Consider the following 56,088-nt stretch of genomic DNA (forward strand, 5'->3'; position numbering starts at 1 on the left):
CACGACGCTGGCCCAGCTGAGCGAGACCACCGGGATCTCGCTCAGCACGCTCTCCCGGCTGGAGTCCGGCGGCCGTAAGCCGACCCTGGAGCTGCTGCTCCCGCTGGCGAAGGCGTACGGGGTGCAGCTCGACGAACTGGTCGGCGCGCCGGACACCGGTGATCCGCGGGTCACGTTCCGGCCGTTCAGCCGGCACGGCATGACGTTCGTACCGCTGACCCGGCACATCGGCGGGGTGAACGCGTACAAGCAGGTCATGCCGGGGTTGAAGGGGCCGCCGGGGCCGGTCGAGCAGCGGGTGCACGAGGGGTACGAGTGGCTGTACGTGCTCTCGGGGCGGCTGCGGCTGGTGCTCGGTGAGCACGATCTCGTGCTGTCGTCCGGGGAGGTGGCCGAGTTCGACACGCGTACACCGCACTGGTGGGGCAACGTCGGGCCGGAACCGGTGGAGTTCCTCAGCCTGTTCGGACCGCAGGGGGAGCGGATGCACGTACGGGCGAAGCCGGCGCCGAAGCCGTGAGGGGCGCCGCTGACGGACGGTCCGGCGCCGGTACGTAGGGCCCGCCCAGCCCCCACGCCTGGTGCATCGCGTCGGCGAACGCGGCCGCGAGGCGGTGTTCGCCGGACGGGCCGGGGTGCGTGCCGTCGTAGGTGTCCGTGTGGATGTCGTAGTCCGGCGGGCTGGAGGCCAGCAGGAGCGGGGACATCGGCCCGTCGAGGTCGGCCACGGCCTTGGCGAGGAGTTCGTTGAAGCGGGCGCACTCGGCGGCGAACGGGGCGTCCGACTCGGCCCGGATGTTCGGTATGACGGGCAGGAACACGCACTTGACGTACGGGTTCGCGGTGCGGGCCGCGGCGAGGAACGCGCGGGCGTTCAGGGCGGTCTGCTCGCTGTCCGTGTAGAAGCCGAGGTCTATCAGGCCCAGCGAGACGAGCAGGATGTCGGCGCGGTGCGCGGCGACCGTCTCCGCGATCACCGGGGTCATGTGCAGCCAGCCCTCGCCCCAGGCGGCCAGGTGCGCGCGGGCGGAAGGAGGGAAGTCCCCGGCCGCGTACCGGCGGGAGGCCGGGGTGCCGGTGGCCGGGTCGTACAGCTCGGTGCGTGGCCCGACGATCGTGTACGGGCCGTCGAAAGCCGCTTCGAGGTGCTGCCACATGCGGTAGCGCCAGGTGAAGTCGCCGGCGCGTCCGATGGTCATGGAATCGCCGACGAACATGAAACGCATGGCGCCATCATGGCGGATCATGGCTCCGGCCTGCGACGTGACGATGGACACTTGTCCCATGCGTTCGTATCGACTGACTGCCTTCGGCGCCGCCGCGCTCCTCTTCCTCGCCGCGGCGGCGCCCGCCGTGGCCGATGACGGCGGGGCCGACCAGAGCTTCACGATCAAGGACCCGCGGATCACCGAGTCCAGCGGACTGGCCGCCAGCCGTGCCCATCCGGGGATCTACTGGACGCACAACGACAGCGACGACGGCCCGTACGTCTACGCCGTCGACTCCCGGACCGGGAAGACCGTGGCGACGATCACCATGAAGGGCGTGGGGGCGCCGCGCGACGTGGAGGCGATCTCGCTGGGACCCGACGGGAACCTGTACGTCGGTGACATCGGGGACAACCTCGGCGGCAGCTGGGACCACGTCTGGATCTACCGCTTCCCCGAGCCGAAGGAGCTGCGGGACGCGACGGTCCGGGCGACACAGTTCGACGTGAAGTACGCGGACGGCCCGCGCAACGCGGAGGCGCTGATGGTCCACCCGAAGACGGGGCGCGTCTACATCGCCTCGAAGAAGGAGGGCGGCGGCGGGCTCTATGAGGGCCCCGCCGAGCTCACGACCGGTGCGGTCAACGTGTTCCGGCGGGTCGGCGAGGTGCCGTGGGTGACGGACGGGGCGTTCTCGCCGGACGGCAGGGAGCTGGTCCTGCGCTCGTACTTCAGCGCCCGCGGCTACGCGTTCGAGGACGGCAGGCTGGGCAAGGACTACCCGGTCGAGTCCCCGCTGCTGGGGCAGGCCGAATCCGTCACGTACACGGCTGACGGTTCGGCGCTGATGTACGGCACGGAGGGCAAGCAGAGCGACGTCGTGCGCGTGGACCTGAAGAACGGCGGCGATTCGGGCGGATCCGGCGGGAGGTCACCGTCGTCCGCCGGTGCGGGCGGGGGCGGGGACGGCGTGCCGGTGAAGGGCACCACCGTGACCGGTGTGGGTGTGCTGGCCGTGATCGGGCTCGTGCTGTTCCTGGGCAGGCGCCGCAGGAAGGCCTGACGGCGGTGCGGCGGACCGGGCGTCATTCGTCGAGCGGACGGATCTCGTAGTGCAGGGTCCTGTCGCGCTTGATCCGGTGCGCGAGCGGGACGAGTACGCCCTGCACGATGGGGTGCTTGCGCGACATCATCCGGGCGGCATGCGTGTTCTCCTTCGAGCCCGCCTGGAGGAGGCGTGCGTGGGCGGGGATCTGCGGCCCCGTCGGCCTGCCGCGCACCGTGCACGGGCCGATCATCACCACGGGGTGGTTGCGCATCCGTTCCACCTTCCAGGCGGACGAGAACGTACGGATGTACGCGTGATCGCCCTCGACGGCGATGTTGACGGGGGTGTCGGCATGCGTGCCGTCCTGCCGCCGCGTGCTGAGGAGGACGGCGTACTGCTTCACGTACGGCTTGAGCTCAGGAGTCGTGTCCATACCTTCCATGATCCACAGGCCAGGCGCCCTGTCATCCGGGTGAGGACCGCCGAACGAGCGTTTCGGGGCCGTCGTCGCGCCCGGCACGGGATCATCGGCTCATGACGACGGACAACGGGCCCGCGCCCTTCTCCACCGCCCGCCTGGACGCCCTGCCGCTGCGGGTGGCGTACGCGGAGGAGATGGCGGCCGTGCTCGCCGATCCGGCCCTGCACGTCTTCACCGGCGGCGCCCCGGAGCACCCGGACGCCCTGCGTGCCCGGTACGAGCGGCAGACCGCCGGATCCCCGGACCCGGACGAGCGGTGGTGGAACTGGGTACTCAGGGTGCGCGACGAGGACCGCCTGGCCGGCTATGTGCAGGCGACGGTGGACGTGGCCGGTGCGCGGGCCGAGATCGCCTGGGTGATCGGGACCGGGTGGCAGGGCCGCGGTTATGCGAAGGAGGCGGCGGCCGGGCTGGTGGCGCACCTGCTGGACGGGGGCGGGGAAGCCGTCGTCCGTACGGTCGTCGCCCATATCCACCCGGACCACGCCGCGTCCGCAGCGGTGGCCGCGTCGCTCGGGCTGGTGCGGACGGGGGAGTGGGAGGACGGGGAGGAGCGGTGGCGGCCGGCCGGGCGGTGAGCGCCGCGGCCCAGCGCTTCACCAGGGGCTATGCCGGCTGGTCGCCCGTGGCCCCGTCGATCAGTTCGCGGACGATGTCCATGTGTCCGGCATGCCGTACGACGTCCTCCAGCATGTGGATGAGCACCCACCGCATCGACACCGTCCGCCCGTTCCAGGACGTGCCCGTCGTGTCCAGATCCGTCTTCTCGATGGCCCGGTCGGCGGCGGTGCGGGCGCGGTCGTAGAACGCCAGGATGTCGGCGGTCGACTCGTCCGGTGCGACCGTCATGTCCTCGGTGGCCGAGTCGAACCAGAGCTTCTCGACCTCGAAGCCGAACGGCGAGCAGAACCAGCCGTACTCGACGGTCGCCAGATGCTTCACCAAGCCCAGGAGGTTCGTCCCCGTCGGGGTCATCGGGCGGCGCAACTGCTCGTCGTCCAGCCCTTCGAGCTTCCACAGCACCACGTCCCGGTGCCGGTCGAGGGCTGTGTGCAGGGATTCCTTCTCGCCGCCGGTGTACGGCACGTTCTTCGGCATGGGCCGGAAGGTAGCAGCCGGCACTGACAGCGCGGGTCCGGCGGGCGCTGGCCGCGGGACTGTTGGCTGTGGCCGGCATCGAGGTCATCGTCGTAGGAGGCCGCGCCCGTACGCGTCCCGCAGGTGAACCACCGCCCTTGCCGGTGAAGCGGAAACGGCCCCGCACACGCGGTCACGTGTGCGGGGCCGTTTCGGACGTGTCGCCGGTGAGGGCTACAGCTTCTCGATGACGTAGTCGATGCACGCCGTCAGGGCCTGGACGTCCGACGGGTCGATCGCCGGGAACATCGCCACGCGCAGCTGGTTGCGGCCCAGCTTGCGGTACGGCTCCGTGTCGACGATGCCGTTGGCGCGCAGCACCTTGGCGACCGCGGCGGCGTCGATCTCGTCCGCGAAGTCGATCGTGCCGATGACGCGGGAGCGCTTGGCCGCGTCCGTGACGAACGGGGTGGCGTACTTGGACTCCTCGGCCCAGCCGTACAGGTGGCCGGAGGACGCGGCCGTGCGGCCGGTGGTGAAGTCCAGGCCGCCCTGGGTGTTCATCCAGGTCAGCTGCTCGTTCAGGAGGAAGAGCGTGGCGAGTGCCGGGGTGTTGTACGTCTGGTTCTTCAGGGAGTTGTCGATCGCCGTCGGGAGCGAGAAGAACTCCGGGATGTGGCGGCCGGAGGCGTGGACGCGGGCCGCGCGCTCCAGGGCGGCGGGGGAGAAGACGCCGATCCAGAGGCCGCCGTCGGAGGCGAAGGACTTCTGCGGGGCGAAGTAGTAGACGTCCGTCTCGGCGATGTCGACCGGCAGGCCGCCCGCGCCGGAGGTGGCGTCCACCAGGACGAGGGAGCCCTCGTCGGCGCCCGCGACGCGCTTGACGGGAGCCGCGACACCGGTCGAGGTCTCGTTGTGGGTGAAGGCGTAGACGTCGACGCCCGCCTCCGCCTTCGGGTCCGGGTGGGTGCCCGGCTCGGAGGCGATGACGGTCGGGTCGGCCAGCCACGGGGCGAGCTTGGCGGCCTTCGCGAACTTCGACGAGAACTCACCGAAGTTGAGGTGCTGGGACTTCGACTCGATCAGACCGTGCGTCGCGATGTCCCAGAAGGCGGTGGAGCCGCCGTTGCCCAGGATCACCTCGTAGCCCTCGGGGAGGGAGAAGAGGTCGCGCACGCCGTCACGTACCGCGCCGACCAGGTTCTTCACCGGAGCCTGGCGGTGGGACGTACCGAGCAGAGACGTTCCGGTGGCGGCCAGCGCGTCGAGCGCCTCCGTCCGCACCTTGGAAGGACCGGCGCCGAAGCGTCCGTCGGCGGGCTTGATGTCAGCGGGAATCTGGATGTCGGCCACGAGTCGGAGCGTAGCCCTTCGGTGCGGGGGCTACGCATCCTGTCCGTCCGATGAGACGCCCTGTCCGGGGGCCCGGCCCCTTTCCGGTCTGCCCCGGGGCCCGGGGTGGCCGGGGGCGGTCAGCCCAGGTCGACCGGGAGGTCGAACAGGTCGTTCTGGGTCGCTATCGGCTTGTTGCGCAGTTCGGAGGCGGGGACCGCCAGGTCGAGCCGGGGGAAGCGCTCGTAGAGGGCGGGGAGTGCGACCCCGGCCTCCAGGCGGGACAGCGCCGCACCGGGGCAGACGTGCGGGCCGTGGCCGAAGGAGATGTGGCGGTTGGGGGAGCGGGTGACGTCGAACTCGCCGGCCGTGGGCCCGTGCTGCCGCTCGTCCCGGCCCAGCGCGCCGAAGGAGACGATCAGTGCCTCGCCCTTGGGGAGGACCTTGTCACCGACCTCGACGTCCTCGGTCGCGAAGCGGATCAGGACGTGCGAGGTCGGGGTCTTCCAGCGCAGGGTCTCCTCGATCACGTTCTCCCACGGCACCTCGCCGCTCAGCACCTGCTCGCGCTGCTCGGGGTGGGTCTGGAGGGCGACGACGGCGTTCACGATCAGGCTGATCGTGGTCTCGTGGCCCGCCGCGATGATCAGTCGCAGGGTGTTGACGATCTCCTCGTTGCTGAGGTGGTCGCCGTCCTCGGAGGCCGCGATCAGGGCGCTGGTCAGGTCGTCGCCCGGTTCGGCCCGCTTCGCGGCCACGATCTCGGTGAACAGCGTCCCGAGGTCCTCCAGCACCCGCGGGACCTCGTCCGGCGGAGTCTGGGTGGAGAAGAACTTGTCGAACAGCTCCTTGAGACGGGGGTGGTCGGCGCCGTCCACGCCCATCAGCTCGCTGATGACGTTCATCGGCAGCGGATAGGCGAACTCCGCCTTCAGATCGACCTTCTCGCCGGGGGGCAGGGCCGCGAGGCGGTCCAGGCTCGCGGCCGTGAGCGCCTCGATGCCCCCGCGCAGCCGCTCGACCCGCTTCACGGTCAGGGCCTGGGCCACCAGTGTGCGCAGCCTGCGGTGGTCGGGCCCGTCGACGGTCAGCATGGAGCGGCCCGGGTTGACGAGGCCGATCAGCGGCCAGTCCAGGGGTATCTCGCCGCGCTGCCAGGCGCCCCAGACGTTGATGTCCTTCACGATCCGGGCGTCGGTCAGCAGCTGCCGCGCCTCGGCGTGGTGCGTGACCGCGTAGCAGTGCACACCGCCGGGCAGCTCCACCTCGGCGAGCGGGCCCGCGGCGCGCAGCGTGGCGCTCTCGCCGTCGAGGTCGGCGACGAAGGGGTCGAGGACGATCCGTGTCATTGCTGGCCTCCGGTGGCAGGTCCTGCGGCGGGAGTCGGCGTGAAGGTGACGGGCAGGTCGGTCAGGCCCCGCAGCCACGGGGACGGGCGCCGGGTGAGCTGCTCGGCGGGGACGGCCAGGTCGATGTCCGGGAGCCGGTCGAGCAGTACCTCGATGCCGGTGCGTGCGATGACCTCGGCGGTCTCCTGGGCGGGGAAGGGGCAGCGGTGCTCGCCGTGGCCGAAGGAGAGGAACGCGTTGTTGCCGCCGGTCAGCGCGGAGCCGTCGGTGCGGATCTGCGGGTCGCCGTTGGCGGCGGCGATGCCCAGGAGCAGCATGTCGCCCGCCTGGATGTGGCGGCCCCCGAGGTTGGTGTCGCGTACGGTCCAGCGGCCCGCGACGTTCTGTGTCGGGGTGTCCTCCCACAGGACCTCGTTCATGGCCTCGGAGACGCTGTGGCGACCGCCCGAGAGCGAGGCGGCGAACCGGTCGTCGGTGAGCATCAGCCGCAGCGAGTTGCCCATCCAGTCCGCGGTCGGCTGGTGGCCGGCGGCCATCATGACCATCAGGTCCTGGGTTATCTCCGCGTCGGTGAAGCCGGCGGGGTCGGCCAGCATCCGGGTGGCGACGTCGTCGGCGGGCTCTGCGTGCTTCTCGGCCAGCAGCTGCACCATCGACGCGGCGTGGTGCTTCTGGCCGGCCAGCGCCCGCTCCCCGCCGTTGATCATGTCGTTGATCCCCTCGACGAGGGTCTCGCCGACCGTGTCCGCGAAGCCGTAGATCCGCGCCAGTACCCGGGCCGGCAGCAGCTTCGTGTACTCGGCGATGATGTCCGTCTCGCCGCGGGAGCAGAACCGGTCGATCAGCTCGTCGGCGAACTCCTCCGCGTACCGCTTGAGCGCGAAGGGGTCGACCGCCTCCAGGGCGTCGCTGATCATCCTGGCGCGCTGCACGTGCCGGGGGCCGACCGTGTAGAGGATCGAGGGCTGTTTGCGCCCGATCATCGGCCGCAGCGGCCAGTCGTCGGGGATGCGCTCCCACTGGCTCCACAGTTCGGAGTCGCGGCTGAAGAGCGCCGGATCGCTGGTGACCTGGTGCAGTTCGCGGTAGCCGAGCACCAGCCAGGCCGGGATGTCGCCGTGCAGCATGACGGGTGCCACGGCGCCGTGGTCCCGGCGCATCTCCCGGTACAGCTGGGTGGGTTCGGTCTGGAACCGTGGTCCGGACAGGGGTACGCGGCCGTGCGCCGGGCAGCCCGGAGGCGGTTCGGTGGGCTGGGTCACGGGGTGTGCTCCGGGGTCTTCTCCGGCGTGGTCTCCGGACGGGTGGCGGAGCCGACCGTGCCCCTGGAGAGGGCGTGCAGGTGCTCCACCAGTGTGATCAGTACGTACTTGCTGGAGGACCGGTCCCTGGCGTCGCACTCCACGAGCGGTACGTCCTCCGAGAGGTCGAGCGCCTCCCGGATCTGCTGCTCGGTGTGGAGCGGGCCGCCGAAGTCGTTGCACGCCACGATGAACGGCGTGCCGTGGTGCTCCAGCCGGTCGATCGCGTACCAGGAGTCGGCGAGGCGCCGGGTGTCGATGAGCACGACGGCACCCAGCGTCCCGGAGAACAGCCGGTCCCACAGGAACCAGAACCGCTCCTGCCCGGGGGCGCCGAAGAGGTACAGCACCGAGCGTTCGTCGAGCGTGATCCGGCCGAAGTCGAAGGCGACGGTGGTGGACGTCTTGGAGTGCACGCCGTCGAGGTGGTCGACCGCCTCGCCCGCGCGGGTCATCGTCTCCTCCGTGTTGAGCGGACGGATCTCGCTCACGGATCGGACCATGGTGGTCTTGCCGACCCCGAAGCCGCCGACGACGACTATTTTCAGTCCGTTGTCGGCCGTGGCCTGTAGGGCGGCACGGTCAGAGGTTGCGGAGTCCAACGAGCACCTGTTCCAGGATGTCGGGGTCGGGGAGCCGGTCCGCGACGCGTGCGGTACGAGGGTGGCGGGCGCTGATCCGGCCGGTGTCGAGCAGGTCGCACAGCAGGATGCGCACGATGCTGACGGGCAGGTTCAGGCTCGCGGCGATCTCGACGACCGCGGTGGGCCGTTCGCACATCCGCAGGATCGCGACGTGCTCCGACTGCATACCGGGGGCCGGTTCGCATTCCGAGACGACGAGCGTCACCAGGTCGAAGGCGGTCGAGTCGGAGCGGCTGCGCCCCCCGGTGAGGGTGTACAGCCGGTCGGGGTCGTCGTCCCGGCCGGGACGGTGGCGGGTGGTCATACGGCCGATTTCTCGGTTGCCCCGGTGGGCCCGGAGGGTTCGCGCGGCGGGGCGACGAGGTGTTCGCCGAGCTGCTCGACGAGCTCGCTCATGTTGTGCCCGACGAGGCCGACGTCGGCGTCCTCGGAGGCGACGACGGCGAGGTGGGCGCCCGCACCCGCCTCCACGATGAACAGCACGCCGCCGTAGAACTCGGCCATCGCGGACCGTACGCCGCCGGTGCCGTCGCCGAACTCGACGGAAGCGCCGTGCGACAGGCTCTGGATGCCGGCCGAGATCGCGGCCAGCTGGTCAGCCTGGTCGACGGAGAGCTCGGGGGTACGGCACAGCTTGAGGCCGTCCCGGGAGAGCACGAGGGCGTGGCGGGCGCCGGGGGTGCGCTCAAGGAGCCCCTCCAGCAGCCAGTTGAGCTTCTCGTCCGTGGTCGCGGTCATCGGGTGTTGCCTTCCGGGTGCGGGGTATTGGGCCGTACGGCCTGGCGGAAGCTGCTGAAGCGGGCTGCCTGGGCCTTGGGGTCGGACGTACGGGTCCGGGGGTTCGTTCCGTCGGCCGCCTCGGCGTCGGCGTCGGCATCGGCGGTGGCGGCCCTGGCGCGGGACTCGGCGGCGGCCAGGGTCCGGCCGCGGGAGCGCTTGGGCAGTCCGCTCTCGCCGAACCGGGGCAGGCCGCCGGTGGTCTCCGACGCGGATTCGGAGCCGGGCGCGGACTCGGCTCCGGGCTCGGAGACGGCGCCGGGCTCGGGGCGCCGGGTCTCCTGGGTGCGGGAGCCGTCGGTGCCGTCGGACCGGCCGGTGCCGTCGGACCGGTCGGCCCCGGAGGCGTGGACCGGCTCGGGCTCGCTGGGGGCGGACACCGGCGGGGTGGCGGGTTGGGGCGTGGGCAGCGGGGTCCTGGTGATGATCTCCTGCGGGAGCATCATCAGCGCGCCCGTGCCGCCGCGTGCGGACGGCCGGAAGGAGATGGTCAGCCCGTGCTTGCGGGCCAGCCGGCCGACGACGGCGAGACCGAGCCTGGTGCCGGAGAGGCCGGCCAGGTCCTGGTCGACCGCGGAGACGGCGCGCTCGGCGCGGCGCAACTGCACATCGCTCATGACGAGACCGCTGTCCTCGACGGTGAGCACGATGCCGGCCGGCACCTCCTCCACGTACACGTGGACCTCGGCGGTGGGCGGTGAGAAGTTCGCGGCGTTGTCGAGGAGTTCGGCCAGTGCGTGCATGACGCCCTCGGCCGCGTGCCCGGCGACGGCGACATCGCTGGTGGAGTGGAGGCGTATCCGCTGGTATCCGCTGATCCGGCCCATCGCGCCACGCAGGATGGACTCCATGACGATGGGCTTCGCCCAGCGCCGTCCGGAGCGGGCGCCGGTCAGCACGGCGATGGAGTCGGCCAGCCGGCCCGCCTGGGCGGTGCGGTGGTCCAGGTGCAGCAGATCGCCCAGGACCTCTTCGGACGAGTGCCGGTTCTCCATCTCGCGCAGGTCGGCGAGCATGCTCGTGGCGAGCGCCTGCATCCGGCCGGCGGCGTTGGCACAGGCCGCGACGGCCGCGGAGCGCTGGGTCTCGCTGCGGGAGGCGCGGGCCCTGAGCTTGGCGTTCTCGGCGGTGAGGCGTTCGGCCGCGGCCGCCGCCTCCGCCGCGATCCTGGCCCTCTCGGCGGCGGCGGCCGACTTCATCCTGGCCGTCTCGGCGGTGAACTGCTGGGCCTCGTAGGCGGAGGCGGACACCATCCGGGAGGTCTCGGCCGTGAACCGGCTGCTCTCGGCCGCCTGCCTCTCGCGCAGCCGGCGCACCGTCGCGCGGGCGTGGACGGCGGTGGCGACGGCGACGGACAGCAGCACGGCGGCGGCTCCGGACCCCCACGCCACTGCGGTCCTGGCCGAGTCGGGGGCGGCGAGGACAGCCCAGAGGCACAGGGATCCGGTGAGGGCCACCGTGACCAGCAGAGCGAGTGCGGTCGGCCTGGTTGAGGGGCGCAAGCGGAGTCCTTGGGGGCGGACGGTGACGGACGGGACTGTTCGGGCGAGTTCGGAATGGGAAGACCAAAATGCGACAACTGGAACACATGATTCCCAGACAAGTCTGAGTCACTATATGAGAATTGACGATCTGTTTGGGAAGAACTTGTGGTGCTCTCTGTTGCCTATGTGTTCGCGGAACGGACAGATTCCGACGTATTGACGTATACGGCGGAAACGCGCAGGGCCTGGATGCAGCCGGCCCCGAGCGGCGGCATCCTGGCTGGATGGCACCTCGCGATGTAAAGGCCGGCCCCGACCGCACCGCACTCGCCGAAGCCCTGCGCTCGGCCGTGCGCGGCGAGGTGGCCTTCGACACGACCGCGCGGGCGCTGACGACGATGGACGCCTCCAACTACCGCCGGGTGCCGCTCGGCGTCGTGGCCCCGCGGGACGCCGACGACATCGCCGCCGTGCTCGCCGTCTGCCGGGCGCACGGGGTGCCGGTCGTGCCGCGCGGCGGCGGTACGTCCATCGCCGGGCAGGCCACCGGCACCGGTGTGGTCCTCGACCTGACCCGCCACCTGCGGTCGATCGTCGAGCTGGACCCCGGCGCCCGTACCGCCGTGGTCCAGCCGGGCATCGTCCTGGACGACCTGCGGGCCGCCGCGGCCCCGCACGGGCTCACCTTCGGACCCGACCCCTCCACGCACAGCCGCTGCACGGTCGGCGGCATGATCGGCAACAACTCCTGCGGCTCGCACTCGGTCGCCTGGGGCACCACCGCAGACAACGTCCACGCCCTGACCGTCGCCCGCTACGGCGGCGACACCCTGCGCCTGGCACCGGGCACCGAGGGCCCCGCCGGGCTGCACGAACTCGTCGCCGCCCACCTGGCACTCCTGCGCACCGGATTCCCCGAACTCCCGCGCCGCATCTCTGGTTACGCCCTGGACGCGCTGCTGCCCGAGCGCGGCCCCGACCCCGCCCGCGCGTTCTGCGGCAGCGAGGGCACGCTCGGCGTGGTGACGGAGGCGACGCTGCGGCTCGTCGAGGCACCCGCCGCCCGCGCGCTCGCCGTGCTCGGTTACGCGGACGAGTCCGCCGCGGCCGAGGCGGCCCCCGGCCTCCTTCCGCACCACCCGCTGACCGTCGAGGGCATGGCGGCCGACCTCGTACGCGAACCTGCCGGGCTGCCGCGCGGCGCGGCCTGGCTCTTCGTCGAGACCGGCGGCGCCGGCCCGGACGAGGCGCGGGCGCACGCCGAACGGATCGCTCGGGCGGCTTCGGCGGACGCGGTGGACACCGCCGTCGTCACCGACCCGGCCGGGCAGCGGGCGCTATGGCGGATCAGGGAGGACGCGTCCGGCACCGCCACCCGGATCTGGGGGTCCCCCCTGGAGGGGGTCCCCGGGGTCAGCAGCGAGGCCTGGCCCGGGTGGGAGGACTGCGCGGTACCGCCCGCCCGGCTCGGCCCCTACCTCCGCGACTTCCGTGCGCTGCTCGCCGAACACGGCCTGCGCGGCACCCCGTACGGGCACTTCGGCGACGGCTGCATCCACGTCCGGATCGACTTCGACCTGCTGAGCGGCGCGGGCGTCGCCCGCTTCCGCCGCTTCTCCGAGGACGTCGCCTCGCTCGTCGTCGCACACGGCGGATCGCTGTCGGGGGAACACGGCGACGGCCAGGCCCGCGCCGAACTGCTGCCCCGGATGTACGGGGACGAACTCGTCGCGCTCTTCGCCCGGTTCAAGGACCTCTGGGACCCGGACGGCGGCATGAACCCCGGCATCCTCGCCCGCCCCGCCCGACTGGACGAGAACCTGCGCTTCGACGTACTGCCCCGCGAACCGGTCGACGTCGCCTTCGGCTACCCGCACGACGGCGGTGACTTCTCGGCGGCGGTGCGCAGGTGCGTGGGCGTCGCCAAGTGCCGTACGGCGGAGCCCTCGGGGACGTCCGTGATGTGCCCGTCCTTCCGCGCGACCGGCGAGGAGGCCCACTCGACCCGCGGCCGGGCCAGGCTCCTGCACGAGATGCTGGCGGGCCGGGCCGGCGGGGTGATCACGGACGGCTGGCGCTCAACGGAGGTACGCGACGCACTCGACCTCTGCCTCTCCTGCAAGGGCTGCCGCAGCGACTGCCCGGTGGGCGTCGACATGGCCACCTACAAGGCGGAGTTCCTCCACCACCACTACAAGGGGCGGCTGCGCCCCGCCGCCCACTACGCGATGGGGTGGCTGCCGCTGTGGCTGCGTCTGGCGTCCCCCTTCGCGGCCGCGCTGAACGCCCTGGCCCGGGTGGGACCGGCGGCCGCGCTCGCCAAACGGCTGGCGGGCATCGCGCCGGAGCGCGGTATCCCGGTCCTGGCCCGTGAGACGTTCACCCGGTGGCTGAACCGCCGCTGGGGCAGGGGAACGTTCGTCCTCCCCGGCGACCGGGTGGCCCACGTCTGGCCCGACACCTTCACCGAGCACCTCTCGCCGGAGGTGGGCCGGGCGGCGGTGAGGGTCGTGGAGGCGGCGACGGGCCGCCGGGTGCTTCCGGCGGGCCGCGGGCTGTGCTGTGGCCTCACGTACGTGTCGACGGGGCAGCTGGACCGGGCCCGCGAGGTGATGCGCCGCACCCTGGACCGGCTGTCCGGCACGCACGAATCCCCGGTGATCGTCCTCGAACCCAGCTGCGCGGCCACGCTCCGCACGGACCTGCCGGACCTCCTGTCCGACGACCCGCGCGCCGCCGAACTGGCCGCGTCGGTCCACACGCTGGCGGAGTACCTGGAGAAGTACGCCCCCGACTGGCAGCCCCCGCGTCTGGACCGCCCGGTCACCGGTCAGACGCACTGCCACCAGCACGCGGTCCTGGGCGACGCCCCGGACCGCCGGTTGCGCGAACGGGCTGGTCTGGCGGGGGAGTTGGAGGGCGCCTGCTGCGGCCTGGCCGGCAACTTCGGCTTCGAGCGCGGCCACTGGGAGGTGTCGGTGGCGTGCGCGGAGGAGTCGTTGCTGCCGGCGGTACGGGGAGCGGGGGCCGGTACGGAGCTCCTGGCGGACGGCTTCTCCTGCCGGACGCAGCTGGCTCAGCTGGGCGGGGTGCGGGCGCGGCACCTCGCGGAGGTGCTGGCGGAGGGGCTGCCCCCGGAGGCGCTGTCCCCGGACCCCCGCTCATCGGGCGCCGGAGGGGTGTGAGGCGGCCCTCCGGCGCCGGGCCGCCGGGCGTCGTGGGCCCGGCGCACCGTGTGGCGTATACGTCCTGCCGCAAAATCATCAGAATAATTGACTAACAAGTCAATGTAGCTGACTAATTCGATGTGGCGTTCAGATCTGCCGGCACCCCTCGACCCGGGCGGTCCGGAGCGGACCGGGGCTGGGGGCGGATGGCTCGGCGTGGTGGGAGCTACCGTGCGTAGGGGTCGGTGATCTCGCGGAGCTGACCCAGGATCTGGTGCAACAGCGCGAAATTGCGGGTGCCCAGATAGGCCTTCCACTCCGCGAGGATCTCGTCGAGCGTCGCCGCGGCCACCTCGACCGCCCGCCGGCCGCGCCGCTCGATCACGATCAGCCGGGCGCGGCCGTCCGTGGGGTCGGGAACCCGGCGGACATAGCCCAGGCGTTCCAGTTGGTCGACCATGACGCCGGCGCTCTGCTTGGTCATTTGTGCCTGGTCAGCGAGGTCTGTGAGGCGTGAACCGTCCGGGGCTACGCGTTGGAAGACCCGGCACTGGGCGAGGGTCCAGTCGTCGAACCCGGCGTCCTGCATGGCCCGGAACATCCGGTCCTCGGTGTACCGGTACGGGATGAACAACGCCACCCCTAGATCCATTCGCTGCTCGTCGTCCATGCCGCTCTCGGCTCCATCACCCAGCTGATCCCACGGGATCCACACTCTACGTCAACGCCGCCGGGCCGGGCCGCCGCCGGCCGGGGCGCACGCGGCGCTGCGGAGGCCGCGTTCCGGATCCGCCGTCCGTCCGTCGGCGGCGCCACACCCGTCGCTGTTGCCATCGGGGCCGACGTGTGCCTACGGTAGTAAAGAAAGCTGACGAGATTGAGTGGCGGCGCCGAAGAAGGACGGGGCGCCGGCCCGGTGACTGTTCACATCCCGAGAAGACGGCAGAGAGCACATAGGTGGCGTCATGACATCGACATCAAGCCTGGCGGGCAAGCGGGTCCTGGTCACCGGAGGCAGCAGCGGAATCGGCGCCGCGATCGTGCGGCGGCTCGCCTCCCGGGGAGCAACCGTCGCGGTCAACTACCGATCCGATCAGGAGACCGCCGACGCACTCGTCGGCGAGCTCCGCGAAGACGGGCACACCGCGGTGGCCTTCCCGGCCGATATCAGCGACAGGGCACAGACCCACGAGCTGGTCGGCGCGGTGGTGTCGGAGTTCGGCGGCCTGGACCTGCTGGTCAGCAACGCCGGAGTCGAGCACTTCGGAGCGCTGGAGACCATCACGCAGGCGGACTTCGACCGTCTCTTCCGGACCAACGTGGCCGGACAGCTCTTCGTCACCCAGGCGGCGGTCGCCGCGATGACCGACGGGGGCCGGATCGTGCTCAGCTCCTCGGTCAGCGCACGCCTGGAGGTCCATCGACACGCCCTGTACGCGGCGAGCAAGGCCGCCATCCCGGCCATGGTGCGCAATCTCGCTCCCGAGCTGGCCGAGCGGAACATCGCCATCAACGCGATCGCCCCCGGCGCCACCGCCACCCGCATGGCCGGCTACGCCCCCAACTACGTCCACCCCGCGCTCACCGGCGCGCCGTTCGACGCGCTCCTGCGCTCGATGAGCGCACTCGGGCGGCTGGCCCAGCCCGACGAGATCGCCGCCGTGGTCGCGTTCCTGCTCTCGCCGGACGCTTCCTACATCACCGGCGCCACGATCGAAGCCGACGGCGGCTGGAGCTGACTCCCGCACCCCCGCCTGCCCCCCCCGCACATCCAACGAAGGGAAACATCATGTCCACCATCATCACCGGAGCGTCGGGTCACCTCGGCCGGCTCGTCGTCGACCAGCTCCTCGCCACCGGAATGTCGCCGACGCAGCTCGTGGCCACCGGCCGGGACGTCGGCAGGCTCACCGACCTCGCACAGGACGGGGTCACGGTGCGGCGCGCGGACTTCGCCGACCCGAGCAGCCTCGACGACGCCTTCGCGGGTGCCGACACGATGCTGCTGGTCTCGACGGCGACGGTCGGTGAGCGATTCGACAACCACCGCAACGCCATCGACGCCGCGGTCCGGGCGGGTGTGTCCCGGATCGCGTACACCAGCATCGTCAACGCCTCGACCGCGCGGATGACGCTCGCCGACGAACACCGCCGCACCGAGGAGTACCTGCGTGGCAGCGGTCCGGCGTTCGTCATCCTGCGCAACGGGTGGTACCTGGAGAACTACACCGACCAGCTGCCGATGATCACCCAGTACCAAGCCTTGCTGGGCAGCGCGCACGACGGTCTCGTCAGTGCGGCAGGCCGCCGCGACTACGCGGCCGCCGCCGCCGCGGTGCTGACGCAGGACGGGCATCTCGGAGCCACCTACGAGCTCGGCGGGACGCCGTTCACGCTGACCGGACTCGCCGCCACGATCAGTGAGGTCCTCGGCACCCACATCGCCTACCGGGACATGCCGGTCGCCGACTACACCGGTGTCCTGACCGGTGCCGGGCTGCCCCCGGAGATGGCCGCCGCGGTGGCCGACGCCGATGCCGGCCTGGCCCGCGGGGAGCTGTTCACCGACAGCGACGACCTGGTGAAGCTCATCGGGCGACCGGCGACCACGGCGCACGAAGCCATCCGGAACGCCGTGACCGGCGAGGAGTCACGGTGAGCACCTCCGTAGCCCGCGTCGACACCCACGAGATGGTGCTGATCCACCGCGTCATCCGGCGTGAGTTCGGCCTGCTCCCCCGGCTGTTCCGCTCCGCGGCCGGTGACCGTGCGCGGTCCGGGGTCGTCGGCGCGCACGCCCTGGAGATGTTGTCCTTCCTCCACACGCACCACACGGGCGAGGACGAGCTGCTCTTTCCCCTGCTGCGCGAGCGGGCCGTGCTCGACCCGGAGCTGATGGACCGGATGGATGCCCAGCACGCGCAGGTCGACGCCGCCGTCGCCGCCGTCGGCGCGGAGCTGCCGGCGTGGACGGCGAGCGCGGACGCCGGCGCCGGTGAGCGGATGGCGACACTCGTCGACACCGTGATGCCGACGCTGATCGACCACCTGGCCGAGGAGGAGCAGGAGATACTCCCGGTCGTCTCGCGCACGCTGACGCAGAAGGAGTGGGACGCGCTCGGCAGGCACGGCATGAGTGCGATCCCGCTCATGCGGCGGTTGATCGTCCTCGGCCACATCACCGAGGAGACCGATGAGGCGGAACGGCGGAGGTTCATGCGGGTCGTGCCGGCCCCGGCCCGGTTGGCCTACCGGCTGATCGGTCACCGCAGGTTCGTCCGCGAGGCCGCCACGATCCGCGGCTGACCCGTACCGGCTGCCCGTCCCGGCCGACCCGTACCGGCCGACTTCTCCCGGCGGGGCCGGCCGGTGTCCCGGGGGCAGTGCTGCCGCCCCTGGTCCACCTGGACGCCCGGCCTGCCGGGACTGTGCAGAGCCGGCATTTCGCGTGCCGCCCGGAGGTCCTTACGGTGGGGGCGGGCGGCATCGCGCGAGTGCAGTATTGCCAATGTTGAAGTGCACTGTGTTGTACTTGTTGCCGTCGCTGTATCCGGGGGACACCGCATTCGAGAACTCAGGAAGTCAGGCCACAGGTGAACGACCAGGGCACCGCCGCAGAACCGGCCGCCGCAGCCGTCGCCGTCCCCGAGGCGGTCAGCGCCCTCGGCGGGCAGGGAGAGAAGGGCGGACCGGCCGTTGTCCCGGGCCGCAGGGCGGCACTGGCCCCGGTCGCGCTGGTCGTGGCGGGCGGCCTCTCCGTCCAGTTCGGCGCGGCGGTCGCCGTCCTGCTGATGCCGAAGGCCGGCGCCCTCGGAGTCGTCACACTGCGACTGGCCGCCGCCGCACTCGTCCTGCTCGTCGTCTGCCGGCCCAGGCTGCGCGGGCACTCGCGCGCCGACTGGGGCACGGTCCTCACGTTCGGTGTCGCGATGGGCGGCATGAACACGCTCTTCTACCAGGCCGCCGACCGCATCCCGCTCGGTGCGGCCGTCACGCTGGAGGTGCTCGGCCCGCTCGCCCTCTCGGTGTTCGCCTCGCGCCGCCTGGTCAACGTGGTCTGGGCGGCCCTGGCACTGGGCGGGGTGGTCCTGCTGAGCGGCGGAGGCTTCGACCGGCTCGACCCGGTCGGTGCCGCCTTCGCGCTCGGCGCGGGAGCCATGTGGGCGACGTACATCATCTTCAGCGCCCGCACCGGCCGCCGTTTCCCGCAGGCCGACGGGCTGGCCCTGGCGATGGTGGTGGCGGCCGTGCTCTCGCTGCCGCTCGGCATCATGGAGTCGGGCTCGAAGCTCCTCGTCCCCAGCACCCTCGGACTGGGCGCGGCGGTGGCGCTGCTGAGCTCGGTGCTGCCGTACACCCTCGAACTCATGGCGCTGCGCAGGCTGCCCGCACCCACCTTCGCGATCCTGATGAGCCTGGAACCGGCGATCGCCGCCATGGCCGGCTTCCTCATCCTCGACCAGGCGCTCTCCACCACGGACGCCCTGGCCATCGCCCTGGTCATCGGGGCGAGCATGGGAGCGGTGCGCAGCCAGGTCGGCAGTCTGCGAAAGGCCCGCGGCGGCTGAGTGGTCGGCACTGCCGTCCTCGTCCCCGCGGCCAAACCGGCTTGACCAGGCTGTTCGCCGCGACGGGCCCGAGCCCGGGAACCGCCTGACGCGGGGGACGGGCTACTGCGCGGCCCGGTCGCTGACGCTCCGGACGGCCTTGACCGCGAGGTCGGCCCGGTCCAGGTAGATGTAGTGCGCGCTGCCGGAGGCGGTGCTGAGCCTGCTCCGGCTGGAGACGGCGATCCACTTGTGCTGTCCCCCGGACCACACCTTCTCCAGGCCGTCGCCGTACACGGGGAACTGGCCGAGGTACTTGGTGCCGTGCTGGATGACCTCCACCGGGATGTCCCCGGCCGAGCGCACCTCGCCGTCGGGGAAGGCGAGCTTCTCCTGGTTCTGTCCCTCGCCGACCGCGACGGTCCCCGCGCGGAGCTCGGCGTTCCGGCCGGTGGCCGACTTGGGGATGACCTTCTCGATGTCACCGTTCGACGTCGGCGACGTGGCGTCCATCAGCACCAGTCCCTTGACGCGGTCCTGGTGCGCGGGGGCGTACCGGGCGGCGAGCAGCCCGCCCAGCGAGTGCCCGGCCAGGACGACCGGGGTGTCGTCGGCGACCCGGTCGAGCACCCCGGTGAGGATCTTCCCGCTGGCGGCGATGGACTGGACACCGGCCGGCTTGTCGCTCCCGCCCTCGCCGAGCCGGTCGTAGGAGCAGACCCGGTCCTTCTCGCTCAGGGTCTTGCGGAAGGCGGCCGTCTTGTTCAGGCCGTCACCGAGTCCCCCCATCACCACGACGACCGGCCTGCCGTCCGCCCGGGTTCCGGAGCAGGTGACGTTCACCGAGTGGCCGTCGACGTCGATCTTCTTCGTCCCGGAGAACGCGTCGGTGGCGGTGTGCTTCCGCGCGGAGTCCCGCAGCGAGAGGAGCGGCTCCTTGAGGGGGCCGTCCGTGCAGGCCAGCACTCCCGCACCGACCACGGCGAGGCTCAGCGTGGTGAGGACGGTCTTCCGGATGATGCGCGCCATTTCGAACTCCGAACGGGGGTGAGCGTAAGGGGAGTTGTGCGTTCTTCGTGTGCTGCGGCCGTGTTCCTCCGCTGACCTGAACGCTACGGAGACGGCGGCCCGGAATCGTCACCTCACGGTGCGCACCTGCGCGTAGCTCGCACGGGGGACGGATCATCCGCCGGGCGCTCGGGGACGGCGCCGCCCGTGCTCGCCCGGCGGGGGACAACCCCACCGCGCCCACTGGCCTCAGCGCCACCGGCGACAGGCGTGCCAGGCGGATTCTCCGGCCGGGCGCGGTTCCGAATGATTGGACCCGCAAGCGCCCGGCCCCCGGCCCCGGCCTCTCCCGGCCCCGGCCCCTCCCAGTCCCGAAGGACCAGCCATGACCCGAACTTCCCCTGGGCGCCCGTCCGCGTACCGCGCGCTGTCGGCCCTCGCCCTGCTGACCCTGACGGCCGGAGCGCTCACGGCCTGCGGCGACGACAACGACTCCGCCCCCTCTCCCGGGCGTTCCGCCCCCGCTCCCGGCCACTCCGCCGCGCACCCGGCGAAGTCCTCCGCCTCGCCGGTGGCCGGCCGGGCGGACGTATCGAAGCTGCACATGATCACCCATGACGGGCACCGGCTGGCCTTCCACGTCACGCGGGGCGACGGCCGCACGATCGTCCTGGACTCGGGCGGCGGCGAGGACTCCTCGTACTGGAAGGACCTCGTCCCCCGGCTCCACGCGGACACCGGCGCCACCGTCATCACGTACGACCGGCCCGGTCTCGGCAGGAGCGAGGCGGTGCCCGGACCGTGGAAGGTGGAGAGCGCTGTCGCCGACCTCAAGTCGGGGCTCGGGCAGTTGGGGGTCACCGGGAACGTCACCCTGGTGTCCCACTCCCAGGCCGGTGAGATCGCCAACTACTTCGCCAAGGAGAACCCGAAGACGCTCTCCGGCGCGGTCCTGGTCGACGCCAACCTGCCCCCGCTCTTCACGGACGAGGAGATCGCCCGTCTCGTGGCCGCGAGTCAGCCGCAGGTCGACGCGGCGAAGAAGGACCCCGACGAGCCCCGGAACCGGCAGCTCCTCTCCACCGCGGAGAACTACGTCCCGACGCACCGGGCCTTCCACGAGGTCGTCTGGCCGGACACCGTGCCGGCAACGGTCATCGTCTCGGAGAAGACCCCGCTCGAGGCGTCCCCCGTGGACGCCCAGCGCTGGCGCGACGCCGCCGCCGCGTTCGCCGGGAGCGGGCCCGGCCGGACGCTCGTCACCGCCGAGGGCAGTTCACACGACGTGCCGAAGGACCGTCCCGACCTCGTGCTCAAGGAGATCGAGGGCATGGTCGCCACCCCGGCGGGCTGAACCGCCGCTTCACGACGGGGCCGGCCTCCCGGGCTTCCGGTCCTTTCCGGCTTCTTCCGGAAAACAATGCAAGCATGCTTGATTGTTTTCGGTCCCGCTGGCAGGCTCCGGGACACACCGCCAGGCCCCGAGGGGAGCGCACCGTGTCCGATGCCTCAGCCGTGCTCGATGATCTGCGCAGCGAGAGCGAGGAACTCGACCTGCTGGTAGCCGGGTTGAGCGCCCGGCAGTGGGCGTCGGCCACACCTGCCGCCGGGTGGACCGTCGCCCACCAGGTGGCCCACCTGAGCTGGACCGACGAGGTCGCGCTGCTCGCCGTCACCGAACCCGAGAGGTTCGGCGACGAGGTCGCGAAGGCGACGCGGGACCCGGAGGGATTCGTCGACGAGGCCGCCGCCGAGGTCGTGGCGGCGTACGCGCCCCAAGCCCTGCTGGTCCACTGGCGGGAGGGGCGGCAGCGGCTCCAGGAAGCCCTGCGCGCGGCCCCCGCCGGGACCCGTTTCCCCTGGTACGGGCCGCCCATGAGCGTCGCGTCCATGGCGACCGGGCGACTCATGGAGACCTGGGCGCACGGTCAGGACGTGGCCGACGCCCTGGGTGTCACCCGCACCCCCACGGCCAGGCTGCGGCACGTGGCGCGGATCGGGACGCGGGCCCGGGACTACGCCTTCCTCGTCCGGGGGATCAAGGCGCCCACGGAGGAATTCCGGGTCGAACTCCGCTCGCCCGACGGCCAGTTGGTCACCTTCGGTCCCGATGGCGCCGCCCAGCGGGTCACCGGCCCGCTGCACGACTTCTGTCTGCTCGTCACCCAGCGCGCCCATCGCGACGACCTCGCCGTACGGGCCGAGGGCGCCGACGCCGAGATGTGGCTGGACATCGCGCAGGCCTTCGCCGGGCCCGCCGGACCGGGGCGCGCCCCGCGGCAGGGGGGCGGAGCGTGACCTCGGGGACGGGGCGGCGTCCGGTCGCGGAGGCGGTGGACGTGCCCCCGCCGCTGCGGATCGGCAACGCCTCGGGCTTCTACGGCGACCGCTTCGACGCCGTGCGCGAGATGCTCACCGGCGGCCCCCTCGACGTCCTCACCGGCGACTACCTGGCCGAGCTCACCATGCTCATCCTCGGCCGCGGCCGGCTCAAGGACCCCGCGCGCGGCTACGCCACCACCTTCCTGCGCCAGCTGGAGGAGGGGCTCGGCCTCGCCCGGGAGCGCGGGGTGCGGATCGTCACCAACGCCGGGGGCCTCAATCCGGCCGGACTTGCCGACGCCATAAGGGAGTTGGCCGACAGGGTGGGCGTGCCCGTGCGCGTCGCCCATGTCGAGGGCGACAGCCTCCCCGTGCCCGACGGATACCTCACCGCCAACGCCTACCTGGGCGGGGCGGGCATCGCCGCCTGTCTGCGGGCAGGCGCCGATGTCGTCGTCACGGGCAGGGTCACCGACGCGGCCCTCGTCACCGGCCCCGCCGCCGCCCGCTTCGGCTGGGGACCACAGGACCACGACGCGCTCGCCGGGGCCGTCGTCGCCGGACACGTACTGGAGTGCGGTACACAGGCGACCGGCGGCAACTACTCCTTCTTCCGGGACCACGACGTCCGCCGCCCCGGCTTCCCCGTCGCCGAGATCCACGCCGACGGCACCTCCGTCATCACCAAGCACGACGGCACCGGCGGTGTCGTCGACCTCGGCACCGTCACCGCCCAACTGCTGTACGAGACCGGCGGCGCCCGGTACGCGGGCCCCGACGTCACCGCCCGGCTCGACACCGTACGGCTGTCCGCCGACGGCCCCGACCGGGTCAGGATCTCCGGGGTGCGCGGCGAAGCGCCGCCGCCCACCCTCAAGGCCGGGCTCACCCGGCTCGGCGGCTGGCGGAGCGAGGTCGTCTTCGTACTCACCGGCCTCGACACCGAGGCCAAGGCGCAGCTGGTGCGGGACCAGTTCGCCGACGCGTTCGCACGTGCCGGGCGGCAGCCGGACCAGGTGCGGTGGGAGCTGGCCCGCACCGACCGGGCGGACGCCGCCACCGAGGAGACCGCGAGCGCCCTGCTCCGGCTCGTCGTCCGCGACCAGGATCCCGAAGCGGTCGGGCGCGCGCTCTCCGGCGCCGCGATCGAGCTGGCTCTCGGCAGCTACCCGGGCTTCCACGTCACCGCCCCACCCGGAAAGGGCGCGCCCTACGGGGTGTTCGAGGCCCGGTACGTTCCGGCCGGCGACGTCACGCACGTGGCCGTGCTGCCCGACGGGCGGCGTGAGGTGCAGGAGCCGCCCGCCCGGACGAGAGCCCTCGCCGACGTGGAGCAGCCCGCGCTGCCGCAGCCGTTGGGCCCAGGACCCACCCGCACCGCCCCGCTCGGGCTGGTCGCGGGCGCCCGCAGCGGCGACAAGGGCGGCGACGCGAACGTCGGGGTGTGGGTCAGGAGCGACGAGGCGTGGCGGTGGCTGGCCCACGAACTGACCGTCGAGCGCCTGCGCCAACTCCTCCCGGAGGCCGCCCCGCTCACCGTCGTACGCCATGTGCTGCCCAACCTGCGCGCCCTGAACTTCACCGTCCACGGGCTGCTCGGGGAAGGTGTCGCCGCCCAGCACCGCTTCGACCCGCAGGCCAAGGCGGTGGGGGAGTGGCTCCGCGCCCGGCACCTGGAGATACCCGTGGCCCTGCTGGACAGCGTCGACGCACCGGAGGTGCACGCATGACCGTCCTGCCCACCGGGCTCGACACCGCGAGCCCCGACTACACCGCCCACCGCGCCGCCATGCTCGACAAGCTCGCCGAACTGGACGCCGCGCACACCGGGGCGCTCGGCGGCGGCGGTGAGAAGTACGTCGAGCGGCACCGCTCGCGCGGCAAGCTGCTCGCCCGGGAGCGGATCGAGCTGCTGGTCGACGAGGACAGTCCCTTCCTCGAGCTGTCGCCGCTCGCCGCCTGGGGCAGCGATTACGCGGTCGGCGCCTCGCTCGTCACCGGCATCGGGGTGGTGGCGGGCGTGGAGTGCCTGATCACCGCGAACGACCCGACCGTACGCGGCGGCGCCTCCAACCCCTGGACGCTGAAGAAGGCCCTGCGGGCCAACGAGATCGCCTTCGCCAACCGGCTGCCCACCATCAGCCTGGTGGAGTCCGGGGGTGCCGATCTGCCCTCCCAGAAGGAGATCTTCATCCCGGGCGGGGCGCTCTTCCGCGACCTCACCCGGCTCTCCGCCGCCGGTATCCCGACCGTGGCCGTCGTCTTCGGCAACTCCACGGCCGGCGGGGCGTACGTCCCCGGGATGTCCGACCACACCGTGATGATCAAGGAGCGGTCGAAGGTCTTCCTCGGCGGCCCGCCCCTGGTGAAGATGGCCACCGGCGAGGAGAGCGACGACGAATCGCTCGGCGGTGCCGAGATGCACGCCCGCACCTCCGGCCTCGCCGACCACTTCGCCGTCGACGAGCAGGACGCGCTGCGCCAGGCCCGCCGCATCGTCGCCCGCCTCAACTGGCGCAAGGCGCACCCCGATCCCGGCCCTGCCGAGCCGCCCAGGTACGACGAGGACGAGCTGGTCGGCATCGTGCCCGGCGACCTGAAGGTGCCCTTCGACCCGCACGAGGTCATCGCCCGGCTGGTCGACGGCTCGGACTTCGACGCGTTCAAACCGCTCTACGGGACCAGCCTGGTCACCGGCTGGGCCCGGCTGCACGGCTACCCCGTCGGAATCCTCGCCAACGCGCAGGGCGTGCTGTTCAGCGAGGAGTCGCAGAAGGCCGCCCAGTTCATCCAGCTCGCCAACCAGCGCGACATCCCACTGCTCTTCCTGCACAACACCACCGGCTACATGGTCGGCAGGGAGTACGAGCAGGGCGGCATCATCAAGCACGGCGCCATGATGATCAACGCCGTCTCCAACTCCAGGGTCCCGCACCTGTCGGTCCTGATGGGCGCCTCCTACGGCGCCGGGCACTACGGCATGTGCGGCCGGGCCTACGACCCGCGCTTCCTGTTCGCCTGGCCCAGCAGCAAGTCCGCCGTCATGGGCCCCCAGCAGCTGGCCGGGGTGCTCTCCATCGTGGCCCGCGCCTCGGCCGCCGCCAAGGGGCGGCCGTACGACGACGAGGCGGACGCCGGACTGCGCGCCATGGTCGAGCAGCAGATCGAGGCCGAGTCCCTGCCGATGTTCCTGTCCGGGCGGTTGTACGACGACGGGGTCATCGACCCGCGCGACACCAGGACCGTCCTCGGGATGTGCCTGTCCGCCATCCACACCGCACCGGTCGAGGGCGCCCGCGGCGGCTTCGGCGTCTTCCGGATGTGAGGGGAGCACACGCATGATCACCACTCTGCTCGTCGCCAACCGGGGCGAGATCGCCTGCCGGATCTTCCGCACCTGCCGCGCGCTCGGCATCGCCACCGTGGCCGTGCACTCCGACGCGGACGCCGACGCGCTCCACGTACGGGAGGCCGACACCGCCGTACGGCTGCCGGGGGCCGCTCCCGCGGACACCTATCTGCGTGGCGACCTCGTCGTGGCCGCCGCCCTCGCCGCGGGCGCCGACGCCGTCCACCCCGGGTACGGATTCCTCTCCGAGAACGCCGGGTTCGCAGCCGCGGTGCAGGATGCCGGGCTCCTCTGGGTCGGGCCACCGGTCAAGGCCATCGAGCTGATGGCGTCCAAGACCCGGGCCAAGGAGCTGATGGCCGCCGCCGGAGTGCCGCTGCTCGCCCCCGTCGACCCGTCCCAGGCCCGCGCCGAGGACCTCCCGCTGCTGCTGAAGGCGGCTGCGGGAGGCGGCGGACGCGGGATGCGCGTGGTCCGTGAACTCGTCGACCTGCCCGGCGAACTGACCGCCGCCGCGGCCGAGGCGCTGTCCGCGTTCGGCGACGGTGAGGTCTTCGCCGAGCCGTACGTCGAACGCGGCCGGCACGTCGAGGTCCAGATCATGGCCGACGGGCACGACGGCGTCTGGGCGCTCGGCACCCGCGACTGCTCGCTCCAGCGCCGCCACCAGAAGGTCATCGAGGAGGCCCCCGCGCCCGGCCTCGACGACACGCTCAGGGCCGGGCTGCACGATGCGGCGGTGGCCGCCGCACGAGCCGTCGGCTACCGGGGCGCGGGGACCGTCGAATTCCTGCTCACGGATGACGGGCGGCCGTACTTCCTGGAGATGAACACCCGCCTCCAGGTCGAACACCCCGTCACCGAAGCCGTGTTCGGCCTCGACCTCGTGGCCCTGCAACTGCGGACCGCGGAGGGTGAGCCGCTGCCCTCCGCGGAGCCACCGCACCCCGCGGGTCACGCCGTCGAGGCCAGGCTCTACGCCGAGGACCCGGCCCACGACTGGCAGCCACAGACCGGAGCACTGCTCTCGCTGGACGTACCGGACGAACCCGGGGTGCGCCTGGACACCGGATACACCGGCGGCGACACGATCGGCGTGCACTACGACCCGATGATCGCCAAGGTCATCGCCCACGCACCCACCCGCACCGAAGCAGTCCGGCTCCTCGCCCGCGCCCTGGAACGCGCCCGCGTCCACGGCCCGGTCACCAACCGCGAACTGCTCGTACGCTCCCTGCGCCACCCGGACTTCGTGGCCGCCCGCCCCGACACCGGTTTCTACGACCGGCACCTGGCCGCCCTGACCGCGGCGCCGGACGACCGGGACCCGTACACGGCAGCCACCGCGGCCGCCCTCGCCGAGGCCTGCCGCCGGACCACCACCGGTGGCGTCGCCCGCTTCGGCGCCTGGCGCAACCTCCCCTCGCAGCCCCGGCTCCGGCGCTACCGCGGCGAACCCGACGGCCACGAGTACGAGATCGCCTACCGCACCACCCGCGACGGCCTCGCCGTCCTCGCGGAAGGGGTGCGCGTCGTCGCCGTCAGCCCTGACCGCGTAAGCCTCCAAACCGGCGGCGTCACACGGCACTTCACCGTGACCGCCGGCCACGACCGGGTGTACGTGGACACCTCCGCGGGCTCGTACGCCTTCACCGCCCTGCCCCGCTTCACCGACCCCGCCCGGCGCACCGAACCGGGCTCGCTGCTCGCCCCGATGCCCGGCACCGTCGTCCGCCTGGCCGACGGCCTCGCGGCCGGGGCCGCCGTGGCGGCCGGGCAGCCGCTGATCTGGCTGGAGGCGATGAAGATGGAGCACCGCATCCTCGCCCCCGCCTCCGGCACCCTCACCGCGCTCCACGCCGCACCCGGCCTCCAGGTGGAGGTCGGCGCACTGCTCGCCGTCGTCACGGAAGCCGCACCCCGACCCGTTGAGGAGCACGCATGAGCACCGTCCTGGAAACCGAAGAGCACCAGGCCCTGCGCGCGGCCGTCGCCGCCCTCGGAAAGCGGTACGGGCGCGACTACATGACCTCCGTCGTCCGCGAAGGCTCCCACCCCCGCGAACTGTGGACGGAGGCCGCCAAGCTCGGCTACCTGGGGGTGAACCTCCCCGAGGAGTACGGCGGCGGAGGCGGCGGCATGGCCGAACTCTCCATAGTGCTGGAGGAGTTGGGTGCAGCAGGCTCGCCGCTCCTGATGATGGTCGTCTCACCGGCCATCTGCGGCACCGTCATAGCCCGCTTCGGCACCGACGCACAGAAGCGGCAGTGGCTGCCCGGCCTCGCCGACGGCAGCCTCACCATGGCCTTCGGCATCACCGAACCCGACGCGGGCTCCAACTCCCACCGCATCACCACCACCGCCCGCCGCGACGGCGAGGGGTGGGTGCTCACCGGGCGCAAGGTCTTCGTCTCAGGCGTCGACATCGCCGACGCCACCCTCATCGTCGGCCGCACCGAGGACGCCAGGTCCGGCAAGCTGAAACCCTGCCTGTTCATCGTCCCCCGCGAGGCGCCCGGCTTCCTGCGCTCACAGATCGACATGGAACTCCAGGCCCCGGAGAAGCAGTTCGAACTCGTCCTCGACGACGTGCGCCTGCCCGCCGACGCGCTCGTGGGAGACGAGGACGCGGGCCTGCTCCAGCTCTTCGCCGGACTCAACCCCGAACGCGTCATGACCGCCGCCTTCGGCATCGGCATGGGCCGCTACGCGCTCGGCCGCGCCGTCGAGTACGCGAAGACCCGCCAGGTGTGGAAGGAGCCCATCGGCGCCCACCAGGCCATCGCCCACCCCCTGGCCCAGGCCCACATCGAACTCGAACTGGCCCGGCTGATGATGCAGAAGGCCGCCCGGCTCTACGACGACGGCGACGACACCGGCGCGGGCGAGGCCGCCAACATGGCCAAGTACGCCGCGGGGGAAGCCTGCGTGAGGGCCGTCGACCAGGCCGTGCACACCCTCGGCGGCAACGGCCTCACCCGCGAGTACGGCCTCGGATCCCTGATCACCGCGTCCCGGGTCGCCCGGATCGCGCCGGTCAGCCGGGAGATGATCCTGAACTACGTGTCGCACCAGTCCCTGGGCCTCCCCAAGTCCTACTGACGGCCGTCGCCCCGAATCCTGCCGCCGGGGGTCTCCCCAAGGCGCCAGGCAGCCGAGATCCTGTCCCTCCCACGCGGCACGGGACCGCCCGCCCGCGGCCCCGGGGCGGGCCTTCCGCCCGCCGCGTCGCACACGCCACCTCTCCACGCGTCGTACGGGACCGGCGTCACCCGCCGCGCCCCGCCATTCCGCATCGAAAGGGACTCCCCGCCATGGTGCACGTGTTCCGGAGCGACTACCCCGACGTCCAGCCACTCGACACAGCCATCCACGACGCCGTCCTCGGACAGGCGGCCGCGGAGTTCGGTGACACGGTCGCCCTGATCGACGGGACGGACGACACCCGCCGGATCACCTACCGGCAGCTCGACGACTTCCACCGGAAGATCTCCGCCGGACTGGCCGCCGCCGGACTCGTCAAGGGCGACGTGCTCGCCCTGCACAGCCCGAACACCATCGCCTACCCGGCCGTCTTCTTCGCCGCGACCAGGGCCGGGGCCACCGTCACCACCGTCCACCCGCTCGCCACGGCCGAGGAGTTCGCCAAACAGCTCCGCGACTCCTCCGCGCGCTGGATCGTCACCGTCTCCCCGCTCCTGGACACCGCCCGCCGCGCCGCCGAACTGGCCGGCGGCATCCAGGAGATCTTCGTCTGCGACCACGCCGAGGGACACACCTCGGTCCTCGACATGCTCGCCACCACCGCCCCCGAACCGCTGGTCACCATCGACCCGGCCGAGGACGTCGCCGCCCTGCCGTACTCCTCCGGCACCACCGGTACGCCCAAGGGCGTCATGCTCACCCACCGCTCCATGGCCACCAACCTGGAACAGCTGCGCCCCTTCATCCCCATGGGCTCCGGCGCCCGCATCCTGGCCGTGCTGCCGTTCTTCCACATCTACGGGCTCACCGCCCTGATGAACGCACCCCTGAGGACCGGCGCCACCGTCGTCGTCCTGCCGCGCTTCGACCTCGCCCAGTTCCTCACCGCGATCCAGGACCACCGCATCACCGGTCTGTACGTGGCCCCGCCGATCGTCCTCGCCCTCGCCAAGCACCCGGTCGTCGACAGCTACGACCTCTCCTCGCTGGAGTACATCGTCAGCGCCGCCGCCCCGCTCGACGCGGAGCTCGCGGCCGCCTGCTCCCGCCGCCTCGGACTGCCGCCCGTACGCCAGGCGTACGGCATGACGGAACTCTCGCCCGGCACGCACGTCGTCCCGCTCGCCGCCGAGAACCCGCCGCCCGGCGCCGTCGGCACCCTGCTGCCCAACACCGAGATGCGCATCGTCTCCCTGGGCGTCCCCGACGAGGACGCCCTGCCCGGCACCGACGGGGAGATCCTGATCCGCGGCCCACAGGTGATGAAGGGCTACCTCGGCCGCCCGGACGCCACCGCCGAAATGATCGACGCGGACGGCTGGGTGCACACCGGGGACATCGGGCGGGTCGACGAGGACGGCTGGCTGTTCGTCGTCGACCGGGTCAAGGAGCTGATCAAGTACAAGGGCTACCAGGTCGCCCCCGCCGAACTCGAAGCGCTGCTGCTCGGCCACGAGTCCGTCGCCGACGCCGCCGTCATCGGTGTGTACGACGCCGACGGCAACGAGGTCCCCAAGGCGTTCCTGGTGCGCCGGCCGACCGTCGCCCCGGCGGACCTGACGGCCGACGACGTCATGGCGTACGTCGCCGAGCGCGTCGCCCCCTACAAGAAGGTCCGGCAGGTCGAATTCGTCGACGCCGTACCGCGTGCGACGTCCGGGAAGATCCTCCGCCGTGAACTGCGCGAACGGGAGAAGCAGCAATGACCCTCGCCCCACCCGCCCACGACCGGGGCATCACCACCCTCACGCTCGACTCCCCGGCCAACCGCAACGCGCTCGGCGCCCGCCTCGTGGCGGGGCTGACCGACGCCCTGGCGGCCTGCGCCGCCGACGACACGGTTCGGGCGGTGGTACTCACCCACACCGGCAACACGTTCTGCGCGGGCGCCGACCTCACCGCACCCGCCGACCCCCACGCCTTCGTCGCCCTCATGCGGCGGATCGTCACGCTCCCCAAACCGGTCGTGGCCCGGGTCACCGGCCACGTCCGGGCGGGCGGTCTCGGCCTGCTGGCCGCCTGCGACATCTCGGTCGCGGGCCCCGGCTCCTCCTTCGCCCTCACCGAATCCCGCCTGGGCCTGGCCCCGGCGGTGATCTCCCTCCCCCTGCTGCCCCGCCTGGACCCCCGCGCGGCAGCGCGCTACTACCTGACGGGGGAGCGTTTCGACACGACGGAAGCGGCCAGGACCGGCCTCGTGAGCATCGCCGCCGAGGACGTGGACGAGGCGCTCGTACCGGTACTCGACGGACTGCGCAGGGCCTCCCCGCAGGGGCTGGCCGAGTCGAAGAAGCTGGTCACGGCTACTGTGCTGCAGAGTTTCGACCAGTACGCCGAAGACCTCATCGCCCGCTCCGCGGCACTCTTCGCCTCCGACGAGGCACGGGAGGGGATGACGGCCTTCCTGGAACGACGGGATCCCGCATGGCTGCTGTGACCCCCATGAGCCCCAAGTCCCCCAAACAGGACCGCAGCCGCGCCACCCGCCGCCGCCTCCTGGAAGCCGCGGTCTCCTGCCTGGCCGAACACGGCTGGGCGGGCTCCACCGTCTCCGTCGTCGCCGAACGCGCCGGCGTCTCCCGCGGCGCCGCCCAGCACCACTTCCCGACCCGGGAGGACCTCTTCACCGCGGCCGTCGAGTACGTCGCCGAGGAACGCTCCGCCGCCCTGCGCGCCGTCCCCGTCCAGAGCCGCGCCGCAGTCGTCGCCGCCCTCGTCGACCTCTACACCGGCCCGCTCTTCCGCGCCGCACTCCAGCTCTGGGTCGCCGCCTCCAACGAGGACCAGCTCCGCCCCCGCGTCACCGAACTCGAAGGCCGAGTGGGCCGCGAGACCCACCACATCGCCGTCACCCTGCTGGACGCCGACGAATCCCGTCCCGGCGTCCGCGAGACGGTCCAGGGCCTCCTGGACATGGCCCGCGGGCTCGGCCTCGCCAACGTCCTCACCGACGACACCGCCCGCCGCCGCAGGGTCGTGACGCAGTGGGCGGCGCTCCTGGACGAGGCGCTGGGCTGAACCGCGCCGGGACCGCGACGCCCCGGATATCCTTCCTCGTCCTGAACAGTCCAGGGAGGTCCTCACCATGAGCAGCACCGCACCGCCCCTTCCCACCCGCATGGAACTCACGGGCGAAGGCCTCGTCCTGCGCGACTGGACCGAAGAGGACCTGGCCGCGATGCCGGGCCTCTTCGACCACCCGGACATCGCGTACTGGACGCCGATCGTCACCCCGTTCGACGCGGAGGCCGCCCGTGCGCGGCTGGCGAGGGCCCGGAAGCTCCGGGCGGACGGCACGACCATCCTCCTCGCCGTCACCCTCGACGGCGGGGCACCGCTCGGCGAGGTGATGCTGCGGCGCGCCCCCGAGGGCACGGAGATCGGCTACGCGATCGGCCCGGCGCACCGGGGTCAGGGGCTTGCCGCGCGGGCGGTGCGGGTGATGGCCGCCTACGCCTTCGAGCAACTGGGCGTGGAGCAAGTGATCCTGGAGCTGGAGGCGGAGAACGCCGCCAGTGTCGCGGTGGCCGGCAGGACGGGCTTCAGCCGGCTCGACGTCCCGCTGATCGAGGGGGAGGAGAAGGGGCGGGCGTACGTCTTGCAGACGTGGGCCCTCAACCGCTGACTTCCCCGGGCCGCACTTCGCCGAGCCGTCGACGACCCGGATCCCGTCGACGGGACTCCCGGGTCCCGGCCGGGCATGTCGTCGAGGACGAGATGCCCGGCGCGCGGACGCGGAAGCGGACGGTCAGTTGGTCCAGAGGACCGGGCTGTCGCTGTACGCGTCACCCTCGTCGAACGAGGCGGCCGCGATGGGCTCGGTCTTCGTGGCGCTGAGCGAGCAGGTCTCGTACGACGCGCCCTTGGTGGTGAAGTCGCGGGGTGCCGTTTCGTTGTCGCACTTGCCCGGCAGGTCGCCTATCAGCACGACGCCCGTGGGGCCGCCGTCCGCCAGCTGGCCGCGCAGCTTCAGCGACGCGTAGGACAGGTCGGTCCCGCCGACGTTCTCCACCTTCATCCGGATGTAGTAGGGCGTCATGCCCTTCGCCTTCGCGCCGAACGCCGCCATGTCGGCCTCGGCGCCCTTCTCGATCGCCGTGACGGTCACGGCGATGGTGCCCTTCTTGTCGCTCGTGTACTCGAACGGCAGGACCGCCTTGTCACCGACCTTGAGCTTCGTGCCCGGTGCGGCGACGTCACCCCCGGCCGGCGCGGCACCGTCGTCGCTGGGCTTCGCGGACGGGCTGCTCGCGTCGGACGATGCCGGGGCGGACGCCGATGGCGAGTCCGGTGCCGACGACGAGTCCTCGCCGTCGTTGCACGCCGTGAGGCCGAGCCCCATGGTGGTGAGAGCAGCGGCGAAGAAGATACGTCCCTTGTGTGTCATTTTGACCTAACTGGCAGCGGGAGCCGCCCATTACGGAAGCCGGTTGCGTTCAAGATCTGGATGGAGCGTCCGGCGATGCGGCCGGACGTGTCGGAGCGCTCGATTACGGGCCTCCCGCATCGAGCGCGTCGTGAGACAAACCAGAAAGCGGCCCGAATGACACAGACATGCCACAGGAATGCGACGGCTGCGGCACGGCTCGGCCCGGCGGGTGGAGATGCCCGGACGCCCGCGCCGTCGGTGGAGCGCAGGCCGCCCGGTATCCATCGAACCGTCCTCAGTTGCCCAGGTCCGCCAGCTGGTCGAACCCGGGGATCTCCCGCGGGCTGCGCGTGCCCGGACCGATGTACGTCGCCGAGGGGCGCACCAGGCGGCCCGTCCGCTTCTGCTCCAGGATGTGCGCCGACCAGCCCGCCGTGCGCGCGCACGTGAACATCGAGGTGAACATGTGCGCCGGCACCTCCGCGAAGTCCAGCATGATCGCGGCCCAGAACTCCACGTTCGTCGCCAGCACCCGGTCGGGGCGCCGCGCGTGGAGCTCCTCCAGCGCGGCCTTCTCCAGCGCCTGCGCCACCTCGAACCTGGGCGCGCCCAACTCCTCGGCCGTGCGCCGCAGGACGCGGGCGCGGGGGTCCTCGGCGCGGTAGACGCGGTGTCCGAAGCCCATCAGGCGCTCGCCCTTGTCCAGGGCCTTCTTCACGTAGGCGGTGGCGTCCCCGGTCCGCTCGATCTCCTCGATCATGCCGAGGACACGGGACGGTGCACCTCCGTGCAGCGGGCCCGACATGGCGCCCACCGCGCCGGACAGTGCGGCGGCCACGTCGGCGCCGGTCGACGCGATGACCCGGGCGGTGAACGTCGAGGCGTTCATGCCGTGCTCGGCGGCGGAGGTCCAGTACGCGTCAACGGCCTTCACGTGCCGCGGGTCCGGCTCGCCGCGCCAGCGGATCATGAACCGTTCGACGACGGAACCCGCCTTGTCGATCTCGCTCTGCGGGACCATCGGCAGCCCCTGGCCGCGCGCCGACTGGGCGACGTAGGAGAGCGCCATGACGGCGGCCCGCGCCAGTTCGTCGCGCGCCGTCCGCTCGTCGATGTCCAGGAGCGGTTTCAGCCCCCACACCGGGGCGAGCATCGCCAGCGCGGACTGCACGTCGACCCGGATGTCACCGGAGTGCACCGGGATCGGGAACGGCTCGGCCGGTGGCAGTCCGGGGTTGAACGCCCCGTCGACCAGCAGACCCCAGACGTTGCCGAACGACACATGGCCGACGAGGTCCTCGATGTCGACACCGCGGTACCGGAGCGAACCGCCTTCCTTGTCGGGTTCGGCGATCTCCGTTTCGAACGCGACGACTCCTTCGAGTCCGGGTACGAAGTCGGACATCAGGCGGCTCCTCGGATCGGCGGCTGCGGACGGGCCGCAAAGGGGCCCGTCCCAAGATATTGGCGGGTTCCGACGTGCCCGGGAAGCGTGACATCCGGCACAGCCCCCCGTTCCGTCCCGGAACGGTTCGTGACCCTCCTCACCGGGCAGACTCGGCCCCTGCGGCAGGATGAGCCCGTGTCCACCGCAGATTCCTCCTTCGATAACACCACCGATCCGGCCGCGATGCGCGAGCAGTACCGTTCGGAGAGCTTCGACGAGGACGGCCTCGCCGCCGATCCCATGGAGCAGTTCGCCCGCTGGTTCCGGCAGATCGCCGCAGGTGGGATGCTCCACGAGCCGAACGCCATGGTGGTGTCCACGGCGACGCCCGAGGGCGTGCCGTCCTCCCGCACGGTGCTGCTGAAGATGTACGACGAGCACGGTTTCGTCTTCTTCACCAACTACGGCTCCCGCAAGGGCCGCGAGCTGGCCGCCAACCCGCACGTGTCGCTGCTCTTCCCCTGGCACCCGCTGGCCCGCCAGGTCATCGTCACCGGCACCGCGGCCCGGGTCGGCCGCGAGGAGACGGTCGCCTACTTCCGCACCCGCCCCCACGGCTCCCAGCTGGGCGCCTGGGCCAGCGCCCAGTCCACGGTGATCGGCTCCCGCGAGGAGCTGGTCGGGCGCTACGAGGAGCTGGCGGCCCGCTACCCGGAGGGCGAGCAGGTCCCGGCACCCCCGGAGTGGGGCGGCTTCCGGGTCGTCCCGGGCACGATCGAGTTCTGGCAGGGCCACGAGAACCGGCTGCACGACCGGCTGCGGTACGTACGGGAGGCCGGAGGGACGACCGAGGGCGGCAGGGCGGCCTGGCGCGTCGAGCGGCTGTGCCCTTAGGGGCGCTCGCCCCCCGACATGCAGAAACCCGCAGGCTCTGGTCCCTCCTTGCGGAGGAGCCGGCCGGACTTACCGGCGAGCCTGCGGGTCGGTGACTGCTTGGGATTGGCCGATGACCGGCCTGCACTGCAAAGAGCGCGACGACGGGCGTCAGCCCGCAGTCACCTCACGAGTCCGAGAAGAAATCACTTCCGGAACACCTCCTTTCTTCGCTGGCACCAGCCTAGGAACCTCGTCCGGGCCGCACAAGCGAATTATCGGTGTCATCGAATTCGGTGAAGTCGCTGTGTGCTGAGTCACGTTCGAGTTCAATGGTCTGACGTGCAGCAATGCCGGACACGTCCAGCAGGGGGTACGGGATGAGTGCTTCCAGGAGCAGCGGAACCACCGACGCTCTCGGGCCCGAGGAGCGCCCGGAGGGCGAGCCCGATGGGCCGCTGGGGGGTCCCGCGATCCCCGGGTCCGAGCTGCTGGCGGCCCTGCTCGACGGGATGGACGCGGCGCTCTGCGCCTTCGACGCGGACGGCACCGTCACCCACTGGAACCGCGAGGCCGAGCGGATTCTCGGCTGGTCGGCCGAGGAGGCCGTCGGACGGCCCGGCTTCGCCGGCTGGGCCGTGCGGCGGGCGGACGCGGGCGAGGTGCAGGGCCGGCTGATGGCCGTCATGGACGGGCCGGGGCGGCAGGTCCATGAGTTCGCGCTGCTGCGCAAGGACGGCAGCCGGGTGCTGGTGCGGACCCAGTCCGCCGGGGTGCGGGGCTCGGACGGCAGGCCGGCCGGGGTGTACTGCGCGTTCAGCGAGGTCCATGCCCAGATCGACCTGGAACGGGCCATCGCGCTCAGCGAGGCGCTGTTCGAGGACGCCTCGTGGGGTGTGGTCCTCGTCGACGTGGACCTGCGGCCCACCGTCGTCAACGCACACGCCGCCCGGGCGCTGGGCGGCGGTCGTACGACGCTGCTGGGGCGGCCGCTGGGCGAGCTGATCGTGCAGGGCGTGGAGGACCTGGAGGGCGCGCTGCAGCACGTCCTGGCCGCCGGAGCACCGCCGGGCCCCGCCGAGCTGTGGGTGACGCTGCGGACGGCCGACGGCGACCGGCGGCGCTGCTGGCGCAGCGGCTTCCTCCGGCTGGCCTCGCCGCTCGCGGAGGAGCCGGTGCCGCTGGGCGTCGGCTGGCTGTTCCAGGACATCACGGAGGCGAAGCTCGCCGCCCAGGACGCGGACCGGGTGCGCTTCCGGTCGGGCCAGCTGCACCGGGCCTCCAGATCGGCGGCCGAGTGCGAGGACCCCATGGAGGCCGCGACCGGCTCCCTGGACTACGCACTGGCCGGCTTCGCCGACCACGCGCTGATCGATCTGGTGGTGGGTGAGCGCCTGGTCCGGGCGGCGGCCACACCGTCCGACGCGCCCGGCCCGTGCCTGCCGGTGGCCGGCGGCGGCATCCCCCTGCGGTACGTGCCAGGCCACCCGGCCCTGCAGGCGGTGGACCGCACGGGCTCGGTGCGGGCCTCGGCGGGCGCCGGGACGAAGCGGGTGGCGGGGGAGTGGGCGGCGGAGCGCCAGTGGCCGTCCGACTCGGTGCACGCCCTGTGCGTGGTGCTGCGGAGCCGGGGCCGGACCCTCGGCGTGGTGACGTTCCTGCGCTCGGCCCACCGCGCCGCCTTCGAACGCCCGGACGCGGTCTACGCGGAAAGCATGGCCGACCGGGTAGCCGCCTCGGTGGACCTGCACCAGGCACTGCAACCCGGCACCCCCGGCACCCCCGGCTCGTCCGGCGTCTGAGGACGGCCGTGCCGCGAACACCGGCCCGTCCGGCGTCCGAGGACGGAACCGCCGCCGGGGCGGGCGGTCACCTCGCGGTCCCGTTCACCCGCCGCCCCGCACGGCCGCGCGCGTCAGTGCCGGTAGAAGATCCGGTCCGAGTACTCGGCCATCACGCGCCCGTTCCACTCGTGCCCCCCGTCCACGTTCCCCGACCGGAGCAACGGCGGCTCCACCCCCCGCTCCAGCAACCGCTCCACCGCGGCCGCCATCATCGCCTGCATCACCGCACTGGTGACCACCGTCGATGCGGGGGCGAACGGCGCCTCGATGCCCTCGACGTCCAGCTCCGCGTCGCCGATCGCGATCTTGCTGTCGAGGACGATGTCGCAGTGGTCCCGCAGGAAGCCGCCGGAGCTGTGCCGGGACCGTGTGCCGTCCGCGTACGCGACCGAGGTGACGCCGATGACCTTCAGCCCCAGCGCACGCGCGTTCATCGCCATCTCCACCGGCAGCGCGTTGCGCCCCGACAGCGAGATGATCACGAGGACGTCGCCCGCCTTCGCGGGGCTGGAGTCCAGGACCGCGCCCGCGAGGCCGTCGACCCGCTCCAGCGCCGAGCCCAGCGTGGCCGGCATGACGTCGACCCCGAGGGCGCCCGGGACGGCCAGGAGGTTCATCAGGGCGAGCCCGCCCGCGCGGTAGACGACGTCCTGCGCGGCGAGGGAGGAGTGCCCGGCGCCGAAGGCGAAGAGCCGGCCGCCGGCCTCGACCGTGTCGGCGATCGCGGCACCGGCGGCCGCGATGTTGCCGGACTCCTCGTCCCGCACCCGCTCCAGCAGACCGATCGCTGCGTCGAAGAACTGACCGGTCAGCTTGGTTTCGCTCATCTGTGGAGGGCCTTTCCGGCGGGGCTGTGGGGTGACCAGGGGCGTCCGTGCCGCCGATCACGTTGCGGTCTGGACCAGTGACATGTCAATACCGTGAGAGCTGCTCGAACCACGCCCACAGCCCTTCCGATGCGCCGTATCGGACCGACGAGGCACGGTTGTCGGTGCTATGCGTCAGAATTGGGTCAGGGCCAGCGCACGATTGCATCGAGGGGCACGAATGTCCGGACTGATCGACACAACGGAGATGTATCTCCGCACCATCCTCGAACTTGAAGAGGAAGGCGTGGTCCCCATGCGCGCCCGGATTGCGGAACGGCTGGACCAGAGCGGTCCGACGGTCAGCCAGACGGTGGCGCGCATGGAGCGCGACGGCCTGGTTCAGGTCGCGGGCGACCGGCATCTGGAGCTGACGGAGGAGGGGCGCCGACTGGCGACCCGCGTGATGCGCAAGCACCGGCTCGCCGAGTGCCTGCTCGTCGACGTGATCGGCCTGGAGTGGGAACAGGTCCACGCCGAGGCATGTCGCTGGGAACACGTGATGAGCGAAGCAGTGGAGCGGCGGGTGCTGGAGCTGCTGCGCCACCCGACCGAGTCCCCGTACGGGAATCCGATCCCGGGCCTGGAGGAGCTGGGGGAGAAGGCCGAGGCCGATCCGTTCCTCGACGAGGGCATGGTCAGCCTGTCGGATCTCGACCCGGGCGAGGGCAAGACGGTGGTGGTCCGCCGGATCGGCGAGCCGATCCAGACGGACGCCCAGCTGATGTACACGCTGCGACGGGCGGGCGTGCAGCCCGGTTCGGTGGTCAGCGTGACGGAGTCGCCCGGCGGGGTGCTGGTCGGCAGCAGCGGTGAGGCGGCGGAGCTGGATTCCGAGGTGGCGTCGCACGTCTTCGTCGCCAAGCGCTGAAACAGGAGCGCTGGACCACGAGGTTGAACCACGGGCGCTCAACCACGAGCGTTGAGCGCCAAGCGCTGAAACAGGAGCGCTGAGCCACAGCGCTGAACGACACCGACGGCCCACGGCCGGTGTCCGACGTACGCCGTACAGGCGCGTCGGGCACCGGCCGTAGTCGTCCGCTTTCCGTTTTTCCGTCCGGAATTGCAGCGCCCGGACGGTTCGCGTGCCAGGCTGTGGCTGAGGGATACCTGAGAGTGTCGGCCACCTGGCCGCGCGGTCGGGGAGGGGAGCAGGGTATGCGCCCGTCGTACTGGCACGTCCGGCCTGCGCACCGGATGAGACACGCGTCCACGCCCGCTTCCGGCCCCGATTCCGGGCCTCATGAACGACGGATGGCCCCGGTGCCTCACGGCACCGGGGCCTGTCCTCCCCTGTTCCGACCTGGAGCCCCGAGCTCTTCAGATCGGTCCCCGCGAGCCCTCATCCCCGAGTGGCCCGCCTCCCGGAGAAGATCTCCCCTCCGCGGCCGACGTCAATCCTTGGAAGCGGTCACTCGAACGAGCGGTGTTGTACGCCCGGACCCGGTTTTCGAATAAGAGTTCGATAGTCTGGCGGGACGCGACCACGTGGTGATCGAGGGACCTGAAGGGGGTGCCAGAACATATGGTGCGGCGCATCGATGTGACCGGAACCGACGGCGTACGCCTCGCGGCCTGGGAGTTCGCCGATCCGCCCAAGGAGCGCGCGGAGGGCGTGCGCGCCCCCGGCGTCTTAATGCTTCACGGACTGATGGGCCGGGCTTCGCACTGGGCGTCGACCACCCGCTGGCTCGCCGAGCGGCACCGTGCGGTCGGCCTCGACCAGCGCGGACACGGCCGCAGCGAGAAGCCGGCCGAGGGCCCGTACACCCGTGACGCGTACGTGGCCGACGCGGAGGCCGCGATCGAACAGCTGGGCCTCGCCCCCGTCACCCTCGTCGGGCATTCGATGGGAGCGCTCACCGCCTGGCAGCTCGCCGCCAAGCGCCCCGACCTCGTCCGCGCGCTGGTCATCTGCGATATGCGGGCCTCCGCACTCGGCGCGGCCTCGCAGCGGGAGTGGGAGGACTGGTTCAGGTCCTGGCCGGTGCCGTTCGCGACGCTGGCCGACGTACGGAAGTGGTTCGGCGAGGACGACCCCTGGGTGGAGCGGCCCAATCCCTCGCGCGGTGAGTTCTTCGCCGAGGTGATGGCCGAGCGCGCCGACGGCTGGCGGCCCGTCTTCTCCCGTCGGCAGATGCTCCAGTCCCGCGCCACCTGGGTGTTCGACGCGCACTGGGAGGAGCTGGCCCAGGTCAGATGCCCGACGCTGGTGCTGCGCGGCCTCGACGGCGAGCTGGGCCGGGCCGAGGCGCAGGAGATGGTCCGGGTGCTGCCGCGCGGGCAGTACGCGGAGGTGGCCGACGCCGGTCATCTCGTCCACTACGACCAGCCGGAGGGCTGGCGGGCCGCGGTCGAACCCTTCCTGGAGCAGTACGCCGAGGGCAGCGGCGACGGCCAGGAAGGCAGTGACGGCCGGGACGGCAGCGACGGCCGGGACGACCAGGACGATCGCGGCGACCGGGAGCCGGTGGCTCCGTAAGACCGGCCACCGGCCACCGGCCCCGAGCACCGGCCACCGGCCCAGGCCACCGATCACCCGCACCTCGTCCCCTCCGGCCGGACTCACCCCTTGCTGACCGCCGCAAGGATCTCCGGCAGCCGGTCGGCCGTGCGGGGCGCCGCCACCCGCAGTCCGGCCCAGGCGATCAGCGCCCCGTACACCGCCCCCACCGGTAGCAGCAGCCACAGCCACCCCTCCTCACCGGCGAGATGGAGCCAGAGCGTCATACCGATCACCGGCGCGCACAGGAGTGCCGCCGAGACCATGCCGCCGAAGATCGAGATCCAGGCGAGACCGGCCTGACCCGGCGCCACGTTCTTGAACGCACCGTCCTGCGGGACCGAGTACGGGAAGTTCGCCGAGGCCACCGCACCCGTCGCCAGCATCGCGCCCAGCAGCGCGAACGACAGCCCCATGACCCCCGGCAGCGCTCCCCAGTCACCGAGCACCGCCGAGGTCACCACGGTCACCAGGATCGTGTAGGGGAGGGTGATCAGCAGCAACGCCAGGGCGCGCGCCCGCAGTTCCAGATACGCGTCCCGGGTCGAGGAGATCGCCGCGGCCACCATCCAGAACGCGGAGGTGTCCTGCCCGAACTGGTTGTACATCTGGATGCCGAGCATCCCCGCGGCGAAGCAGGCGAAGTAGACCGAGCCGGCGCCCTGCACCGCGTTGAGCAGCGGCACGATCAGCCCGATCGCCAGCGCCGTCACCCACGCCGCCTTCGTCTTCGGGTCCCGTGCGACGTAGCGCAGGCTGCGCTGCATCACGGTGCCGGTCCGCCCCTCGGGGAACAGGGCCCAGATACCGGCGCCGCGTGAACCGGAGGCAGTGCGGCCGGGTTCGGCGGCGGCGAGCGTAGAGCCGTCCGGCGCCGTCATCAGCTTCACCAGGCTGCGCTGCCACAGCCACAGCAGCAGGGCCAGTGCGGCCAGGGAGAGCAGCAGTGCGGCGGCGGCGCTCCCGTAGTCGCCCCGGGACGCGGAGTCCACCGAGGCGATCGCGGAGGCGGGCGGCAGCCAGCGCACCACGTCGGCGGCCGGGTCCAGGGCGGAGAGGCCGCCGGAGCGGCCGAGCCGCTGGGCGCCGAAGTTGACGACCTGGATGCCCACGGCGATCACCAGACCGCTGAGCACCGCCAGATCGCGGCCCTTGCGGGAGGTCAGCAGCCGGCTGTTGGCCGTGGCGACGGTCCGCGCCAGCGCCACACAGACCAGCAGCGTGAGCGGGGCCGCCAGGACCGCGAACACCGCGGCCCCGGCCCCGTGGGCCAGGGCGATCACCGAACCGACCGTCAGACAGAGCGTGAACAGCGGGCCGATCCCGACCAGCGAGGCCGCCAGCAGCGCGGTGATCAGCGGCCTCGGGCGCAGCGGCAGCATCACCAGCCTGCTCGGGTCGAGGGTCTCGTCACCGGCGGCGAAGAACAGCGGCATCACCGCCCAGCCGAGCGCCAGCACCGCGGCCAGCAGCACGACGAGCGACACCGCGTGGGCGTTGCCGCGCAGCGCGATCAGCCCGATCAGCTGGCCCGCGGCGATCAGCAGGGTGGCGACGACGGACGCGATGTACGCGGCCCGCCGTCCGGACGACTGCCGCAGCCCGTTGCGCAGCAGCGTGAGCTTGAGCCGTACGAAGACGGGGACCAGGGCGGTACCGTCCGTGCCGCTCGTCCGGGGCCCGGTTCCCGCCGGGGCGTCGAGCAGGCTCATCGGGTGCCGCCCAGCCAGTCCAGGGCGTCGCCGTCGTCGCGGCCGCCCGCGCCGACCAGCTCCAGGAAGGCGTCCTGGAGGGAGGGCGCCGCGCCGCGGACCTGGGCGAGGGTGCCCTGGGCCCGGATGGTGCCGGCCGCCATGACGGCCACCCAGTCGCAGAGCGACTCGACGAGCTCCATCACATGGCTGGAGAAGATGACGGTCGCCCCGGAGCCGGTGTAGCGCTCCAGCACCTTGCGGATGGTCTGCGCCGACACCGGGTCGACGCCCTCGAACGGCTCGTCCAGGAACAGCACTTCGGGATTGTGCAGCAGCGCCGCCGCGAGCCCGATCTTCTTCCGCATACCGGTCGAGTAGTCGACGACCAGCTTGTGCTGGGCGCCCGCCAGATCCAGGACGTCCAGCAGCTGGGTGGCGCGGCTGTCCGTCTCGGGACCGGGCAGCCCGCGCAACCTGCCGGTGTAGCCGAGGAGTTCACGTCCGGAGAGGCGCTCGAAGAGCCGCAGCCCCTCGGGCAGCACACCGATCCGGGACTTGACCTCGACCGGATCGCGCCAGACGTCGCGCCCGCCGACCTCGATCCTGCCCATGTCGGGGCGGAGCAGGCCGGTGACCATGGACAGGGTGGTGGTCTTGCCCGCGCCGTTGGGGCCCACCAGGCCGATGAACTTGCCCGCGGGCAGCTCCAGGTCGATCCCGGCCACCGCAGTCTGTTCGCCGAACCGTTTCCACAGTCCTTCCACCCGCACCGCGGGCGGTGTCACCTCCGGTGCGCCCGTCTCGACGGACTGTTCTGCTGTGTCGGTCTCGTGCCGGTCCGGCATCGTGCACGCCCTTCGAAGTCCCCGTGTGTGGGGGACACCCTACGAAAGGCGGCTCCGGGCGTCGGCGGCCTCCCTGCCGCAGGCGTAGGCGAGCGGGCTGATCAGCTCCTCCACCTCGGGCAGCCAGCGGTTGGCCGTGGTGGGCCGGCGGGCCCACTGAACCGCGCCGCTCCCGCCGACCCGGGTCGGCGGGGCCGTCACGTACTGGCCGTCGCCCAGTCCGCGCAGCCCGATCGACGCGGCGTTCCAGCCCAGCCGTTGTGCGAGGCCGTCCGCCTTGGCGGCGGCGCCCGGCAGGACGAAGAACTGCATCCGGCGGTCCGGGCCGCGGGTCACCGGACCGAGCGGCAGGCTGAGGCGTTCCATCCGGGCCAGGGCCAGGAAACCCGCCGACTCCGGTACGTCGATCGCGTCGAAGGCGCGCCCGGTCGGCAACAGGACTGCCGCCCGGGGCTGTCGGGACCACATGCGGCGGGCCGCCGCACCGCTGCCGGTGGCCTGGCCCGCCCAGTCGGCCCGGGTGGGGTGCGCGCCGGGAGCGGCGCAGCCGGCCTCTCCGCAGGAGCACCGCTCCGCCCCGTCGGCCGACTCCAGCCAGGTGCCCGGGCACACGTCCCAGCGCCGCTCCTCCGTGTACCGGACGGCGGCGTCGAGCAGGAGTTCGGCGCGCTGCTGGGGGAGCTGTGCGGTTTCCATGACTGTGTTCGGCTCTTCCACGCACAGCACAACTCCCGTCGCCACCTGGGGTTACGGGCGTGGCGAACGCGGTTACGGCCTATCGCTCCCGCATGCGGGGCGCATCGATGCACCGGCGGGGGCGCGCGGGAGGAGTCGCGGCGATGCGCGGGTAGCAAGTTACGGAAATTCCGGCACAGTTCGCTCAGCATCATAGGGGGCTTGCCGTGACGAAAGATGTAAGAAGCGAGGAAAGTGACCAACCCGATGAATCGGTGCATTTCTCGGACATACGCCGGGCAGTGATCCAGCAACGATCACTGCGACCTCAGGGGGAGAAACATGGCAGCCAGGCCTCTCGTCGCACGCCAGCCGAACGAACGGCTCCAGGCGCTCATTCAGGAAGCCGGATGCTCCAACGCGGGCCTGGCCCGCCGCGTCAACATGGTCGGGGCCGAACGCGGCCTCGACCTCCGTTACGACAAGACCTCGGTCGCCCGCTGGCTGCGTGGACAGCAGCCGCGCGGCAGGGCGCCGGGGATCATCGCCGAGGCACTCGGCCGCAAGCTCGGCCGTACGGTCACGATCGACGAGATCGGGATGGCCAACGGCAAGAACCTCGCCTCCGGTGTGGGGCTGCAGTTCGCGCCGACGGTGACCGGGGCGATCGAGCAGGTCTGTGAGCTGTGGCGCAGCGATGTCGGCCGCCGCGATTTCCTGACCGGTTCGGCGGTGGCGTCCTCGGCGCTGGTCGAGCCCAGCCGGGACTGGCTGATCAGTGGCGCGGACCCGCAGGTCGCGCGGGCGGCCGGGGCCCGGGTCGGGATGCCGGACGTGGAGGCGGTGCGGGCGATGACGGCCGCGCTGGTCGACCTCGACCACCGGTTCGGCAGCGGCCACGTGCGGCCCGTCCTGGTGCACTACCTCAACAGCGTGGTCTCCGGGCTCCTTTCGGGCGCGTACCGGGAGTCGACCGGCCGGCAGCTGTTCGCGGCGGTCGCGCGGCTCACCGAGCTGGCCGGGTACATGGCGATCGACACGGGCCAGCCGGGTCTGGCCCAGCGCTACTACATCCAGGCGCTGCGGCTGGCGCAGGCGGCCGGCGACCGCGCCTACGGCGGCTATGTGCTGGCTGCCTCGATGAGCCATCTCGCGGCGCAGCTCGGCAATCCGCGGGAGATCGCCCAGCTGGCCAGGGCCGCGCAGGAGGGTGCGCGCGGGCGGGTCACACCGAGGGCGGAGGCGATGTTCTACGCGGCGGAGGCGCGCGGGCACGCCCTCCTCGGTGACGCGGGCACCTGCCAGTCGGTGGCGGGCCAGGCGCTGGCGGCGCTGGAACGCGCCGATCCGGACAGCGGGGACGACCCCGACTGGATCGCCCACTTCGACCACGCCTATCTGGCCGACGAACTGGCGCACTGCCACCGCGACCTCGGCCAGGCGGAGGCGGCCGCCCGCCGTGCGAAGGAGTCCCTGGACGGCCACCCGGAGTCCCGCGCCCGCCGCCGCGGTATCGGCCTGGCACTGCTGGCCACGGCGCAGGTGCAGATGCGAGAGGTGGAGCAGGCCTGCCACACCGGGACGCGGGCGATGGAACTGCTGGGCTCGGTGCGCTCCAGCCGGGGCGCGGAGTATCTGGAGGATCTGCAACAGCGGCTGGTGCCGTACGGGGACGAGCCCGCGGTAAGGGAGTTCGGCGCCCGTCTGGAGCTCCAGGCGGCCTGACCGGGGGTGCGGGGGGGCCGGGGCCGTACCGCCCGCCCGGGAGGCGGACCGGCCCGGCTCCGAATCGACGGGGACGCCCCTTAACTGCGTCCTGGAGCGGCTGGACGTTACTCCCGCTGTGAAGGGGTGTGGTTGACCTCACGCGCTTGGCGGAGGGCGGCAACCACCCGCTACCGTGAGCCGACGATTCCATAGGTTCACACGTAGGAGTCCCGGTGACACAGAGCGGACAGGGCGACGAGCAGCAGCCCCCTGCTGTACGACCCGCGCACGAGGGTGTCGTGCTGCCCGCAGGTGGCGGCGAGCCCTGGACGCCGGGGGGACCGGCGGACCGGGCGACCCCGGCCGAAGGGCAGCCGTGGGGGCAGCCCTGGGGCCCGCAGGCGCCGCAGCAGGGCGGCCCGTCGCAGGGGCGGGGCGGGTACGGGCAGCAGGAGCAGCAGGGCCGGTACGGGCAGGAGCAGCCTCCGTCGGCCTATGGGCAGGGGCAGCAGACCCCTGCCGGGTACGGGCAGCAGGGGCAGTACGGCCAGGGCGGGCAGGACCAGGCGTACGGCCGGGAGCCGCAGCAGGGGCATCAGCAGGGACAGCAGCCGCCGGCCTACGGGCAGGCTCCGCAGGCGCTGCCGCCCGCCCGGTCGCAGGCGCCCTACGCCCAGCCGCTGCCGCCCGAGGCCGTGCCCGGCATGGGCGCGGGCGGCGGGGACGCGGACGCCACGCAGTACATCGCGCCGGTGCCGGGCGGGTCCGGGCCGGGCGGTCTGCCGCCGGAGAGCCCCGCGGAGTCCACCCAGTTCCTGGGCCGCGCCCAGCAGCAGTCGTACGGGCAGCAGCCCGCGCAGGGCGGCCAGGACGCCGACGCCACCCAGTACATACCGCCGGTGCCGGGCGGTGCCCCCTACGGGATCAGGCCCGGCACGCCCGGGGAGCGCCCGCCGCCCGCCGAGTTCGACAACCTCTTCCGCAGTGACGAACCCGCGGGTGCCACCCAGCAGATACCCCGGTTCGACCCCTCGCAGCAGCAGCAACAGCAGCAGCAACATCAGCCGCAGCAGCAGTACCAGGGCCCCGGACAGCCCCCGCCGCAGGCCTACCAGCAGGCGCCCCCGTACGGCGGGCCCGAGGACGGGCTGCCGCAGGACGGCCGTGACGAGCGCCGCAAGCGGTCGGCGCACGTCCCGCTGATCGCCGCGGTCGTCGTGGGCTGCGCAGTGATCGGGCTCGGCGCCGGCGCTCTGCTCAGCGGTGGCGACGACGACAAGGACGACAGCAAGCAGTCGGTGGCCTCCGCGAGTTCACCCGCGACGCAGCCCTCCACCAAGGCCGCCGCCGACCCGGCGAAGCCGCAGGCGGAGGCGCTCGACAAGCTCCTCGCCGACAGCAACAACAGCCGGGCAGCGGTCATCGGCGCGGTGGAGAAGACCAAGTCCTGCACCAATCTGAACAAGGCCGTGGCGGATCTGAAGGGCGCCGCCCAGCAGCGCCGCGACCTGGTCACCAGGCTGAAGGAACTGTCGGTCGACAAGCTGCCGGACCACGGTGACCTGACCGCCTCGCTCACCAAGGCCTGGCAGGCGTCCGCGTCCGCGGACGACCACTACGCCGCCTGGGCCGTGCAGGCCAAGAGCAAGAAGGTCTGCAAGCACGGCAAGGCCCGTACGACCTCGCAGTCGCAGGCGGCCAACGTGCAGAGCGGCGAGGCGAGCAAGGCCAAGCAGCAGGCGTCCAAGCTGTGGAACGCCATCGCGGCGAAGTACGGCCTGACCGCGCGCGAGGCCACCGCGCTCTGAGCCACGGCGGCGGGGGCGGACGGGCCGGTCCCGTCCGCCCCCGCCGTCTGTCGTCTCAGCTGGTCGCGCTCGCGTCCGTCAGGGTCTTCGTCACGTCCACGAAGCCCTTCTTGTCCGCGACCAGCTTGCCGTCGCGCACGACCTGGAACGTCACCTTGCTGTTCACGATCCGGGGGTACGAGTCCGAGCCGAGCATGTCCTCGTAGCGCCAGCGGAGTTCGGGGGTGAGGCCACCGGTGTCGACCCGGACGCCCTGGTTGAGGGCCTTGGTGATCTTCCTCGCGCTGATCGCCGGCTCGTGCAGCGACTCGACGATCGACTTCAGGGCGGTGTAGGCGATCCAGGTGGTCTGCACGCCCGTGTCGTCCGGATCGATCCGGTTGTCGCCGAAGGCGTGCTCGCGGATCACCTGGCGCATCAGGTTCCAGCGGGCATCGCCCGAGTCCGGGTACCAGCCGGTGACGTACGCGCCCTCGAACGGGCTGTCCCGGCCGCCGGTGCGGTCGATGAGCGGCTGCCCGACGCTGCCGAGCACCGAGGAGACGCGGACCGCACCGCTGGTGGGCTCCAGCCGTCTGAACGAGTCGAAGAAGGTCCCCGTGCGCTCCCCGAGCACGGCCGTCACGCATCCGCCGTCCGTCCCCGCCCCGGCCAGCGCCTTGGCGGCCGCCCCGTCGTACGAAGTGGCCGCCTCGGCGGCCCGTATGTCGACCGGGCCGGGCCGTCGGGCCTCGGTCAGACCGGTCTTGAGGATCCACGACTGACCGTCACCGCCCAGCGTGTCCGGGCGCACCAGCGAGACCTTGTCGCAACTCCCCGCCAGTTGCTTGGCGTTGCCCGCCAGTAGCGCCGACTGGCCGCCGGTCACCGGGTAGGAGACATAGCTCCGGAACTCCTCCTCGGAGGCGCCGTACCCCCCGATGTACGGAATGCCGGCGACCTCCAGCGGAGCCATGAACGCCCGCCCGTACCGGCTGTAGGAGCCGAGGACGGCGACGGCCTTCTCCTTGACGGCCCGCCGCGCGCAGTTCCCCGCGCCGATCGAGCTGTCCTGCTCGTCGCAGGTGACCACGCGCAGCTTGTGCCCGTCGATGCCCCCCTGGCCGTTGACCCAGCGGGCGTACGTCCGTGCCATCGCGGTCATTCCCGCCATGTTCGCCGCATCCGGTCCTGAGGTGCCGTCGGGCGCCCAGGTCACGACGGTGACGGGCTCCCTGGAGTCCCCCGATTCCCCAGGGAGCACACCGCAGCCGGTCATCAGCAAGGCCCCTGCCGTCACCGCGCCGGTGAGCAGCCTCGAAGGGCGGGAAAGGATGGGGCGTTGCCGTCCGGTCATGGGGACAGAGGATTCCCGCCGCGGGGTAACGCCGGAGTGTGCCCCGTTCAACGCTCGGTGACATCCAGGTGAATGGCAGGGGGCCGCACGGACGGCCCGAAAGGGAACGTACGATCGACAACCGTGCAGCAAGGTTCCGAGAACTCTTCCCGTCGCGGCCGTCGCTCCTCCACCATGGGCGGCATGCCGCTCAACGACATTCCGTGGTGGCGCTGGCGCAGCAACGTGCGCTCGGCGCTGCACATGCTCTCCGACCCCGTCTTCCATCACGAGTGCTGGCTGGCCGGCCGGGAGGGATACGGCGACGTCACCGACGCCGTGTACCGCCTGGTCGAGGACACCTGGCTCGACAACTGGTCCGCCGAGAAGTACGTCGGCACGGTCTTCCGGGACTCCGGGGAGGCCGCCCTCGTCGACGTCGCCGTGCTGCGGGTGCTGCGCATCATGCACCAGGTCGGCGCGGACGCCCCGGTCTCCGCCTATCTGGAGCATCACGGCTGGCCGGAGGCCGTACGGGCCGCCCGCGAGGCCCATGTGCTGCTCGCCACGAACGACGGCGAGGACCCGGACGTCCCGCCGCGCTCCCTCGACGTGCTCCGCATCATGACCAGATCGGCCTGAGAACCGGGCGGTGTGGCACCCTACGGGAATGACCGCGCCGCAGCCCGCCGAACCCGTTGCCTCCGCTGTGCCGGACGCCGCGTCCGAGCAGTACGTCCTCACCCTCTCCTGCCCCGACAAAACGGGCATCGTGCACGCCGTGTCGAGTTTCCTCTTCATGACCGGCTGCAACATCGAGGACAGCCAGCAGTTCGGGGACCACGACACGGGTCTGTTCTTCATGCGCGTCCACTTCTCGGCGGACACCCCGGTGAGTCCCGAGAAGCTGCGGGCGAGCTTCGCCGCGATCGGCGACTCCTTCCGGATGGACTGGCAGATCCACCGGTCGTCGGACCGGATGCGGATCGTCCTCATGGTCAGCAAGTTCGGCCACTGCCTGAACGACCTGCTGTTCCGCTCCCGGAGCGGTGCCCTGCCGGTCGAGATCGCCGCGGCGGTCTCCAACCACACGGACTTCGCCGAACTCGTCGCCTCGTACGACGTCCCGTTCCGGCACATCCCGGTGACCAGGGACAACAAGGCGGAAGCCGAGGCGCGGCTGCTGGAGCTCGTCCGCGAGGAGGACGTGGAGCTGGTCGTGCTGGCCCGCTACATGCAGGTCCTCTCGGACGACCTGTGCAAGCAGCTGAGCGGCCGGATCATCAACATCCACCACTCCTTCCTCCCGAGCTTCAAGGGCGCCAAGCCGTACCACCAGGCACACGCACGCGGTGTGAAGCTGATCGGTGCGACGGCGCACTACGTGACGGCCGACCTCGACGAGGGGCCGATCATCGAGCAGGAGGTCGAGCGGGTGGGCCACGGCGTCACCCCGGACCAGCTGGTCGCGATCGGGCGCGATGTGGAGTGCCAGGCGCTGGCGCGCGCGGTGAAGTGGCACGCGGAGCGGCGCATCCTGCTCAACGGGCGCCGCACGGTCGTCTTCGCCTGACGTCCGGCTCGGGCCCGGCGAGCCCGGCACGATCCGGACGAGAGGTCCCGGCCCGACCGGCAGCAGCACACAGCCCCGCGGACGCTCCTGCGGGGCTGCTCCGGCTCAGGGCTGCTCCGGCTCGGAGCCTGCTTCGGCTCAGAGCCTGCTGAGCGAGGCCGCCGCCATGAGCACGTCGTGGATCGCCTCACGGTCCCCGCGCTGACCGGCCGCCGCCTCCACGGGCGGCACATGGCCCGCCACGAGCTGGCAGAACTCCGTGCCGTCCAGTGCGACCTGCGCCACCGTGTGGTCGGGCGAGCCGATCGCGGCGGGGGAGTCCAGCGCGATGTACCAGTCGCCGCCGCCCATGCCCTCCACCTCCAGATGGAGCGAGCGGCCCGGGGCACCGGCCGTCACCAGATGGCGGGCCGGAGCCGCGAGCCCCGCCCGTCGCCGCTCGGCGAGGGCGGCCGGCAGCATCCGGACCGACAGGTCGATCATCCGGTTGACGTGGGCCGCGGAGGGCGCCTCGTACGGGTAGTCCACCGCGTCCGCGATGTCGCCGCCGTGCACCCAGCACTCGAAGGCCCGGTCCAGCAGGGCGTCCTGGAGCGGCAGCGCGAAGTCGCCGTAGGAGACGGAGAGCTCCGAGACGTCGCGGCCCGCGAAGGAGACCGTGCGGATGAGGGTGTGACTCTGGTCGCGCCACGGTTCGCGGACGGCCCGGGTGGGCGGCAGGCGTGCGGACGACCAGTACGTCTCGGTGCGCGCGGTGGGCGCGAGCACCGGCTCCGGGCCCCGGCGCGGAATCCCCGGGACGCCGACGGAGAGCGGGTCGTCGAGGCCGAGCGCGGTGCTGACCAGGCCGTCGACGGTCATGAGGTGACCGATGACCCCGGCGACCGTCGTCTTGCGGGTGGTCACGCGCTCGTCCTCGAACCACTTGAGCCGCACCGGGGCGTGCCACTCCGAGGTACCGATGTCGCGCAGCAGTGCGTCGAGACGGGCGGTCTCCGAGTCGTACGGGGACGCCCAGTCCGGCACCGGGATCTTGGCGGGGCGGCGGCTCAGGCAGTTCTCCAGCACCCGGGACCGGAGCAGCGGGTCGAGGTCGAGGCTGCCGTCGGTGTGCAGCAGACCGACCGCGTCGCGCAGCCGCAGCGCCTCGTCGGCGCAGGGGGCGCACTCCGTGAGGTGCGCCTCGACGGCCTCGGTCTCGTCGGCGGAGCAGGCGGCCAGCGCCCAGGCGCCGAGGAGGGCCTTCAGGACACGGTGCGGGAGCACGAGGGCCGGCGGGCCGGGTGGCGCGGATCGGTCCGGCGGGCCCGCGTGCTCCGGTGGGCCTGCGTGGTCCGGCGGGTCCGCTGCCCGTTTCGGCTGCGGCGGTACGGACTCCGGCTGCGGTGCGGGCGGTGGCTGTGGTGGCTGCGGTGGCATTGCGTGGCCCATGTCGAAGTCGTCCGCGGCGCCCCGCGGCCCCGGTATGCGACGGGCGCCCCGCACCTCGTCGTCCCGGCCCTCGTGCTCGCGGCCGTCGCCGTCGAGCCCCTCCGCGTCGTCGTTCACAGCCGCCTTCCGTATCCGGGCGGCGATGAGCCCTCCAGCGGCCGGGTGTGGGCGGTGGACAGCAGCTGGAGACCCAGCCGCAGGCGGCGTCTGGCCTCGTCCTCGGTGACCCCGAGGTCGGCCGCGGTCTGCCGGTAGTCACGGCGCTGGATGTACGCGAGCTCCAGCGCGGCCCGCAGCGGCGCGGGCATGGAGGCGACGATGTAGTCGGCGCGGGCCGCCGCGGTGGCCCGGCGCACGCGCTCCTCCAGCTCGGCCAGGTCCGCGCGGGCCCCGTCCGCGGTGTCCTCGGCGGTCCCGTACGTCTCCGCGGCGGTGATGGACGCGGTGCTGCGCAGGCGCTGCACCGACTGGCGGTGGGTGAGCCGGGCCACCCAGGACCGCATCGAGCCCTGCTTGGGGTCGTACGCGTCCGGGTTCTCCCACACGTACCCGAAGACCTCCCGGGTCACCAGGTCCGCGGCGCTCTCGTCGTCGAGCATCCGGTGGGCCTGGCTGTGCACGAGCGCGGCGAACCGGTCGTAGAGCTCCCCGAGGGCGGCCGCCTCTCCGCGCGCCAGCCGCTGTTGCATCTTGCGGTCCCAGCGGGGTGGTGCGTTATTAGCCATGAGACCCCCAGCCCTGTGCCCTCGACCTGTACCCCTCGTCACATCGAATGTAGTCGGCTGTACTGACCACGCACGCCCCTTTGCGGTAAGTGCGCCCGCGCGAACGCCCAGGATGGTAGGGAATGCGGACCCCGCGGCGATGGAATCGGACCTGAAGTGATCATTTCTGCCTGAAACCCTTCTGGGCCTTCCTGGGACGGGCGGTGTTTCATGGGGAGTGCCCCGGGGCAGCCGCGAGGAGGAAGGGAAACTTCCGGATCGCTGGAATCCCCGGATCCCCGGAACGAGAGGCCCAGTCGCGTGACATTGAAGGTGGCCGAAACCGAGCAGGCCGGGTGGACGGTGCTGCACATATGCGGCGAACTGGATCTGGTGACGTCACCGACCGTCCGCCAGTCCGTCCATGACGCGGTCGCCGTCGGCCGTCACGATGTCGTGCTCGATCTCTCGGAGGTCCTGTTCTGCGACTCCAGTGGTGTCGGCGTGCTCATCGCCTCCCGTCGGCTGATGCGGTCCTGCGGGGGCCGGCTGCGGCTGATCCTGCCCGCCCGGGGCGCGGAGGAGGGCTCGCACGTCAACCGCGTGCTGGCGGCGCTCGGCGTGCGCCGGCTGTTCGAGGTCTACCCCGACTGGGACTCCGCCGTCGACGACGGGGCCGAACCGATGTCCGCCTGACCGGGTTGTCACACCACTGAAGCGCATAAGTGACACGTGGGTGCCGTGGGCGTCGTACGCTCCCCGCATGGACAGCGCAGAGTATGAGCGCAAGATCGCATTCCGCTTCGCCGCCTTCGACCAGGACGGCAACGGATACATCGATCGCGCGGATTTCAACGCCGCCGCGGCCCGTCTGCTCACCGAGTTCGGTACGACGGCCCGCTGCGACAAGGGCCAGGCGCTCTACAGCGGGGCCGAGGCGTTCTGGCAGGGCATGGCGGGCATCGCCGACGTGGACGGGGACCAGCGGGTCACCCGTGAGGAGTTCGTGGGCGGCGCGGTGAAACGCCTGCGGGACAGCCCGGAGAGGTTCGCGGAGATCGCCCGCCCCTTCCTGCGCGCGGCGATCGCCGTGGCGGACCCGGAGAACGACGGGGCCGCTGCGGTGCCGGCGGTGGACCGGGCCCTGCGGGTGCTGGGCGCCAGCCCGGACGCGGCGGCGTTCGCGGCCCAGAGCCTGGACGCGGATCGCGACGGGCGGATCGCGGAGTCGGACGCGGTGGCCGCGTTCGCGGCGTACTTCACGGTGATCGAACCCGACGCGTAGCCCTCGGCCGGGCGGGCGCGCGGGGTGTGCTTGTGCGCCCCTCTCCGGGGCGCGGGTCCCTGTCCTCGATCGCCGGACGGGCTTGATCCGGAAACCCGGACAGACGCGGCCCGTCCGGCGGTTGAGGCCGGAACCCCGCGCCCCCGGACCCGGGGACGTCACGTGTAGCGGTCGCGTAGCCGGTACTTGAGTACCTTGCGCAAGGTCTCGTTACGGGGCAGCGCCGGCAGCAGTTCCAGTTGCTCCGGAAGTTTGTGGACCGACAGTCCCTCGCCGCGCAGGTGGGCCGTCACCTCGGAGAGGGTGAGCGGGGCGGCCCCCGGCGGCTGTTCCACCACCGCGCAGACGCGTTCGCCGCGCGACGCGTCCGGCAGCCCGATCACCGCCGCGTCGCCGACGCCGGGATGGCGGGCGAGGAGGTCCTCTATCTCCTTCGCCGAGATGTTCTCGCCCTTGCGGATGATGATGTCCTTCAGCCGGCCGGTGAGGACGAGGTGGCCGCTCGGCCGGAGGTGGCCGACGTCGCCCGTGATCAGGAAGCCGTCCGCGTCGAAGGGGCTCGCGGAGGCCAGGTAGCCCCGGCAGACCGCCTCGCCCCGGAGCCGTACCTCGCCGTCCACCCCGCAGGGCACCCGCTCGCCGTCCTCGTCGGTGATCCGGATCTCCATGCCATCCGGCGGCCGCCCCTCCGTCCCCGCGAGGTGTTCCGCCGTGTCGTCCGGGGCGCCCATGGTGATCATCGGGACCTCTGTCATCCCGTAGCCGTGGGTGAGCTGGACTCCCATCTCGCGTACCACCGCGTGGTAGATCTCCGGGGGCTTCGGAGCGCCTCCGCCGGCCAGCAGGCGGAGGGTGGGGATGAGGGGGGTGGACGGGTCCTTGCGCTGCTCGGTCAGGAACATCGAGTAGAAGGCCGTCGAGCCACCCGCGACCGTCACCCCGTGCCGGCGGTAGCCCGCGAGGGCTTCCGGCATCGCGAAGTGCTCGAACAGCACCGCCGGGAAGCCGTAGAGCAGCAGCATCACCGAGTAGTCCGGCCCGGCGACATGGGCGAAGGGGAAGGCCATCGAGCCGGTGTCGGCCGCCGAGAGGTGCAGGGCGTGGGCCAGGCAGGAGCCGCCCGCTATCAGGCTGCGGTCGGTGTGCAGGACGCCCTTCGGGTCGGATGTGGTGCCCGAAGTCCAGTAGATCCAGCGCACCGCCGTGCCGTCGGAGGGTGGCGGGGGCAGGACCGCCGGATCGCCGTCCGGGAGGGTGTCGTAGGCCTCGAAGACCCGGGGCGGGTGCGCGAGGTCCGCCGAGAGGCGGGTGGCCATCGCCGTGTGGTCGAAGCCGCGCCAGGTGCCCGGTACCGCGAAGAACTCGGCCTTCGACTCGCGCAGTGCGAAGCCGGTCTCGCGGTCGCGGTAGAAGGGGATGAGGGGGGTCTGCACCGCCCCGATCCGGGCCAGCGCGAAGGAGAGCAGGGCCGTCTCCAGCCGGGTCGGCAGCTGCCAGGCGACGACGGTCCCGGGGCGCACCCCCATGTCGTGCAGGCCCGCCGCCACCCGTTCGGCGCGGGCGCGCAGTTCGCCGAAGGTGAGCGTGCGGTCGTCCTGGATCAGGAACGGCCCCTCGGGCGTCAGGGCGGCCCGGCGTTCGATGAGCTCCCAGAAGGTGCCCGATGCACCCAGGGCGTGTGCGGTCTCGTTCACGGCGAACCCCTCACAGCTGACGGGTAGTCAGATCGTGCGGAGAGCGTAGAGCGCAGCGCCTTGTCGGTCCAGGGGTGCGGGGCTAGCCTGAGGGCGACGTCAATCTGACGGGTCATCAGAAATGCGTGCGCCGAAGGGGACACCATGACGGAACTGCCTCGGATCGTCAGCGTCGACGACCATGTGATCGAGCCGCCGCACCTGTTCTCCACCTGGCTGCCGGCCAAGTACCGCGAGCGCGGGCCGCAGCCGCTGACCGCGGGCATCGGCGAGCTGGCCTACACCGGCGGCAAGTACGTCATCACGATGGACCCGGACGGTCCGCCCACCGACTGGTGGATCTACGAGGACCTCAAGTTCCCGTACAAGCGGAACATCGCCGCCGTGGGCTTCGACCGCGACGACATGACCCTGGAGGGGATCACCCGGGCGGAGATGCGGCCCGGCTGCTGGGACCCCGTCGAGCGGCTGAAGGACATGGACCTCAACCACGTCGAGGCGAGTCTCTGCTTCCCCACCTTCCCGCGGTTCTGCGGGCAGACCTTCGCCGAGGCGCACGACAAGGAGGTCGCGCTCGCCTGTGTGCGCGCGTACAACGACTGGATGGTCGAGGAATGGTGCGGGGACAGCGGCGGCCGGCTGATCCCGCTGTGCATCATCCCGCTCTGGGACATCGATCTGGCCGTCGCGGAGATCAGGCGGAACGCGGCGCGCGGGGTGCGGGCCGTGACCTTCTCGGAGATCCCGACCTATCTGGGGCTGCCGTCGATCCACACCGGTTACTGGGACCCGTTCTTCGCCGTCTGCCAGGAGACCGGCACCGTCGTGAACATGCACATCGGGTCCAGCTCCCAGATGCCCGCCGCCTCGCCGGACGCACCCCCCGCCGTCCAGGCCTCGCTCTCCTTCAACAACGCGATGGCCTCGATGATGGACTTCCTCTTCAGCGGCGTGCTCGTGAAGTTCCCGCAGCTCAAGCTCGCCTACAGCGAGGGGCAGATGGGGTGGATCCCGTACGCCCTGGAGCGCGCCGACGACGTCTGGGAGGAGCACCGGGCCTGGGGCGGGGTGCGCGACCTGATCCCCGAGCCGCCCTCCACGTACTACTACCGGCAGATGTTCTGCTGCTTCTTCCGCGACAAGCACGGCGTCGCCTCGCTCGACGTCGTCGGGCGGGACAACGCCACCTTCGAGACCGACTACCCGCACGTCGACTC

The 56,088-nt window shown here is 72.1% G+C and carries 51 protein-coding genes (2 of these 51 cut by a window edge); 29 read left to right on the plus strand and 22 right to left on the minus strand.

The genetic code is table 11. From position 1 onward, the window contains the following. Positions 1-520, plus strand: the 3' portion of a protein-coding gene (locus tag ACFVJX_RS07490) for a helix-turn-helix domain-containing protein (protein ID WP_384126097.1). Its footprint begins 119 nt before the window's first position; the window shows 520 of its 639 coding nt (coding positions 120-639); its start codon lies beyond the left edge, outside the window; it ends in the stop codon at positions 518-520. On the opposite strand, the gene ACFVJX_RS07495 is transcribed toward ACFVJX_RS07490, so the two are convergent. Then, positions 456-1,226, minus strand: a complete 771-nt coding sequence (locus ACFVJX_RS07495; RefSeq protein ID WP_384126096.1) for a GDSL-type esterase/lipase family protein — start codon at positions 1,224-1,226, stop codon at positions 456-458. The two genes, ACFVJX_RS07490 and ACFVJX_RS07495, sit on opposite strands and share 65 nt — an antisense overlap. Before the next feature lie 58 nt (positions 1,227-1,284). On the opposite strand from ACFVJX_RS07495, the gene ACFVJX_RS07500 reads away from it, so the two are divergent. Then, positions 1,285-2,271, plus strand: coding sequence for a WD40 repeat domain-containing protein (locus ACFVJX_RS07500; RefSeq protein WP_384126094.1), 987 nt, complete (start codon positions 1,285-1,287; stop codon positions 2,269-2,271). A gap of 22 nt (positions 2,272-2,293) precedes the next feature. Here ACFVJX_RS07500 and ACFVJX_RS07505 read toward each other — a convergent pair whose 3' ends face one another. Next, complete coding sequence (locus ACFVJX_RS07505) at positions 2,294-2,689, minus strand: PPOX class F420-dependent oxidoreductase (RefSeq protein WP_384126092.1); 396 nt, start codon at positions 2,687-2,689, stop codon at positions 2,294-2,296. 101 nt (positions 2,690-2,790) lie between these two features. Between ACFVJX_RS07505 and ACFVJX_RS07510 the strand changes: the two genes are divergently transcribed. Next, positions 2,791-3,315, plus strand: coding sequence for a GNAT family N-acetyltransferase (locus ACFVJX_RS07510; RefSeq protein ID WP_384126090.1), 525 nt, complete (start codon positions 2,791-2,793; stop codon positions 3,313-3,315). Positions 3,316-3,343: 28 nt separating this feature from the next. Here the strand turns inward: ACFVJX_RS07510 and ACFVJX_RS07515 are convergent, their stop codons facing one another. The 8 genes from ACFVJX_RS07515 to ACFVJX_RS07550 all read right to left on the minus strand — a co-directional run bounded on the left by ACFVJX_RS07515 (position 3,344) and on the right by ACFVJX_RS07550 (position 10,719). Continuing rightward, positions 3,344-3,835: a DinB family protein gene (locus tag ACFVJX_RS07515; RefSeq protein WP_384126088.1), complete on the minus strand. Its 492-nt coding sequence runs from the start codon at positions 3,833-3,835 to the stop codon at positions 3,344-3,346. A 213-nt stretch (positions 3,836-4,048) separates the two neighbouring features. Continuing rightward, entirely contained in the window at positions 4,049-5,167 is a 1,119-nt protein-coding gene (gene serC / locus ACFVJX_RS07520; protein WP_384126086.1) for a phosphoserine transaminase, read from the minus strand. A 119-nt stretch (positions 5,168-5,286) separates the two neighbouring features. Next, on the minus strand, positions 5,287-6,495 hold the full coding sequence (locus ACFVJX_RS07525; RefSeq protein WP_384126084.1) for a cytochrome P450: 1,209 nt from the start codon (positions 6,493-6,495) through the stop codon (positions 5,287-5,289). After that, entirely contained in the window at positions 6,492-7,757 is a 1,266-nt protein-coding gene (locus ACFVJX_RS07530) for a cytochrome P450 (RefSeq protein ID WP_384126082.1), read from the minus strand. The genes ACFVJX_RS07525 and ACFVJX_RS07530 overlap by 4 nt, the downstream gene beginning before the upstream one ends. After that, complete coding sequence (locus tag ACFVJX_RS07535; protein WP_384126081.1) at positions 7,754-8,398, minus strand: ATP/GTP-binding protein; 645 nt, start codon at positions 8,396-8,398, stop codon at positions 7,754-7,756. The genes ACFVJX_RS07530 and ACFVJX_RS07535 overlap by 4 nt, the downstream gene beginning before the upstream one ends. Further along, positions 8,379-8,744, minus strand: a complete 366-nt coding sequence (locus tag ACFVJX_RS07540) for a DUF742 domain-containing protein (protein WP_384126079.1) — start codon at positions 8,742-8,744, stop codon at positions 8,379-8,381. The genes ACFVJX_RS07535 and ACFVJX_RS07540 overlap by 20 nt, the downstream gene beginning before the upstream one ends. Continuing rightward, the gene (locus tag ACFVJX_RS07545; protein WP_384126077.1) at positions 8,741-9,178 is read right to left on the minus strand and encodes a roadblock/LC7 domain-containing protein; all 438 of its coding nucleotides are present in this window, start codon (positions 9,176-9,178) and stop codon (positions 8,741-8,743) included. Before ACFVJX_RS07545 ends, ACFVJX_RS07540 begins: the two co-directional genes overlap by 4 nt. Next, positions 9,175-10,719 (minus strand): sensor histidine kinase, encoded by a 1,545-nt coding sequence (locus tag ACFVJX_RS07550; protein ID WP_384126076.1) that lies wholly within the window; start codon positions 10,717-10,719, stop codon positions 9,175-9,177. The genes ACFVJX_RS07545 and ACFVJX_RS07550 overlap by 4 nt, the downstream gene beginning before the upstream one ends. A 266-nt stretch (positions 10,720-10,985) precedes the next feature. Here ACFVJX_RS07550 and ACFVJX_RS07555 point away from each other — a divergent pair, with 266 nt between their 5' ends. Continuing rightward, positions 10,986-13,886, plus strand: coding sequence for an FAD-binding and (Fe-S)-binding domain-containing protein (locus tag ACFVJX_RS07555; RefSeq protein ID WP_384126074.1), 2,901 nt, complete (start codon positions 10,986-10,988; stop codon positions 13,884-13,886). 208 nt (positions 13,887-14,094) lie between these two features. Here ACFVJX_RS07555 and ACFVJX_RS07560 read toward each other — a convergent pair whose 3' ends face one another. Then, complete coding sequence (locus ACFVJX_RS07560; protein WP_384126073.1) at positions 14,095-14,538, minus strand: MarR family winged helix-turn-helix transcriptional regulator; 444 nt, start codon at positions 14,536-14,538, stop codon at positions 14,095-14,097. Between the two features lie 295 nt (positions 14,539-14,833). Between ACFVJX_RS07560 and ACFVJX_RS07565 the strand changes: the two genes are divergently transcribed. From ACFVJX_RS07565 to ACFVJX_RS07580, 4 genes are all read left to right on the plus strand, one after another. Beyond that, positions 14,834-15,607, plus strand: coding sequence for an SDR family NAD(P)-dependent oxidoreductase (locus tag ACFVJX_RS07565; protein WP_384126071.1), 774 nt, complete (start codon positions 14,834-14,836; stop codon positions 15,605-15,607). Between the two features lie 50 nt (positions 15,608-15,657). Then, positions 15,658-16,527, plus strand: a complete 870-nt coding sequence (locus tag ACFVJX_RS07570) for an SDR family oxidoreductase (RefSeq protein ID WP_384126069.1) — start codon at positions 15,658-15,660, stop codon at positions 16,525-16,527. Further along, a complete protein-coding gene (locus tag ACFVJX_RS07575; RefSeq protein WP_384126068.1) occupies positions 16,524-17,174 on the plus strand; it encodes a hemerythrin domain-containing protein in 651 nt (216 codons plus the stop codon). Before ACFVJX_RS07570 ends, ACFVJX_RS07575 begins: the two co-directional genes overlap by 4 nt. 287 nt (positions 17,175-17,461) lie before the next feature. After that, positions 17,462-18,436, plus strand: a complete 975-nt coding sequence (locus ACFVJX_RS07580; RefSeq protein ID WP_384126067.1) for a DMT family transporter — start codon at positions 17,462-17,464, stop codon at positions 18,434-18,436. A 102-nt stretch (positions 18,437-18,538) separates the two neighbouring features. On the opposite strand, the gene ACFVJX_RS07585 is transcribed toward ACFVJX_RS07580, so the two are convergent. Next, positions 18,539-19,444 carry an alpha/beta fold hydrolase gene (locus ACFVJX_RS07585; RefSeq protein ID WP_384126065.1) on the minus strand — a complete coding sequence of 302 codons (906 nt, stop codon included), beginning with the start codon at positions 19,442-19,444 and terminating at the stop codon, positions 18,539-18,541. 364 nt (positions 19,445-19,808) lie between these two features. Between ACFVJX_RS07585 and ACFVJX_RS07590 the strand changes: the two genes are divergently transcribed. The 10 genes from ACFVJX_RS07590 to ACFVJX_RS07635 all read left to right on the plus strand — a co-directional run bounded on the left by ACFVJX_RS07590 (position 19,809) and on the right by ACFVJX_RS07635 (position 31,923). Further along, entirely contained in the window at positions 19,809-20,777 is a 969-nt protein-coding gene (locus tag ACFVJX_RS07590; protein WP_384126063.1) for an alpha/beta fold hydrolase, read from the plus strand. 143 nt (positions 20,778-20,920) lie between these two features. After that, positions 20,921-21,721 (plus strand): TIGR03084 family metal-binding protein, encoded by an 801-nt coding sequence (locus ACFVJX_RS07595; RefSeq protein WP_384126061.1) that lies wholly within the window; start codon positions 20,921-20,923, stop codon positions 21,719-21,721. 41 nt (positions 21,722-21,762) lie between these two features. Then, positions 21,763-23,475 carry an acyclic terpene utilization AtuA family protein gene (locus tag ACFVJX_RS07600; protein WP_384126186.1) on the plus strand — a complete coding sequence of 571 codons (1,713 nt, stop codon included), beginning with the start codon at positions 21,763-21,765 and terminating at the stop codon, positions 23,473-23,475. After that, positions 23,472-25,070 (plus strand): acyl-CoA carboxylase subunit beta, encoded by a 1,599-nt coding sequence (locus ACFVJX_RS07605; RefSeq protein ID WP_384126060.1) that lies wholly within the window; start codon positions 23,472-23,474, stop codon positions 25,068-25,070. Before ACFVJX_RS07600 ends, ACFVJX_RS07605 begins: the two co-directional genes overlap by 4 nt. Positions 25,071-25,083: 13 nt before the next feature. Continuing rightward, on the plus strand, positions 25,084-27,039 hold the full coding sequence (locus tag ACFVJX_RS07610) for an acetyl/propionyl/methylcrotonyl-CoA carboxylase subunit alpha (RefSeq protein WP_384126059.1): 1,956 nt from the start codon (positions 25,084-25,086) through the stop codon (positions 27,037-27,039). Beyond that, positions 27,036-28,196, plus strand: a complete 1,161-nt coding sequence (locus ACFVJX_RS07615) for an acyl-CoA dehydrogenase family protein (RefSeq protein WP_384126057.1) — start codon at positions 27,036-27,038, stop codon at positions 28,194-28,196. The genes ACFVJX_RS07610 and ACFVJX_RS07615 overlap by 4 nt, the downstream gene beginning before the upstream one ends. A gap of 212 nt (positions 28,197-28,408) precedes the next feature. Beyond that, positions 28,409-30,004: a 4-coumarate--CoA ligase family protein gene (locus ACFVJX_RS07620; RefSeq protein WP_384126056.1), complete on the plus strand. Its 1,596-nt coding sequence runs from the start codon at positions 28,409-28,411 to the stop codon at positions 30,002-30,004. After that, positions 30,001-30,735, plus strand: a complete 735-nt coding sequence (locus ACFVJX_RS07625; protein ID WP_384126055.1) for an enoyl-CoA hydratase family protein — start codon at positions 30,001-30,003, stop codon at positions 30,733-30,735. Before ACFVJX_RS07620 ends, ACFVJX_RS07625 begins: the two co-directional genes overlap by 4 nt. Continuing rightward, the gene (locus tag ACFVJX_RS07630) at positions 30,723-31,316 is read left to right on the plus strand and encodes a TetR/AcrR family transcriptional regulator (protein WP_384126053.1); all 594 of its coding nucleotides are present in this window, start codon (positions 30,723-30,725) and stop codon (positions 31,314-31,316) included. The genes ACFVJX_RS07625 and ACFVJX_RS07630 overlap by 13 nt, the downstream gene beginning before the upstream one ends. A 67-nt stretch (positions 31,317-31,383) precedes the next feature. Further along, a complete protein-coding gene (locus tag ACFVJX_RS07635; RefSeq protein WP_384126051.1) occupies positions 31,384-31,923 on the plus strand; it encodes a GNAT family N-acetyltransferase in 540 nt (179 codons plus the stop codon). 123 nt (positions 31,924-32,046) lie between these two features. Here the strand turns inward: ACFVJX_RS07635 and ACFVJX_RS07640 are convergent, their stop codons facing one another. Both ACFVJX_RS07640 and ACFVJX_RS07645 read right to left on the minus strand, forming a co-directional pair. Further along, positions 32,047-32,685 carry a hypothetical protein gene (locus tag ACFVJX_RS07640; protein WP_384126050.1) on the minus strand — a complete coding sequence of 213 codons (639 nt, stop codon included), beginning with the start codon at positions 32,683-32,685 and terminating at the stop codon, positions 32,047-32,049. Positions 32,686-32,962: 277 nt separating this feature from the next. Beyond that, positions 32,963-34,072: a citrate synthase 2 gene (locus ACFVJX_RS07645; RefSeq protein WP_384126048.1), complete on the minus strand. Its 1,110-nt coding sequence runs from the start codon at positions 34,070-34,072 to the stop codon at positions 32,963-32,965. A gap of 225 nt (positions 34,073-34,297) precedes the next feature. Between ACFVJX_RS07645 and pdxH the strand changes: the two genes are divergently transcribed. Beyond that, the gene (gene pdxH / locus ACFVJX_RS07650) at positions 34,298-34,948 is read left to right on the plus strand and encodes a pyridoxamine 5'-phosphate oxidase (RefSeq protein ID WP_384126185.1); all 651 of its coding nucleotides are present in this window, start codon (positions 34,298-34,300) and stop codon (positions 34,946-34,948) included. 359 nt (positions 34,949-35,307) lie between these two features. Next, the gene (locus ACFVJX_RS07655) at positions 35,308-36,729 is read left to right on the plus strand and encodes a PAS domain-containing protein (RefSeq protein WP_384126047.1); all 1,422 of its coding nucleotides are present in this window, start codon (positions 35,308-35,310) and stop codon (positions 36,727-36,729) included. 113 nt (positions 36,730-36,842) lie between these two features. Here the strand turns inward: ACFVJX_RS07655 and ACFVJX_RS07660 are convergent, their stop codons facing one another. Then, positions 36,843-37,598: an SIS domain-containing protein gene (locus ACFVJX_RS07660; RefSeq protein WP_384126046.1), complete on the minus strand. Its 756-nt coding sequence runs from the start codon at positions 37,596-37,598 to the stop codon at positions 36,843-36,845. Positions 37,599-37,818: 220 nt separating this feature from the next. Between ACFVJX_RS07660 and ACFVJX_RS07665 the strand changes: the two genes are divergently transcribed. After that, a complete protein-coding gene (locus ACFVJX_RS07665) occupies positions 37,819-38,508 on the plus strand; it encodes a metal-dependent transcriptional regulator (RefSeq protein WP_384126044.1) in 690 nt (229 codons plus the stop codon). Between the two features lie 654 nt (positions 38,509-39,162). Next, positions 39,163-40,119: an alpha/beta fold hydrolase gene (locus ACFVJX_RS07670; protein WP_384126042.1), complete on the plus strand. Its 957-nt coding sequence runs from the start codon at positions 39,163-39,165 to the stop codon at positions 40,117-40,119. A gap of 83 nt (positions 40,120-40,202) precedes the next feature. Here ACFVJX_RS07670 and ACFVJX_RS07675 read toward each other — a convergent pair whose 3' ends face one another. Genes ACFVJX_RS07675 through ACFVJX_RS07685 form a run of 3 tightly spaced genes read right to left on the minus strand, consistent with a single transcriptional unit; the run spans position 40,203 to position 43,375 of the window. Next, positions 40,203-41,852 carry a transporter gene (locus ACFVJX_RS07675; RefSeq protein WP_384126041.1) on the minus strand — a complete coding sequence of 550 codons (1,650 nt, stop codon included), beginning with the start codon at positions 41,850-41,852 and terminating at the stop codon, positions 40,203-40,205. Further along, complete coding sequence (locus ACFVJX_RS07680) at positions 41,849-42,679, minus strand: ABC transporter ATP-binding protein (RefSeq protein ID WP_384126039.1); 831 nt, start codon at positions 42,677-42,679, stop codon at positions 41,849-41,851. The genes ACFVJX_RS07675 and ACFVJX_RS07680 overlap by 4 nt, the downstream gene beginning before the upstream one ends. Before the next feature lie 39 nt (positions 42,680-42,718). Beyond that, entirely contained in the window at positions 42,719-43,375 is a 657-nt protein-coding gene (locus ACFVJX_RS07685; RefSeq protein ID WP_384126038.1) for a bifunctional DNA primase/polymerase, read from the minus strand. A gap of 321 nt (positions 43,376-43,696) precedes the next feature. On the opposite strand from ACFVJX_RS07685, the gene ACFVJX_RS07690 reads away from it, so the two are divergent. Both ACFVJX_RS07690 and ACFVJX_RS07695 read left to right on the plus strand, forming a co-directional pair. Next, entirely contained in the window at positions 43,697-45,079 is a 1,383-nt protein-coding gene (locus ACFVJX_RS07690) for a transcriptional regulator (RefSeq protein ID WP_384126035.1), read from the plus strand. A 215-nt stretch (positions 45,080-45,294) separates the two neighbouring features. After that, positions 45,295-46,869: a hypothetical protein gene (locus tag ACFVJX_RS07695; protein ID WP_384126032.1), complete on the plus strand. Its 1,575-nt coding sequence runs from the start codon at positions 45,295-45,297 to the stop codon at positions 46,867-46,869. A gap of 55 nt (positions 46,870-46,924) precedes the next feature. Here ACFVJX_RS07695 and ACFVJX_RS07700 read toward each other — a convergent pair whose 3' ends face one another. Further along, positions 46,925-48,205 (minus strand): ABC transporter substrate-binding protein, encoded by a 1,281-nt coding sequence (locus ACFVJX_RS07700; protein ID WP_384126030.1) that lies wholly within the window; start codon positions 48,203-48,205, stop codon positions 46,925-46,927. Positions 48,206-48,379: 174 nt separating this feature from the next. Between ACFVJX_RS07700 and ACFVJX_RS07705 the strand changes: the two genes are divergently transcribed. Both ACFVJX_RS07705 and purU read left to right on the plus strand, forming a co-directional pair. Further along, a complete protein-coding gene (locus ACFVJX_RS07705) occupies positions 48,380-48,826 on the plus strand; it encodes a hypothetical protein (protein ID WP_359078884.1) in 447 nt (148 codons plus the stop codon). 28 nt (positions 48,827-48,854) lie between these two features. Further along, positions 48,855-49,757, plus strand: coding sequence for a formyltetrahydrofolate deformylase (gene purU, locus ACFVJX_RS07710; RefSeq protein WP_384126027.1), 903 nt, complete (start codon positions 48,855-48,857; stop codon positions 49,755-49,757). A 138-nt stretch (positions 49,758-49,895) separates the two neighbouring features. On the opposite strand, the gene ACFVJX_RS07715 is transcribed toward purU, so the two are convergent. After that, the gene (locus ACFVJX_RS07715; protein WP_384126024.1) at positions 49,896-51,305 is read right to left on the minus strand and encodes a zf-HC2 domain-containing protein; all 1,410 of its coding nucleotides are present in this window, start codon (positions 51,303-51,305) and stop codon (positions 49,896-49,898) included. After that, positions 51,302-51,913, minus strand: a complete 612-nt coding sequence (locus ACFVJX_RS07720) for an RNA polymerase sigma factor (protein ID WP_384126022.1) — start codon at positions 51,911-51,913, stop codon at positions 51,302-51,304. The genes ACFVJX_RS07715 and ACFVJX_RS07720 overlap by 4 nt, the downstream gene beginning before the upstream one ends. A gap of 300 nt (positions 51,914-52,213) precedes the next feature. Here ACFVJX_RS07720 and ACFVJX_RS07725 point away from each other — a divergent pair, with 300 nt between their 5' ends. Together ACFVJX_RS07725 and ACFVJX_RS07730 are read left to right on the plus strand one after the other, a co-directional pair. Continuing rightward, positions 52,214-52,588, plus strand: coding sequence for an STAS domain-containing protein (locus tag ACFVJX_RS07725; RefSeq protein ID WP_384126020.1), 375 nt, complete (start codon positions 52,214-52,216; stop codon positions 52,586-52,588). Between the two features lie 67 nt (positions 52,589-52,655). Then, the gene (locus ACFVJX_RS07730; RefSeq protein ID WP_384126017.1) at positions 52,656-53,177 is read left to right on the plus strand and encodes an EF-hand domain-containing protein; all 522 of its coding nucleotides are present in this window, start codon (positions 52,656-52,658) and stop codon (positions 53,175-53,177) included. A gap of 158 nt (positions 53,178-53,335) precedes the next feature. Here the strand turns inward: ACFVJX_RS07730 and ACFVJX_RS07735 are convergent, their stop codons facing one another. Further along, positions 53,336-54,871, minus strand: a complete 1,536-nt coding sequence (locus ACFVJX_RS07735) for a class I adenylate-forming enzyme family protein (protein ID WP_384126014.1) — start codon at positions 54,869-54,871, stop codon at positions 53,336-53,338. A 144-nt stretch (positions 54,872-55,015) separates the two neighbouring features. On the opposite strand from ACFVJX_RS07735, the gene ACFVJX_RS07740 reads away from it, so the two are divergent. Further along, positions 55,016-56,088, plus strand: the 5' portion of a protein-coding gene (locus ACFVJX_RS07740; RefSeq protein WP_384126011.1) for an amidohydrolase family protein. It continues 121 nt past the right edge of the window; 1,073 of the gene's 1,194 nt are visible here — the first part of the coding sequence; the start codon lies at positions 55,016-55,018; the stop codon falls past the right edge of the window.

It is taken from the genome of Streptomyces sp. NPDC127177, assembly GCF_042672475.1.
Lineage (GTDB): Bacteria > Actinomycetota > Actinomycetes > Streptomycetales > Streptomycetaceae > Streptomyces.

What these genes read in the sequence shown, in the direction of transcription:
- ACFVJX_RS07495 (WP_384126096.1), bottom strand. Translation starts at nt 1,226, where the DNA reads ATGCGTTTCATGTTCGTCGGCGATTCCATGACCATCGGACGCGCCGGC.
- ACFVJX_RS07500 (WP_384126094.1), top strand. Translation starts at nt 1,285, where the DNA reads ATGCGTTCGTATCGACTGACTGCCTTCGGCGCCGCCGCGCTCCTCTTC.
- ACFVJX_RS07505 (WP_384126092.1), bottom strand. Translation starts at nt 2,689, where the DNA reads ATGGACACGACTCCTGAGCTCAAGCCGTACGTGAAGCAGTACGCCGTC.
- ACFVJX_RS07510 (WP_384126090.1), top strand. Translation starts at nt 2,791, where the DNA reads ATGACGACGGACAACGGGCCCGCGCCCTTCTCCACCGCCCGCCTGGAC.
- ACFVJX_RS07515 (WP_384126088.1), bottom strand. Translation starts at nt 3,835, where the DNA reads ATGCCGAAGAACGTGCCGTACACCGGCGGCGAGAAGGAATCCCTGCAC.
- ACFVJX_RS07525 (WP_384126084.1), bottom strand. Translation starts at nt 6,495, where the DNA reads ATGACACGGATCGTCCTCGACCCCTTCGTCGCCGACCTCGACGGCGAG.
- ACFVJX_RS07540 (WP_384126079.1), bottom strand. Translation starts at nt 8,744, where the DNA reads ATGACCACCCGCCACCGTCCCGGCCGGGACGACGACCCCGACCGGCTG.
- ACFVJX_RS07545 (WP_384126077.1), bottom strand. Translation starts at nt 9,178, where the DNA reads ATGACCGCGACCACGGACGAGAAGCTCAACTGGCTGCTGGAGGGGCTC.
- ACFVJX_RS07555 (WP_384126074.1), top strand. Translation starts at nt 10,986, where the DNA reads ATGGCACCTCGCGATGTAAAGGCCGGCCCCGACCGCACCGCACTCGCC.
- ACFVJX_RS07560 (WP_384126073.1), bottom strand. Translation starts at nt 14,538, where the DNA reads ATGGACGACGAGCAGCGAATGGATCTAGGGGTGGCGTTGTTCATCCCG.
- ACFVJX_RS07565 (WP_384126071.1), top strand. Translation starts at nt 14,834, where the DNA reads ATGACATCGACATCAAGCCTGGCGGGCAAGCGGGTCCTGGTCACCGGA.
- ACFVJX_RS07570 (WP_384126069.1), top strand. Translation starts at nt 15,658, where the DNA reads ATGTCCACCATCATCACCGGAGCGTCGGGTCACCTCGGCCGGCTCGTC.
- ACFVJX_RS07585 (WP_384126065.1), bottom strand. Translation starts at nt 19,444, where the DNA reads ATGGCGCGCATCATCCGGAAGACCGTCCTCACCACGCTGAGCCTCGCC.
- ACFVJX_RS07590 (WP_384126063.1), top strand. Translation starts at nt 19,809, where the DNA reads ATGACCCGAACTTCCCCTGGGCGCCCGTCCGCGTACCGCGCGCTGTCG.
- ACFVJX_RS07605 (WP_384126060.1), top strand. Translation starts at nt 23,472, where the DNA reads ATGACCGTCCTGCCCACCGGGCTCGACACCGCGAGCCCCGACTACACC.
- ACFVJX_RS07610 (WP_384126059.1), top strand. Translation starts at nt 25,084, where the DNA reads ATGATCACCACTCTGCTCGTCGCCAACCGGGGCGAGATCGCCTGCCGG.
- ACFVJX_RS07615 (WP_384126057.1), top strand. Translation starts at nt 27,036, where the DNA reads ATGAGCACCGTCCTGGAAACCGAAGAGCACCAGGCCCTGCGCGCGGCC.
- ACFVJX_RS07620 (WP_384126056.1), top strand. Translation starts at nt 28,409, where the DNA reads ATGGTGCACGTGTTCCGGAGCGACTACCCCGACGTCCAGCCACTCGAC.
- ACFVJX_RS07625 (WP_384126055.1), top strand. Translation starts at nt 30,001, where the DNA reads ATGACCCTCGCCCCACCCGCCCACGACCGGGGCATCACCACCCTCACG.
- ACFVJX_RS07630 (WP_384126053.1), top strand. Translation starts at nt 30,723, where the DNA reads ATGGCTGCTGTGACCCCCATGAGCCCCAAGTCCCCCAAACAGGACCGC.
- ACFVJX_RS07635 (WP_384126051.1), top strand. Translation starts at nt 31,384, where the DNA reads ATGAGCAGCACCGCACCGCCCCTTCCCACCCGCATGGAACTCACGGGC.
- ACFVJX_RS07640 (WP_384126050.1), bottom strand. Translation starts at nt 32,685, where the DNA reads ATGACACACAAGGGACGTATCTTCTTCGCCGCTGCTCTCACCACCATG.
- ACFVJX_RS07645 (WP_384126048.1), bottom strand. Translation starts at nt 34,072, where the DNA reads ATGTCCGACTTCGTACCCGGACTCGAAGGAGTCGTCGCGTTCGAAACG.
- pdxH (WP_384126185.1), top strand. Translation starts at nt 34,298, where the DNA reads ATGCGCGAGCAGTACCGTTCGGAGAGCTTCGACGAGGACGGCCTCGCC.
- ACFVJX_RS07655 (WP_384126047.1), top strand. Translation starts at nt 35,308, where the DNA reads ATGAGTGCTTCCAGGAGCAGCGGAACCACCGACGCTCTCGGGCCCGAG.
- ACFVJX_RS07660 (WP_384126046.1), bottom strand. Translation starts at nt 37,598, where the DNA reads ATGAGCGAAACCAAGCTGACCGGTCAGTTCTTCGACGCAGCGATCGGT.
- ACFVJX_RS07665 (WP_384126044.1), top strand. Translation starts at nt 37,819, where the DNA reads ATGTCCGGACTGATCGACACAACGGAGATGTATCTCCGCACCATCCTC.
- ACFVJX_RS07670 (WP_384126042.1), top strand. Translation starts at nt 39,163, where the DNA reads ATGGTGCGGCGCATCGATGTGACCGGAACCGACGGCGTACGCCTCGCG.
- ACFVJX_RS07675 (WP_384126041.1), bottom strand. Translation starts at nt 41,852, where the DNA reads ATGAGCCTGCTCGACGCCCCGGCGGGAACCGGGCCCCGGACGAGCGGC.
- ACFVJX_RS07680 (WP_384126039.1), bottom strand. Translation starts at nt 42,679, where the DNA reads ATGCCGGACCGGCACGAGACCGACACAGCAGAACAGTCCGTCGAGACG.
- ACFVJX_RS07685 (WP_384126038.1), bottom strand. Translation starts at nt 43,375, where the DNA reads ATGGAAACCGCACAGCTCCCCCAGCAGCGCGCCGAACTCCTGCTCGAC.
- ACFVJX_RS07690 (WP_384126035.1), top strand. Translation starts at nt 43,697, where the DNA reads ATGGCAGCCAGGCCTCTCGTCGCACGCCAGCCGAACGAACGGCTCCAG.
- ACFVJX_RS07700 (WP_384126030.1), bottom strand. Translation starts at nt 48,205, where the DNA reads ATGACCGGACGGCAACGCCCCATCCTTTCCCGCCCTTCGAGGCTGCTC.
- ACFVJX_RS07705 (WP_359078884.1), top strand. Translation starts at nt 48,380, where the DNA reads ATGGGCGGCATGCCGCTCAACGACATTCCGTGGTGGCGCTGGCGCAGC.
- purU (WP_384126027.1), top strand. Translation starts at nt 48,855, where the DNA reads ATGACCGCGCCGCAGCCCGCCGAACCCGTTGCCTCCGCTGTGCCGGAC.
- ACFVJX_RS07720 (WP_384126022.1), bottom strand. Translation starts at nt 51,913, where the DNA reads ATGGCTAATAACGCACCACCCCGCTGGGACCGCAAGATGCAACAGCGG.
- ACFVJX_RS07730 (WP_384126017.1), top strand. Translation starts at nt 52,656, where the DNA reads ATGGACAGCGCAGAGTATGAGCGCAAGATCGCATTCCGCTTCGCCGCC.